The organism is Nocardia gamkensis NBRC 108242 (assembly GCF_001612985.1).
Classification (GTDB): domain Bacteria; phylum Actinomycetota; class Actinomycetes; order Mycobacteriales; family Mycobacteriaceae; genus Nocardia; species Nocardia gamkensis.
Map to the genome: position 1 here is coordinate 57672 of NZ_BDBM01000027.1, position 57671 is coordinate 115342.

At 68.5% G+C, this 57671-nt stretch carries 49 protein-coding genes and 1 pseudogene (1 of these 50 only partly in view); 32 read left to right on the plus strand and 18 right to left on the minus strand.

Annotation, left to right across the window (positions count from 1 at the left end):
* The 5 genes from NG1_RS21230 to NG1_RS21250 all read left to right on the plus strand — a co-directional run.
* On the plus strand, positions 1 to 1327 hold the 3' portion of the coding sequence (locus NG1_RS21230; RefSeq protein WP_210750505.1) for an NAD(P)/FAD-dependent oxidoreductase. Its footprint begins 494 nt before the window's first position; 1327 of the gene's 1821 nt are visible here — the last part of the coding sequence; its start codon lies off the left edge, out of view; its stop codon occupies positions 1325 to 1327.
* Positions 1328 to 1336: 9 nt separating this feature from the next.
* Positions 1337 to 2278, plus strand: coding sequence for a GlxA family transcriptional regulator (locus NG1_RS21235; protein WP_062973404.1), 942 nt, complete (start codon positions 1337 to 1339; stop codon positions 2276 to 2278).
* 192 nt (positions 2279 to 2470) lie between these two features.
* Positions 2471 to 4150, plus strand: coding sequence for a S8 family peptidase (locus tag NG1_RS21240; protein ID WP_062973406.1), 1680 nt, complete (start codon positions 2471 to 2473; stop codon positions 4148 to 4150).
* A 4-nt stretch (positions 4151 to 4154) separates the two neighbouring features.
* Positions 4155 to 4565: an NYN domain-containing protein gene (locus NG1_RS21245; RefSeq protein WP_062973515.1), complete on the plus strand. Its 411-nt coding sequence runs from the start codon at positions 4155 to 4157 to the stop codon at positions 4563 to 4565.
* A gap of 90 nt (positions 4566 to 4655) precedes the next feature.
* Positions 4656 to 5006 (plus strand): hypothetical protein, encoded by a 351-nt coding sequence (locus NG1_RS21250; RefSeq protein WP_040866199.1) that lies wholly within the window; start codon positions 4656 to 4658, stop codon positions 5004 to 5006.
* 64 nt (positions 5007 to 5070) lie between these two features.
* On the opposite strand, the gene NG1_RS21255 is transcribed toward NG1_RS21250, so the two are convergent.
* Positions 5071 to 6717 carry an MDR family MFS transporter gene (locus NG1_RS21255; RefSeq protein WP_062973408.1) on the minus strand — a complete coding sequence of 549 codons (1647 nt, stop codon included), beginning with the start codon at positions 6715 to 6717 and terminating at the stop codon, positions 5071 to 5073.
* Entirely contained in the window at positions 6710 to 7207 is a 498-nt protein-coding gene (locus tag NG1_RS21260) for a MarR family winged helix-turn-helix transcriptional regulator (protein WP_062973409.1), read from the minus strand. Before NG1_RS21260 ends, NG1_RS21255 begins: the two co-directional genes overlap by 8 nt.
* 292 nt (positions 7208 to 7499) lie before the next feature.
* On the opposite strand from NG1_RS21260, the gene NG1_RS21265 reads away from it, so the two are divergent.
* From NG1_RS21265 to NG1_RS21280, 4 genes are all read left to right on the plus strand, one after another.
* Positions 7500 to 9167 carry a fatty acyl-AMP ligase gene (locus NG1_RS21265; RefSeq protein ID WP_062973411.1) on the plus strand — a complete coding sequence of 556 codons (1668 nt, stop codon included), beginning with the start codon at positions 7500 to 7502 and terminating at the stop codon, positions 9165 to 9167.
* Positions 9168 to 9197: 30 nt separating this feature from the next.
* Positions 9198 to 9464 carry an acyl carrier protein gene (locus tag NG1_RS21270; protein WP_062973413.1) on the plus strand — a complete coding sequence of 89 codons (267 nt, stop codon included), beginning with the start codon at positions 9198 to 9200 and terminating at the stop codon, positions 9462 to 9464.
* The gene (locus tag NG1_RS21275; protein WP_062973415.1) at positions 9461 to 13759 is read left to right on the plus strand and encodes a type I polyketide synthase; all 4299 of its coding nucleotides are present in this window, start codon (positions 9461 to 9463) and stop codon (positions 13757 to 13759) included. Before NG1_RS21270 ends, NG1_RS21275 begins: the two co-directional genes overlap by 4 nt.
* 377 nt (positions 13760 to 14136) lie before the next feature.
* Positions 14137 to 15744 (plus strand): carboxylesterase/lipase family protein, encoded by a 1608-nt coding sequence (locus NG1_RS21280; protein WP_062973416.1) that lies wholly within the window; start codon positions 14137 to 14139, stop codon positions 15742 to 15744.
* 180 nt (positions 15745 to 15924) lie between these two features.
* On the opposite strand, the gene NG1_RS21285 is transcribed toward NG1_RS21280, so the two are convergent.
* On the minus strand, positions 15925 to 16497 hold the full coding sequence (locus NG1_RS21285; RefSeq protein WP_062973421.1) for a TetR/AcrR family transcriptional regulator: 573 nt from the start codon (positions 16495 to 16497) through the stop codon (positions 15925 to 15927).
* A 147-nt stretch (positions 16498 to 16644) separates the two neighbouring features.
* On the opposite strand from NG1_RS21285, the gene NG1_RS21290 reads away from it, so the two are divergent.
* Positions 16645 to 19119: a 2Fe-2S iron-sulfur cluster-binding protein gene (locus NG1_RS21290; RefSeq protein ID WP_062973424.1), complete on the plus strand. Its 2475-nt coding sequence runs from the start codon at positions 16645 to 16647 to the stop codon at positions 19117 to 19119.
* A gap of 174 nt (positions 19120 to 19293) precedes the next feature.
* Complete coding sequence (locus NG1_RS21295) at positions 19294 to 19980, plus strand: PAS and ANTAR domain-containing protein (RefSeq protein WP_062973426.1); 687 nt, start codon at positions 19294 to 19296, stop codon at positions 19978 to 19980.
* A 13-nt stretch (positions 19981 to 19993) separates the two neighbouring features.
* Here NG1_RS21295 and NG1_RS21300 read toward each other — a convergent pair whose 3' ends face one another.
* Positions 19994 to 21070, minus strand: coding sequence for a baeRF2 domain-containing protein (locus NG1_RS21300; protein ID WP_063910399.1), 1077 nt, complete (start codon positions 21068 to 21070; stop codon positions 19994 to 19996).
* A gap of 820 nt (positions 21071 to 21890) precedes the next feature.
* Here NG1_RS21300 and NG1_RS36830 point away from each other — a divergent pair.
* Positions 21891 to 22049, plus strand: a complete 159-nt coding sequence (locus NG1_RS36830; protein WP_157106603.1) for a hypothetical protein — start codon at positions 21891 to 21893, stop codon at positions 22047 to 22049.
* A 516-nt stretch (positions 22050 to 22565) separates the two neighbouring features.
* Positions 22566 to 25283 carry a hypothetical protein gene (locus NG1_RS21310; RefSeq protein ID WP_062973430.1) on the plus strand — a complete coding sequence of 906 codons (2718 nt, stop codon included), beginning with the start codon at positions 22566 to 22568 and terminating at the stop codon, positions 25281 to 25283.
* Here the strand turns inward: NG1_RS21310 and NG1_RS21315 are convergent.
* Positions 25265 to 26737 carry an MFS transporter gene (locus NG1_RS21315; RefSeq protein WP_062973431.1) on the minus strand — a complete coding sequence of 491 codons (1473 nt, stop codon included), beginning with the start codon at positions 26735 to 26737 and terminating at the stop codon, positions 25265 to 25267. The genes NG1_RS21310 and NG1_RS21315 overlap by 19 nt on opposite strands.
* Positions 26738 to 26848: 111 nt before the next feature.
* Here NG1_RS21315 and NG1_RS21320 point away from each other — a divergent pair, with 111 nt between their 5' ends.
* Complete coding sequence (locus NG1_RS21320) at positions 26849 to 27505, plus strand: EthD domain-containing protein (protein ID WP_062973433.1); 657 nt, start codon at positions 26849 to 26851, stop codon at positions 27503 to 27505.
* A gap of 5 nt (positions 27506 to 27510) precedes the next feature.
* Here the strand turns inward: NG1_RS21320 and NG1_RS21325 are convergent, their stop codons facing one another.
* Entirely contained in the window at positions 27511 to 28389 is an 879-nt protein-coding gene (locus NG1_RS21325; protein WP_062973434.1) for a LysR family transcriptional regulator, read from the minus strand.
* Positions 28390 to 28460: 71 nt separating this feature from the next.
* Here NG1_RS21325 and dapA point away from each other — a divergent pair, with 71 nt between their 5' ends.
* Complete coding sequence (dapA, locus tag NG1_RS21330) at positions 28461 to 29396, plus strand: 4-hydroxy-tetrahydrodipicolinate synthase (RefSeq protein ID WP_063910393.1); 936 nt, start codon at positions 28461 to 28463, stop codon at positions 29394 to 29396.
* Positions 29393 to 30931: a DHA2 family efflux MFS transporter permease subunit gene (locus NG1_RS21335; RefSeq protein WP_040866281.1), complete on the plus strand. Its 1539-nt coding sequence runs from the start codon at positions 29393 to 29395 to the stop codon at positions 30929 to 30931. Before dapA ends, NG1_RS21335 begins: the two co-directional genes overlap by 4 nt.
* Positions 30932 to 31135: 204 nt before the next feature.
* On the opposite strand, the gene NG1_RS21340 is transcribed toward NG1_RS21335, so the two are convergent.
* Complete coding sequence (locus NG1_RS21340) at positions 31136 to 31690, minus strand: TetR/AcrR family transcriptional regulator (protein WP_062973436.1); 555 nt, start codon at positions 31688 to 31690, stop codon at positions 31136 to 31138.
* 84 nt (positions 31691 to 31774) lie between these two features.
* Here NG1_RS21340 and NG1_RS21345 point away from each other — a divergent pair, with 84 nt between their 5' ends.
* A complete protein-coding gene (locus NG1_RS21345; RefSeq protein WP_062973438.1) occupies positions 31775 to 32491 on the plus strand; it encodes an SDR family NAD(P)-dependent oxidoreductase in 717 nt (238 codons plus the stop codon).
* Positions 32492 to 32500: 9 nt separating this feature from the next.
* On the opposite strand, the gene NG1_RS21350 is transcribed toward NG1_RS21345, so the two are convergent.
* Complete coding sequence (locus tag NG1_RS21350) at positions 32501 to 32932, minus strand: type II toxin-antitoxin system Rv0910 family toxin (protein ID WP_062973442.1); 432 nt, start codon at positions 32930 to 32932, stop codon at positions 32501 to 32503.
* Positions 32933 to 33495: 563 nt separating this feature from the next.
* Between NG1_RS21350 and NG1_RS21355 the strand changes: the two genes are divergently transcribed.
* The 11 genes from NG1_RS21355 (at position 33496) to NG1_RS21405 (ending at position 45362) form a co-directional block, all read left to right on the plus strand.
* Entirely contained in the window at positions 33496 to 34866 is a 1371-nt protein-coding gene (locus NG1_RS21355) for an ATP-binding protein (protein WP_062973444.1), read from the plus strand.
* Entirely contained in the window at positions 34866 to 35291 is a 426-nt protein-coding gene (locus NG1_RS21360) for a roadblock/LC7 domain-containing protein (RefSeq protein WP_043704215.1), read from the plus strand. Before NG1_RS21355 ends, NG1_RS21360 begins: the two co-directional genes overlap by 1 nt.
* Positions 35292 to 35364: 73 nt before the next feature.
* Complete coding sequence (locus tag NG1_RS21365) at positions 35365 to 35715, plus strand: DUF742 domain-containing protein (protein ID WP_039805398.1); 351 nt, start codon at positions 35365 to 35367, stop codon at positions 35713 to 35715.
* On the plus strand, positions 35690 to 36295 hold the full coding sequence (locus tag NG1_RS21370) for a GTP-binding protein (RefSeq protein ID WP_040866287.1): 606 nt from the start codon (positions 35690 to 35692) through the stop codon (positions 36293 to 36295). The genes NG1_RS21365 and NG1_RS21370 overlap by 26 nt, the downstream gene beginning before the upstream one ends.
* Entirely contained in the window at positions 36292 to 37563 is a 1272-nt protein-coding gene (locus NG1_RS21375) for a cytochrome P450 (RefSeq protein WP_062973446.1), read from the plus strand. Before NG1_RS21370 ends, NG1_RS21375 begins: the two co-directional genes overlap by 4 nt.
* A gap of 14 nt (positions 37564 to 37577) precedes the next feature.
* A complete protein-coding gene (locus tag NG1_RS21380) occupies positions 37578 to 38807 on the plus strand; it encodes a cytochrome P450 family protein (RefSeq protein ID WP_062973448.1) in 1230 nt (409 codons plus the stop codon).
* A 262-nt stretch (positions 38808 to 39069) separates the two neighbouring features.
* Positions 39070 to 40362, plus strand: a complete 1293-nt coding sequence (locus NG1_RS21385) for a cytochrome P450 (protein WP_062973450.1) — start codon at positions 39070 to 39072, stop codon at positions 40360 to 40362.
* 204 nt (positions 40363 to 40566) lie between these two features.
* The gene (locus NG1_RS21390; RefSeq protein ID WP_062973452.1) at positions 40567 to 41829 is read left to right on the plus strand and encodes a cytochrome P450; all 1263 of its coding nucleotides are present in this window, start codon (positions 40567 to 40569) and stop codon (positions 41827 to 41829) included.
* Between the two features lie 10 nt (positions 41830 to 41839).
* A complete protein-coding gene (locus tag NG1_RS21395; protein WP_062973454.1) occupies positions 41840 to 43069 on the plus strand; it encodes a cytochrome P450 family protein in 1230 nt (409 codons plus the stop codon).
* Positions 43070 to 43192: 123 nt separating this feature from the next.
* Positions 43193 to 44521, plus strand: coding sequence for an MFS transporter (locus NG1_RS21400; RefSeq protein WP_062973456.1), 1329 nt, complete (start codon positions 43193 to 43195; stop codon positions 44519 to 44521).
* A gap of 340 nt (positions 44522 to 44861) precedes the next feature.
* Positions 44862 to 45362, plus strand: a complete 501-nt coding sequence (locus NG1_RS21405) for a flavin reductase family protein (RefSeq protein WP_040866291.1) — start codon at positions 44862 to 44864, stop codon at positions 45360 to 45362.
* A 32-nt stretch (positions 45363 to 45394) separates the two neighbouring features.
* On the opposite strand, the gene NG1_RS21410 is transcribed toward NG1_RS21405, so the two are convergent.
* The 3 genes from NG1_RS21410 to NG1_RS21420 all read right to left on the minus strand — a co-directional run bounded on the left by NG1_RS21410 (position 45395) and on the right by NG1_RS21420 (position 47594).
* The gene (locus NG1_RS21410; RefSeq protein WP_062973458.1) at positions 45395 to 46261 is read right to left on the minus strand and encodes a TIGR03619 family F420-dependent LLM class oxidoreductase; all 867 of its coding nucleotides are present in this window, start codon (positions 46259 to 46261) and stop codon (positions 45395 to 45397) included.
* Positions 46258 to 46632 carry a MerR family transcriptional regulator gene (locus NG1_RS21415; RefSeq protein WP_062973460.1) on the minus strand — a complete coding sequence of 125 codons (375 nt, stop codon included), beginning with the start codon at positions 46630 to 46632 and terminating at the stop codon, positions 46258 to 46260. Before NG1_RS21415 ends, NG1_RS21410 begins: the two co-directional genes overlap by 4 nt.
* Before the next feature lie 95 nt (positions 46633 to 46727).
* Entirely contained in the window at positions 46728 to 47594 is an 867-nt protein-coding gene (locus NG1_RS21420) for an alpha/beta fold hydrolase (protein WP_062973518.1), read from the minus strand.
* 52 nt (positions 47595 to 47646) lie between these two features.
* On the opposite strand from NG1_RS21420, the gene NG1_RS35825 reads away from it, so the two are divergent.
* On the plus strand, positions 47647 to 48243 hold the full coding sequence (locus tag NG1_RS35825; protein ID WP_245659980.1) for a TetR/AcrR family transcriptional regulator: 597 nt from the start codon (positions 47647 to 47649) through the stop codon (positions 48241 to 48243).
* A 113-nt stretch (positions 48244 to 48356) separates the two neighbouring features.
* Here NG1_RS35825 and NG1_RS38445 read toward each other — a convergent pair.
* A pseudogene (locus tag NG1_RS38445) lies at positions 48357 to 49685 on the minus strand (choline/carnitine O-acyltransferase); the annotation flags it as partial.
* Between the two features lie 577 nt (positions 49686 to 50262).
* On the opposite strand from NG1_RS38445, the gene NG1_RS21435 reads away from it, so the two are divergent.
* A complete protein-coding gene (locus NG1_RS21435) occupies positions 50263 to 51000 on the plus strand; it encodes an IPT/TIG domain-containing protein (protein ID WP_084499084.1) in 738 nt (245 codons plus the stop codon).
* Between the two features lie 204 nt (positions 51001 to 51204).
* Here the strand turns inward: NG1_RS21435 and NG1_RS21440 are convergent, their stop codons facing one another.
* From NG1_RS21440 to NG1_RS21455, 4 genes are all read right to left on the minus strand, one after another.
* Positions 51205 to 52266, minus strand: coding sequence for an NAD-dependent epimerase/dehydratase family protein (locus tag NG1_RS21440; protein WP_062973469.1), 1062 nt, complete (start codon positions 52264 to 52266; stop codon positions 51205 to 51207).
* Positions 52267 to 52414: 148 nt separating this feature from the next.
* Positions 52415 to 52657, minus strand: coding sequence for a hypothetical protein (locus tag NG1_RS21445; protein ID WP_062973520.1), 243 nt, complete (start codon positions 52655 to 52657; stop codon positions 52415 to 52417).
* A gap of 40 nt (positions 52658 to 52697) precedes the next feature.
* A complete protein-coding gene (locus NG1_RS21450; RefSeq protein ID WP_062973471.1) occupies positions 52698 to 53024 on the minus strand; it encodes a hypothetical protein in 327 nt (108 codons plus the stop codon).
* Between the two features lie 124 nt (positions 53025 to 53148).
* Entirely contained in the window at positions 53149 to 54345 is a 1197-nt protein-coding gene (locus NG1_RS21455) for a lipase family protein (protein ID WP_062973473.1), read from the minus strand.
* 402 nt (positions 54346 to 54747) lie between these two features.
* Between NG1_RS21455 and NG1_RS36835 the strand changes: the two genes are divergently transcribed.
* Positions 54748 to 55164: a hypothetical protein gene (locus NG1_RS36835; protein WP_157114162.1), complete on the plus strand. Its 417-nt coding sequence runs from the start codon at positions 54748 to 54750 to the stop codon at positions 55162 to 55164.
* 61 nt (positions 55165 to 55225) lie between these two features.
* Here NG1_RS36835 and NG1_RS21465 read toward each other — a convergent pair whose 3' ends face one another.
* Both NG1_RS21465 and NG1_RS21470 read right to left on the minus strand, forming a co-directional pair.
* Complete coding sequence (locus NG1_RS21465; protein ID WP_040866298.1) at positions 55226 to 55624, minus strand: NUDIX hydrolase; 399 nt, start codon at positions 55622 to 55624, stop codon at positions 55226 to 55228.
* Between the two features lie 62 nt (positions 55625 to 55686).
* Positions 55687 to 56322 (minus strand): TetR/AcrR family transcriptional regulator, encoded by a 636-nt coding sequence (locus tag NG1_RS21470; protein ID WP_062973476.1) that lies wholly within the window; start codon positions 56320 to 56322, stop codon positions 55687 to 55689.
* Positions 56323 to 56543: 221 nt separating this feature from the next.
* Here NG1_RS21470 and NG1_RS21475 point away from each other — a divergent pair, with 221 nt between their 5' ends.
* Entirely contained in the window at positions 56544 to 57536 is a 993-nt protein-coding gene (locus NG1_RS21475; RefSeq protein ID WP_062973479.1) for an NAD-dependent epimerase/dehydratase family protein, read from the plus strand.
* Positions 57537 to 57671: the final 135 nt, after the last annotated feature.

Here is a 57671-nt window from a genome sequence, read left to right on the forward strand (position 1 = left end):
CGGAACCGAGGTCAAGGCAGGCTATTTCGTCGATGCGTCCGGGCGGGCGAATCAGGTGGCCGCCCGCGGGTCGCAGCGCGACAAGCAATGGCTCTCGGACTACCGCAACGTGGCCGTCTGGTCGCACTACCGCAACTGCGTGCCCGCACAACGCGCGGCCGGTGACTGGAACGTCTTCCGGGCCGACAACTTGTCGCCGATCTACGCGGTGGCCTTCGAGCACGGATGGGTGTGGTACATCCCGACGCCTCGGCTGGTCGACGGCACTCGGGAAACCGTGTGGTCGATCGGCATCGTGACCAATCCGGAGTCGATCGCTCGCGTGGATCTGCGAGATCCGGACATCTTCCTGAAGACGATCAAGTCGATCCCGGTGCTGCAGGACCTGGTGGCGAACGCGGAACCGATTCGTCGGGAAATGCTGACCGCCACCAACTATTCCCGGGTCAGCGATTGTTTCGGTTCGTACGCGGATCGCTGGATGGCGGTCGGGGACGCGTCGTACTTCGTCGATCCGCTGTTCTCCTCCGGGATGTCCTTCGCCGTCACGCAGGCGTGGGCGGCCGCATTGGTGCTGCGCAAGACCTTCGACAAGGACTTGGACGAGCAATCGAAGGAAGACCTCTGGCGTGACTACGACGTCGAGTGGCGCGGGATGGCGGAGACATGGGCGCTGAGCATCGACCAGTGGTATCACGAGATCTCGCGCTCGCATCCGGACAGCCCGTACTGGAGCGCGGAAGGCCGGCGGGTGGAGGTCGACAACGCCACCGAGGGCACCTTCCAGGCGCTGCTGAACACCGCCCTGGTGCCCGACCTGCTGAACATCATGACGAAGGGCACCCGCGATCCGCGTGATCTGGCCACCGAGGGGCCCTACCTGCGGGCCTACACCGCCGCCGACGCGGTCGAACTGGCACCGGAGGACATCGTGACGCTGTCCCCGGACGCACGAATCCGCACCGGTGTGGCGGCCGACATCCCGGGCTTCAAAGGGATGTCGCCGCCGTTCGAGATTCCGCAGGCAGCTCGCGAAGGACTCGCCGCGTACTGGCGAGACCCCATCGCCAACAGCGAGGCGGCGCCGTCGCCGCTCGCCGATACCGTGGACTGCCACCGGATCTACTCCGCGTCCGATCCGGGCAACGAGGTGCGGTGCCTGGATCGAGACGGGGGCAAGGAGCTGTGGGAAACGCTGAACCGCGGTCCGGCACGGTGGTCGGAGCTGGCGCCACGGTTGACGGTGCTGCAGGGACGCGCCCTGAAGCGCTTGCTCCGCGCCGGGTTGGTGGTGGCCGGGCCGGAAGCGTTACAGCAGGCCGACTAGGTCGAAGGCATGAGATCATTGGCTGTTCTGGCCGTCGACGACGTGATTCCGTTCGATCTCGCGGTGCCGCTGGAAATCTTCGGGCGGGCCCAGCAGGAGGACGGAACTCCGGCGTACGAGGTCCATGTCTGCGGGGTGAACTCCGACGTCCCGTCGAAGTTCTTCGAAATCTCGTGTCTCGGTGACATCGAATATCTCGAGGAGGAGGCCGGAACCATCATCGTTCCGGGAGCGATGAGCTACCGGTCTCGGCCATCGGAGCGGTTGCGAAAGGCGTTGGTGCGCGCGCACGAAAGGGGCGCGCGGGTGGCATCGATCTGTCTCGGCGCGTTCACCCTCGCCTCGGTCGGGCTGCTCGACGGACGGCGAGCGACGACGCATTGGATGGCCGCCACCGAATTGTCGAGGAGCTACCCGCGGGTGCGCGTGGATCCCACGGTGCTGTATGTCGACAACGGGAGCATCCTGACTTCGGCGGGGGCCGCGGCAGGGCTGGATCTGTGCCTCCATATGGTCCGGATGGATTACGGGACCGCCGTGGCGGCCGATACCGCCCGGCTCTCGGTGATGCCACTGACGCGCGACGGGGGACAGGCGCAGTTCATCGCGGAACGTCCGCGCTCGGAGGCGGACAGCATGTCGCTCAATCCCACCTTGGAATGGGCGGAAACGATGCTCGGTGAGAAGATCACCGTGCTGGATCTCGCGGAGCGAGCCGGCGTCAGCAAGCGCACGCTGATCCGGCGCTTCCACGAGCAGGTCCGGATGACGCCGAACGAGTGGCTCCAGACCGTCCGGGTGCGCAAGGCCCAGGTGCTGCTGGAGACGACCATCCTCACGATGGAGTGCATCACCGACCAAACGGGATTCGCCTCGGTGGCCGCGTTCCGGAAGGTCTTCCGCAAGACCGTGGGGATCACGCCGCAGGCGTACCGGCGGGCCTTCCGCTGATCAATCCTCGCGTGCCGCACTCTCGCCGTGGATTCGCGAATCCGAATCCACGGCGAGACCCCTGGTCGCCGGTTATCCCGTCGAGGTGGCTCGCAACCCCGGTCGCACAGTTGCCGGGTCGGCGGCTCGTATTTCGTCGTTGCCGGAATGTAGTTCATAGTTGGTGCTCGGGTCCCCACGGCTAAGGAGATCATGGTGCCAACCGCCAATTTCGGTACGAAGGACGATCCTGGTTTCGAGCTGGAGCAGAGTCCCGATCTGATCGTGGTGCGCACGCACAGCGGTCGTGGGATCCGGCGGCAATCGGGGTCGGTGCGCACACCGCTGAGCGGTGAACTCGACGACGCGACACTGGTGCAGGCCTACCCGGAGGCAGGAGTCGAGGTCTATCGCCTGCCCGCGGGGTCGAGATCGGTGGAGGAACGCACGCCGGCGCTGGAGGCCGCGCCGGAGGTGCGGTTCGCCGGACACGTGCTGGTGGACCCGGTGACCGGGGAGCCGGTGCTCTATACCGAGAACATCTTCGTGAAGTTCGTCGACCACGTCGACCGCGAACATTGCCTCGCCGTCCTGGCCGCGGCGAATCTCACTGTGAAGCAGGTGGTTTCGTATGCCACCAACGCCTACTTCACGGCGGCGCCCGAGGGCACCGGCCAGCGGGTCTTCGACATCGCCACCGCCCTGTTGAATCGCGACGACGTCGAGTACTGCCACCCGGAGCTGATCCGGCACCGGGCGAGGAAGACGATCTTCCCGCAGCAGTGGCATCTGAAGAAGACCACCATCGGCGGTGTCACGATCGACGCGCACGCGGCGGTGGAAGCCGCGCATGCCCTTACCCGCGGGGCGGGGGTGACGATCGCCGTGATCGACGACGGTGTCGACATCGACCATCCCGAGTTCGCCGGTGCCGCGAAGATCGTCGCGCCACGGGATGTCACGGCGAAGACCGATGATCCGCGCCCGAAAGACTCCTTCGGCACCGGCCCCGACAACGGTGACAACCATGGCACCGCGTGTGCGGGCGTGGCGTGCGCCAACGGCACGGCCGGAGCCTCCGGAGTGGCGCCGGAGGCCGCGCTGATGCCGATCCGGCTCGCCTCAGGCCTCGGATCGCAGGCGGAGGCGGACGCGTTCGGGTGGGCCGTCGATCACGGGGCCGACGTCATCTCGTGCAGCTGGGGCCCGGCCGACGGCAGGTGGTTCCAGCCGAACGATCCGGCGCACAACCGGGTGGTGGCGCTGCCCGCGAGTACCAGGCTGGCGATCGAATACGCCGTCGCCAGCGGACGCGGCGGCAAGGGCTGTGTAGTGCTGTTCGCGGCGGGCAACGGCAACGAATCCGTCGACAACGACGGCTACGCCGGTTTCGCGAAGGTGATCGCGGTCGCGGCATGCAACGACACCGGCAAACGCAGTGTCTACAGCGATTTCGGCAAAGCGGTGTGGTGCGCGTTCCCCAGCAGCGACTTCGGGCACCGACCCTTCGGGCATCCCGACCCCCTCACACCCGGGATCTGGACGGTGGATCGGCACGGGGCGAACGGCTACAACCCCGGCACGGTGGCGGCCGGCGACGCGGCGGGGGACTACACCAACGACTTCGGCGGAACCTCCAGCGCGTGCCCGGGCGCTGCGGGCACAGTGGCATTGATGCTGTCGGTGAATCCGGACCTGACTTCGGACGAGGTGAAGAACCTGCTGAAAGACGCCTGCGACAAGATCGATCCGCAGGGCGGCGGGTACGGGGCGGACGGGCACAGCGACAAGTACGGATACGGCAGGCTGAACGCGCTCGCCGCCGTACGGGCGGCTCGGCCCGCCGAGACCGAGTCCGCTGCCGGTGCGGTGGTCACCGTCGCTGGAGACTGACGCGGTGGCGGCCGACGGTGTTCAGCTGATCGTGGTGGACGCCGCGAACGTCGTCGGTGCACGGCCCGACGGGTGGTGGCGCGATCGGGCCGGCGCAGCCCGGCGATTGCTCGAGCGGATGACCGGAGCGTGGGCGCGGCCGACCGAGCCCGCCGAGGTGATCGTGGTGCTCGAGGGCGCGGCGAAGGCCGCGGTCGACGCGGCGGCGGAACCGGGATTCGGCGGCGTGCGCGTGGTGCGTGCGGAGGGCTCGGGCGACGACGCGATCGTCGGCGTGGTCGCAGCGGCTCGGGCGGAAGATAGCAGCCGTTCGATCACAGTGGTGACGGCCGACCGCGGACTGCGTGCCCGCGTGGTGGCCGCGGGGGCGGCGACGGTGGGGCCGAACTGGCTGCTGGACCGCTTGGGGCCGTGATGCGGTCGGCGCCCGGAAGTCGGTCTCGCATTGATACACCTCCGGCGTTTCACCCATCCGTCCAGTCCGTTTTGCGGCACTCTGAGCGGTATGACCGCCTCCGACGTCGTGGGGATGCCGTTGCTCTACCTGGTCGAGATCTCCGAGCCAGGTTACTTCAATCGGCCGTGGTGGAAGATCGCGAGCACCGGCGCGCCGGGGCAGGTTCGTGCCGCGCTCAGCGAACTGGCCGTCCGGGTCGAGCGCGACATCCAGCGCGCCGGAGGCGGGGGCCGGTGCTGGTACCGCTACGACGTGCGGTGGCCCGACGGCGCCGTGCTCGAGTGTTTCCAGGGGGCGATCCGATCGGTGTTGATTCCCGGCGAGTTGCGCTGCCTGGCCGTGGCCCTGACCTCCGCGACGACCGTGGATCTGCGCTCCGCCGAGCGTCCGCCGTACTGATCACGCCGCCCGACAGACGAGCAGAGCCCCGATGGCTTCGGGGCTCTGCGGGTGAATCGGTGGCTCAGTCGAGCAGAGCCGGTTGTCTGGCGCCGTCCTGCTTCGCGGCGCCCCCGGACTCGGGCCGGGCCGCCGGATGCGAGTCGGCCTGCATCGGGTCGAGAGCGGGATCGATGTCGATCGTGCGGCGCAGCGGGCGGTTGGGCAGCAGCGCCGCCGCGATGAGCGCGACGACCGTGGCGCCCGCGGCGATGAGGAAGATCCGCCCGGTCGCGTCGCCGTAGGCGGCGCGCACGATGGTCGCGATAGGCGCGGGCAGGGCGCCGAGATCCAGATTGCTGCCGCCGGAGGACTTGGTCTGGATGCCGAGCCGGGCGAAGCCCTCCGCGGACAGCTCGCCGACCCGGGTGGCCAGGACCGAACCGAGCACCGAGACCCCGATGGCGCCACCGAAGGTGCGGAAGAAGGCGACACTGCTCGACGCTGCGCCGATGTTGTGCACGCTCACCGTGTTCTGCACGGCCAGGACCAGGTTCTGCATCATCATGCCGACGCCGAACCCCACGACGGTGATGTACCCGCCGACCAGCCACAGGCTCGTCGCGTGGTCGATCGTCGACAGCAGCGCGAATCCGAAAACCAGCAGTGCGGCGCCCGCGACCACGAAACCCTTCCACTTGCCGCGCCGGGTGATCAACTGACCGGAGCCGACGGAGGCGATCAGCATCCCCGCGACGAGCGGGATGGTCAGCACGCCGGCCGCGGTGGGGGAGTAGCCGCGCGCGGTCTGGAAGTACTGGCCCAGGAAGGTGGTCGCGCCGAACATGCCGACGCCGACGGCGATGGAGGCGATGATCGCCAGGCCCGTGGTGCGTTCGGTGACGATCGGCAGCGGGATGATCGGCGACTCGGCGCGGGACTCGACCCACACGGTCGCGAGCAGCAGCAGCACGCCGGAAGCGACATAGATCGCCGATTCCCGCGAGATCCAGTCGTAGTACCCGGCCTTTCCGGCGAACGACACCCAGATGAGCAGCACCGAGACACCGCCGGTCAGCAATGCGGCGCCGAGCCAGTCGATCGACACCCCCTCTTTGCGCTCGGTGGGCAGTCGCAGAGTCCGCTGCAAGAGCGCCAGCGCGATCACGGCCAGCGGCACGCACACGAAGAAGCACCAGCGCCAGCCCAGCGGGCTGTCGACGATGACACCGCCGAGGACGGGGCCGCCGGACATCGAGACCGCCATCACGGCGCCCATGTAACCGGAGTAGCGCCCGCGTTCGCGCGGCGCGACGATGGAGCCGATGATCGCGACGACGAGCGCGGTCAGTCCGCCCATGCCGATGCCCTGGACGACGCGCGCGACCAGCAGCACGGGGACGTTGCCTGCGAATCCGGCGATCACGGAGCCGACGACGAAGATGACGATGGCCGATTGGACCAGCGCCTTTTTGTTGAACAGGTCGGCGAACTTGCCCCAGATCGGCGTGGAGGCCGCGTTCGCCAGCAGCGCCGAGGTGATGACCCAGGCGTAGGCGGTCTGCGATCCCTGTAGGTCGCCGATGATGGTGGGCAGCGCGGTGGCGACGATCGTCGTGCTGAGCAGGGCGGTGAACAGTGCCGCGAGCAGCCCGGTCATCGCTTCCAGCACTTCGCGGTGGGTCATCGCGTACGGGTCGCGTCGCGTCACCGACTCGACTGAACTAGACATCTACTTCCTGACTCTCTTTCGAAACCGGCTGATGCGCGTGCACCGCACTGCTTTGTGCGTGCGCGGTCAGTGCGTTGCGGAGCTTTTGCACGGCGACGCACGCGCCCTCGGCGTCGTCTTCGCTCCAGTCCGCGAGGACGTTCTGCAAGCCCCGCGCTCGTAAAGCGCGGACGCGGTACAACAGATCCCGGCCCTCGTCCGTCACCCGGATGAGGGTGGCCCGCCCATCGGTGGGATCGGCGTGCCTGCTGATGTAGCCCGTGCCGACGAGTTCGGTGACGTGCCTGCTCAGTGCGCTCGGACTGATGCACAAGTCCACGGCGAGGTCCACCTGCCTGCACGGGCCCTTGGACTCGAGGGTGCCGAGCACCCCGATGCCGCCCGGAAGCAAGTGCCCCTCCTCCGGATGCGCGAGCACCGTACGGATCGCCCGGCCCATCAGATAGAGCTCTTTGATCAGGCTCTGAGCCGTATCGGGTGAGACTGCCACGTCCGCTCCATACGAGATAAGTTGCTTGCGCTATGCAACTTTATAGTAATTGCTTGCGCTAAGCAAATAGTGTTCACGGACTCCTCCGCCGTGCCGGGCCGACGACCCGCGGAGGGTGTAGCAGATTCACGGCTATCGGATCGCGGAACAGCGGGCGACCACCGACCCCAGGGTGGGTACGGGCCGACCCTGAGGTTTGCTGGACGGTCCCTAAGGTCTCTGTTCCTGCGGTTACGGACGCCGGAGAGTAGTAGCCGACGCCGGATACCGATCCCTACCGAGGAACTACGAGATGCAGCCGACTTTCGTTCACCACGTAAGGCAGCAAATATTCGAATACGGGGAAACCCGGTCCTATACCTACCTGCGTGAGGCCGGACGAGGGCTCAGCGAGGAAGTCGTCACCTACCGCGAACTCGACCGCGACGCCAGGGCTGTCGCGGCCTGGCTGGCGGCGCGTCCGGAATCGACCGAGCCGGTCGTGCTGCTCTATCAGGACGGGCTGGCGTTCCTGCGGGTGTTCCTCGGTTGCCTGTACGCCGGGGTCGTGGCCGTTCCGGCGCCTGTCCCGCACGATGCCGGCAGCGCCCGGCGTGTAGCGAATGTGATCGCGGATTCCGGCGCCCGATTGGTGCTCACCACAGCGCATTTTCAGCCGCTGGTCGCGGCGGCCACGCGCGCGGCCGTGGTCACCACCGACGGTCACCTCGGTGACCCCGACGCGTGGCAGATGCCCGACATCGACTCGGGGACGATCGCGTTCCTGCAGTACACGTCGGGATCGACCGGCACCCCGAAAGGGGTCGTCGTGACGCACGGCAATCTCCTGCACAACGAGTCCGCCATCGCCGCGGGCGGGATGAATGATGCCGATACCGGCGTCAGTTGGATTCCGCACTTCCACGACATGGGCCTGATCGGAATGCTGCTCGGGGCGGTATACGCCGGTGCGAACCTGGTGCTCATGGCGCCGACGACGTTCCTCAAGCGTCCGGTGCGCTGGCTACAGGCCATCGACAAGTACCGCGCGACCCTCACCGCCGCGCCGAATTTCGCCTACGATCTCATCGCGCGCCGGGTGACCGACGAGCAGTTGGCCGATCTCGATCTCAGCACCCTCGAGATCGCGCTGAGCGGCGCGGAGCCGGTCCGCGAGCAGACCATGACGGCGGTGCTGGAACGCTTCGCACTCGCGGGTTGGCGGCCGACGACGTTTCGGCCCGCCTACGGCCTGGCCGAGGTGACACTGCTCGCCAGTGCGGCATCGACGCCCTCGGTACCCGTCTATCTCGACGTGGGACGCGATGCTCGGCTCGTCGGCTGCGGACCCGCGGCCCGTGGTCTCGACATTCGCATCGTCTGCCCGCACACGCTGCAACAACTGGCGGACAACACCGTCGGGGAGATCTGGATTCGCGGCGAAAGCGTCGCCGCCGGCTATTGGAATCGTCCCGACGAGACCCGCGAAACCTTCGGTGCGCACCTCGGCACCGTGGGTCCGTTCCTGCGTACCGGCGATCTCGGCCTGCTTCGTGACAACGAGCTGTTCGTCGCGGGTCGCCTCAAGGATCTGCTGATCATCAACGGCCGCAACGTCTATCCCCAGGACGTCGAGGAGCTGGTGCGCCGGCTGCATCCGGCGTTCGCCGACAGTGCCGGCGTAGCCGTGTCCGTCGACGCGGGCGGCCGGGAACGACTCGTGGTGCTGCAAGGTGTCAAGACGGCGCTGCAAGGCGACACCACGCTCGCCGAACTCACCTCGGCGATCAAGGTCGCGGTGTCCCGCGGGTTCGACGTGCCCGCGCCGAACGTCGTTCTCATTCCACCCAGGTCGGTGCACCGCACCACCAGCGGCAAGGTCCAACGCAGCTCGATGCGGGAGGCGTTTGTCCAGGATCGCGTCGTGGGTGTCCTGCACGAGGATCTCGAACCGGCGCTGCGCCGGTCCGTGACCGCCTGATCGATCGAAAACCCGCCGAGGAGCCGAAACATGTTCACCAGCACGATCACTCGTCCGACCACCATCCAGGATTGGCTCGTGGAGCGCGTGGCGGACTACACCGAACGCGCGCCCCACGAGGTGGATCCCGTCGTCCCGCTCGCCGAGCTGGGCATGGACTCCGTCTCGGCGGTGAGCCTGTGCGGTGAGATCGAGGACCGCTGGTCGCTCGAGGTGGACCCGGTGCTGGTCTTCGAGTACCCCACCATCGCCGACATCGCCGCCTACCTGGCCGCCGAATTCACCCTCGCCGCATGACCGATATCGCCATCGTCGGCCTCGACTGCCGTTTTCCCCAAGCACCCGATCCGGCCGCGCTGTGGCGGCTGCTGATCGAGGGACGCGACGCGATCTCCGAGGTGCCGTCGAGCCGCTGGAACGCCGCCGACTTCCACGACCCGGCCGGTGCGCCCGGCACGATCAACACCCGCAGCGGCGGCTTCCTGGACGACGCGGATGCGTTCGACGCCGACTTCTTCGGCATCGCCCCACGCGAAGCCGAGGCGATGGATCCACAACAGCGGTTGCTGCTGCAAGCCACCTGGCGGGCCTTCGAAGACGCCACGCTGGACCCGCGCGGCGAGGCCGGTTCGCGGACCGGCGTCTTCGTCGGGGTGATGGCCAACGAATGGGCCAACTTGCAGATGAGCGACTACGCCGCGATCACGCCGCAGCACGGCTCCGGCAACGGGTACTTCATGACCGCGAACCGGCTGTCCTACCAGTTCGACCTGAAAGGACCGAGTGTCGCGGTCGACACGGCCTGCTCGTCGTCGCTGGTCGCGATGCACCTCGCCTGCGGCGCATTGGCTTCCGGCGAATGCGATCAGGCGGTGGCCGGTGGCGTCAATTTGGTGCTCACGCCCGCCGTCGGGGTGTTCTACACCCAGGCCGGTCTCTCCGCGCCGGACGCTCGGTGCAAGCCGTTCAGCGCCGACGCCGACGGCATCGTGCGCGGTGAGGGCGTCGCGGTACTGGTACTGCGCCGCCTCGCCGACGCCGAGGCGGCGGGCCTGCCGATCTACGCGGTGATCAAGGGCAGCGCCGTCAATTCCGATGGGCGCAGCAACGGCATCACGGCGCCGAACCGGTGGGCGCAGCAGCAGGTGATCGGCGCGGCGTGCGAGCGCGCCGGCGTACGGCCCGAGCAGGTGGATTTTCTGGAGGCGCACGGCACCGGAACCGTGCTCGGCGACATGATCGAGGTCAAAGCGCTGGGCCAACTGCACGGGCGAAACAGGCTTCGCCCCTGCGGGATCGGGTCGATCAAGGGCAATCTCGGCCACACCGAGGGCGCCGCGGGCGTCGCGGGCTTGATCAAGGTCGCCCTCAGCCTGCGGCACGGCGTGGTTCCGCCGTCACGGTTCGCCGACCAGGAGAACCCGCGGCTGCGGATGACACAGCAGGGTCTGCGTCTGCTCACCGACCCGATGCCGCTGGAAGGCCCCGGCTACGGCGGAGTCAGCAGTTTCGGCATCGGCGGCACGAACGCCCATGTCGTGCTGGGCAGCGCACCTGCGGCCGAAACGTCGACGGCGTCCGGCGGGGGAGTGCTCACCGTGTCGGCGAACGACGTGGAAGGGTTGCGGCGCAACGCCCGTCGGCTCGCCGATGCCTTGGCTTCCAGCCCGCCGGATCAATTCGCGCAGATGTGCTGGACGAGCAACCAGGTCAAATCGTCCGGCCGTGCCCGGCTCGCGATCGTCGCGGCGGATCGCGACACCGCGATCGCGCGGCTGCGCGAGGGGGCGGATACCGGAGTGGTGCGACCGCTGAGCGTCGGCTGGATGTTCACCGGACAGGGTTCGCAATTCCCGGGAATGGCTCGCATGCTGGAGGCGGCCAGTCCGCTGTTCCGGCGCGCCTTGGCGGCGGTCGACCAGGTCATGGCCGCCCATCTCGGCCGCTCGGTGCGCGCGCTGATGCTCGACGAGCACACCGGGATCGACCGCACCGATCTGGCGCAACCGGCGATCTTCGCGATGGAGTACGCCTTGGCGAAGTCGCTCGCCGACCTCGGCGTCCGTCCGGCCTGGGTGACCGGGCACAGCATCGGCGAGTTCGCGGCCGCCGCGGTGGCCGGAGTGTTCGATCTGGACGACGCGTGCCGTCTCGTCGTCGCACGAGGCGAGCTGATGCAGCGGCTGCCCGTGGGCGGAGCGATGCTCGCCGTGCGGGCGGACGCGGGCGACGTCGCGGACCTGCTCGCCGACCGGACGGAGATCGCGATCGCCGCCGTCAACGGACCGAAGGAGATCGTGCTGTCCGGCGCCGCCGCGGCGATCACCCGGATACACGAGGCGCTCGCGGCGCGCGGGGTGGGTGCGAAGGCGCTCACCGTGTCCCACGCCTTCCACAGTCCGCTGATGGAACCCATGCTGGCGGCGTTCGCGTCCGTCGCCCGCGAATGCACCTACCGGACACCGGCTCTGCCGCTGTACTCGACCGTGCGCGGTCGCCTGCTCGACGCGACCGAGACGATGGACGCCGCGTACTGGACCGAGCACGTCCGCGCCACCGTCCGCTTCGGCGAGGTCGTCGAGGCCGCCCTCGGCACCGAGCCGAGTCATGTCGTCGAGCTGGGGCCGCGCCGCGTCCTCGCCGCGCAGGCCGGCCGGATCCGCCCGGACCTGGCGGCGCGCTTCCTGACGCCCAGCCCGGGACCGGGCGCGACCGGGGGCGAACTGGCCGGCACCGTCGCCGCGCTGTATCGCGACGGATTCGATCCCGACTGGGACCGGCTCTACGAACCCGCGCAGCGCGTCCGCCGTCGGCTGCCCGGTTATGAGTTCTGCACCGACCAGCGGTTCTGGCTCGAACCCTGCGCCACCCCCACGCCTTCCGCACCAGCCGAGGAAACCTCCATGGACCAGTTGATCGCCCTCTTCCGTGAACAGAACGCCGTCCTGGCGAGTCTCGCGGGCGTTCCGTCCGCCGGGCGCGCTCCGCAACAGGCCGGCGCCGCGGCTGCGGTCACGCAGACAGTCACGCCGCAACCGATCGCGACGCAGACGACCACGGACCTGCCGATCGCCCCGGAAGCCGTCGCCGGTGTCATACGCGCGGAGTTCGCCAGGGTGAGCGGTTTCCCGGCCGATCGGCTCCGCGATACCCAAACTATCGGCGACGACTTGGGATTCGACTCGCTCATGCTCACCGACCTGATCGCCGCGCTCGTGCGCAAGCTGCCCGGCGCGGCCATCGACCCGAGCCGGTTCACCCCCGCCACGACGATCGGTGATGTGATCGCTCAGGTCTCGAATCAAGGGGGCGCGCCCGTCTCGCGGCAAGCCGCCGTACCCATGATGACCGAGGCGACCGAACCTCGGCGCGCGGTTGTCGAGCCGGAGTACCGGATCTCGGATTTCGCTGAGGTGAAGGCGATTTCCGATCGCTTCTCCGGTCTCGAAGCGCTCGGGCTGTCCAATCCCTATTTCTTGATCAACGACGGTGTCACGCGGGATACCTCCGTCATCGACGGTGCGCCGGTGATCAACTTCTCCAGCTACAACTACCTGGGACTGTCCGGTCATCCGGCGGTCACCGCCGCCGTGCAGGACGCGGTGGCCCGCTACGGCAGCTCCTGCTCGGCCAGCCGGATCCTGTCCGGTGAGAAGCCGGTGCACCGCGAACTCGAGACCGAACTCGCGGCCCTGCTCGGCACCGAGGACGCCATCGCGCTGGTGGGCGGCCACTCCACGAACGTCACGATCATCGGACACCTGGTCGGACCGGAGGACCTGGTGATCCACGACAGTCTCGCCCACGACAGCATCATGCAGGGCTGCAAGCTGTCGGGCGCGACCCGCCGTCCGTTCCCGCACAACGACCACGTCGCGCTCGACGCGCTGCTCACCGAGATCCGCCACCAGTACAGGCGGGTGCTGATCCTGATCGAGGGCGTCTACAGCCAGGACGGTGACATCCCGGACCTGCCCGCGATCATCGCGGTGAAGAAGAAGCACAAGGCGCTGTTGATGATCGACGAGGCGCACAGCGTCGGGGTGCTCGGCGCGGGCGGCGGCGGGATCGGCGAATACTTCGGCGTGGATCGCGCCGATGTCGAGCTGTGGTCCGGGACGACATCGAAGGCGCTCGCCGGGTGCGGCGGGTACGTCGCGGGCAGCGCGGAGCTGATCCGCTTCCTGAAGTACACGACGCCCGGATTCGTCTACAGCGTCGGCATGACGCCGATGAACGCGGCCGCCTCGGCGGCGGCGATCCGGCAGTTGCGGTCCGAGACCGAACCGCTGGAACGGCTCCGCCGCAACTCCCGGCTGTTCCTGCGACTGGCCCGGGAAGCGGGGATCGACACCGGCGACAGCCACGACACACCGATCGTCCCGTGCATCGTCGGCGACTCGCCGAAGACGCTGAGACTGTCGAACGCACTGCTGCGCCGCGGCATCAATGTCAACCCGATCCTGTACCCGGCGGTGCCGGAGAATCTGGCGCGCCTGCGGTTCTTCATCACCGCCTGCCATACCGAAGATCAGATCCGCGAGACGATCAAGATCCTCGCCGAGGAAATGGCCTTGCTCGCCGAGAGCTGACGCGCGGTGACCAGCGCGTGGCCTTCGCAGCGGCTGCGTCGTGTACCGCCACGCGCACCGGACCGCTGTAGCATCAGCCCGAGGTGCAATCGCTGCTGGTCGCAGCGGCGACTCGGCGGGGCAGGGCGGACGATGAGGGCCGAGCACGGTGTCCGCTGCCGCGGGTGGGGGTTCGAACGTCGTCGACGGGTGCCGCGGGCGCGTGCTCAGCCGGATGAAGGTTCCAGCGGCGTTTCGGCTCCAGTCGCGTGCGGCCGGTCGGCTCCCGATCCGATCGTGCACCGTGCCGCCGAGCCGATCGATGCCGGCTACCGCGGTGGACGAGGCCGCCTGCCTCGCCGCCGACCGTAGCGACGCATCGGAGGTAGTGGACAGCCATGATTCGCTCGATCGTGCGAACCGCGCTCGCTCTGACGGTCGCCGCCGGTGTGTGCTTCGCGGGTACTCCGCCGCCTGTGGCGGCCTCCGCGCCGCTCGGCGTCCTCGTGACCGGTGGTGAGGTCTCCGGCCGCGCCGCCGACGGAGTCGTCGAATACCTGGGCATCCCGTTCGCCGCGCCCACCGGGGGCGAAGCGCGGTTCGGACCGCCGCGCCCCGTTCCGCCGTGGCCCGGTGTGCGCCCCGCGCGCGAGCACGGGCCGCAGTGCGCGCAGAACGGCTACCTGCCCGACGTGCCGCCGATCGGACAGATCAGCGAAGATTGCCTGACCATCGACGTATACGCGCCGGACCGCGCCCGCGATCGCCCGCTGCCCGTCATGGTGTTCTTCTACGGTGGCGGCTATATCAACGGCTCCAACAGCGAATACGACGGGCCCACCCGGATGGTCGCCGACGGCGACGTCATCGTGGCAGTTCCCAATTACCGCCTCGGTCCGTTCGGCTTCATGTCGCTGCCCGAACTGACCGCCGAATCCGGCGGAGCCACCGGAACGGTCGGCATCCAGGACCAGCAGGCCGCTCTGCGGTGGGTGCGCGACAACGCGCCCGCTTTCGGTGGCGATCCGGGCAATGTCACGATCTTCGGTGAGTCGGCAGGCGGCGTGAGTGTCTGCACCCACTTCGCCGCGCCCGGCTCCGAGGCCCTTTTCGCCAAAGCGATCATCCAGAGCGGTGCCTGCGCACAAGCGCCCTTGGCCCCCGTCGATCCCGGCGACGCCTTCGCGCGCTCGCAGCGCTACGCCGAACGCGTCGGATGCGGGGATCCCGCGACCCGGCTCGCCTGCCTGCGCGCCCTGCCCGTAGCGGCACTTCTGGACGCGCCGAACGTCGAAGCCGACGGACAGACTCCCGTCTGGGTGCCCAGCATCGACGGCGTCGTCATCACGCGGACACTCGACGCGGCCTTGGTGGGGGACGCGAGGAAGACGCCGCTCATCGTCGGGTCCACCAGCGCGGAAGGCGCGCTGAGCGTCGCCGAGACCGACTACGCCCGCGGGCGCGTCCCGGACGCGGCGAGCTATGAACGGTACGTGCGCGAATCCTTCGGCGCCGACGCCGAGCGAGTCCTGGCCCGCTATCCACTCGACCGATATCCGTCACCGGCGGCCGCCCAGATCGCGGTGATCACCGACAGCCGGTTCGCCTGTCCCGCGCTGTTCACCAGCCGAACGGCGCGCGACGCCGGACATCCGCTGTGGCAGTACGAAGTCGATCAGGCGCCGCTCGGTGCCGCCAATCCTGTTCTGCCCGGCGCCTTTCACTCCTCCGAGCTGTTCTATCTGTTCACCGGATTCATGGGCGTGCCGATTCCCTGGACGGGTGCGTCCGCCGCTTTCGCCGCGCGAATGCAACGCTGGTGGACCACCTTCGCCCACACCGGTGACCCGAACGACCCTGGTCCACCCGAATGGCCTGCCTGGCCGGAGTCGACCTGGCCCGGCTCCGATGGGCCTGCTCTGATCATGCGTGCGACCGGCAGCGTCGTGACTCAGGATTTCGCCGCCACGCACGACTGTGCGTTCTGGGCGGAGCGCGACCGATGAACCTGTCGTACGCCTGTCGCCGCCGCTGCTGAGCAGGCCCGGCACTCGACGGAGTGCGAGCGCGGCCGTTGCTCGATTCGCCGAGTCGACGGCCCCGGTATGCGCGGGGCGCTGCCGGCCGTCCGTTGCGAGACTCGAAGGCGTGAAAGTCTCAGCCGGATGACACCGGCGGAATTCCCGCTAGGCATCCTGCTCTCGGATGACGGCACGGGCGACCGTATCGGCTATCTGCTCGTCGGTGAGATTGCTGCGCTGGATGAGTGCGTGCGAGAGAACGGCGCGCACGACGACTTCGGCCGCCTGAACCGGCGACAGCGCGAGTGCCGAATCGTCGCGCGCCGCGATCAAGGGCGCCGCGATGGCGGCGACGGTTTCGACCAGGTTCAGCTCCGACCCGCCGTGCGTGATCGCGACATCGAGCAGACGCGCGGGCTCGTGGCGGCGAATGTAGCTGAAAGCGGCGTGTTTCCGCAGGTAACGCAGGGCGAAGAGGGTGCAGGAGCGGGCTACCTCGGCAGCCGGTGCGAAAAGGTCGATCTCGCGGTAGGCGGCGGCGACCATCCGGCCGATCTCGTTGCGCCCGACGGCGGAAACCAAGCCGTCTTTGTCGCCGAACTCCCGGTACGCCGTAGCCCGGGAGACGCCTGCGCGCTCGGCCACCGCGCTGAGCGTCAGGTTGTCCAAGCCGCTGTCCGCGATCAGCGCGACTGCCGCGTCGAGCAGCGTTTCCGACGACCGGGTGGAGGAACTCATGGCTCTTTCTACCTCGATGCGGCAGCGGTCCGGCTTGCCGACTGTGGACAACTGAGACTAATCTAGCGAAAAATCTCAGTCCTCGACGTGATTCGACCACGGTGGCGGCTGCGGAAGACCAGGCATGGACGTCGGAGGGCAGCATCGGTGATTCACGGACAGTCGGCCGCCCACACCGGCCGCGGGCACGCGGTGGTGCTCGGAGCGAGCATGGGAGGGCTGCTCGCCGCGCGGATTCTCAGCGACTGCTTCGGGAAGGTCACGGTCGTCGAGCGCGACGACCTGTCCGCACCCGGCAACCGCCGCGGGGTGCCGCAGGGCAGGCATGTGCACGCGCTGCTCGCCCGCGGCAAGCAGATCTTCGAGGAGCTGTTTCCCGGCATCACGGATGAGCTGCTGGCCGACGGCGCCCTGGAATGCCGGTCGTTGACGGAGATGCGGATGACCGTCGCGGGGCACACCCTCCGGCAATCCGACGGGGGTTACTCGCTGTTGCAAGCCAGCAGGCCGTTGCTCGAATGGCGAGTGCGCGAACGCGTACGCGCACTGCCGAACGTCGAGGTGGCCGACCGTCGCACGGCCGTGGAACTGCTCTTCGACGCGAGCCGGAGCCGGGTGACCGGTGTACGGATCAGGCCGGACGGCGCGACCGCGGCCGAGGGGCTGCGCGCCGATCTGGTCGTGAGCTGCCTGGGGCGGCATGGGCCGGTCGACCGGTGGCTCGCCGATTCGGGCTACGAACGCCCCGTCGAGGAAGGGGTGCGGATCGACATGATGTACGCGAGCCGCTACGTGCGCCTTCCGGCCGGTGCCTTGGGCGAGAAGGAGATCGTGATCGCGAATCAGGATCCCGCGCGCGGATTGGCGCTGTTCGCCGTGGAGAACGGGGCGCACATCCTCACCCTGATCGGCTACGGCGAGGATCGTCCACCGACCGATGCCGACGGCTTCTGGCGGTTCGCCGCCTCGGTCGCACCGCCGGACGTGCGCGCGGCGCTGCTGGACGCCGAACCGCTCAGCGACGTCGGCACGTACCGATATCCGGCCAATCAGCGGCGTCGCTACGAGCGGCTGTCCCGATTTCCGCAGGGATTGCTGGTCTTCGGCGACGCGGTCTGTAGTTTCAGCCCGGCCTTCGGCCAGGGCATGACGGTCTCCGCCCTGCAGGCCGTGCACTTGCGCCGCGTGCTCGCGCAGGGCGACCACGATCTGGCTCGTCGCTATTTCCGCGCCGCCGCCACTGCTGTCGACGACCCGTGGACGATCACGAAGCTGTTCGACACGGCGATGCCGCATGTGGACGGGGGAGGGGCGCGGACCCGTGCGCTCGGCGCGCTCGCGCGGCTGGTCATGGCGGTCGGTGCGCAGGACGCGGCGGTCGCACGACAGATCGCACGCATAGCCGGGCTCTTGGACCGCCCGGCGGCGGTGCTGCGTCCGGCCGTTGTGCTCGGTGCGGCCAGGGGTGTCGGGGTCATCGGCGTCGAACAGTTGCGCGCGTCCGCTCGCGCCGCGGTCGACCCGGCCGGTGTGGATATGTTCGACCCGATTCCGCACGGGCCCGCGCGCGGATTTCATCGCCTGGCAGTGCGATCGGTGGTCCGCGGCAGCGCCGACAGCGTCGTGATCGAATTCGATGTCCCGGCCGAACTCGCCGACCGGTATGCCTTCCGGGCCGGCCAGCATGTCGTGGTGCGGGGAACGATTGGGGGCAGACAGATCCGGCGTAGCTATTCGCTGTGTGACGCGGCGGGATCGGGCAGGGTGCGGATCGGCGTCAAGCGCAGGGACGGCGGAGCATTCTCCGGCTATGCGATCGACCGTCTGACCGCCGGAACGGTGTTGCACGTGTCCGAGCCGACCGGCCGCTTCACCCCGGATCCGGATCCCGAACGGCCACGGGCATATGCCGCGGTCGCGGCGGGCAGTGGCATCACGCCCATCGCCTCGATCATCGCCACCATCCTCGAAACGGAACCGCACAGCACGTTCACGCTCCACTACGGCAGTCGGGACAGCGAGCACATCATGCTCGCCGATCACCTCGCCGCGCTCACGGACCGATTCGCCGGACGGCTGCGCATCACCCACCACCTGTCCCGCCGACTACCCGCGACACCGCCCCGAGCGGGCTCGGGTGTTGCCTTCCGCCGCGGACGTGTCGGGGCGTCCGAGGTCGCCGAGCAAGATGCCGACCGGTGGTTCCTTTGCGGCCCCGAGGATCTGGTCGCCGACGTGGTGGCGGCGCTCGGCCGCTGCGGCGTCGAGCGGTCCCGGATCATGGTCGAACTGTTCGAGACCGAGCAACCCACCGCGCCCGCGCCCGATGCCGACGCCCCGGTCAGCCGCGTCACGCTCACCGGGTACGGCGAAGACCTGCGCTTCGAGATGTCCCAGGGCCGCCCGGTTCTCGAAGCCGCGCTGCGCCATCGCGCGGACCTGCCCTATTCCTGCCTCGGTGGCTCGTGCGGAAGCTGTGTCGCCACGGTCGAGGCCGGACGCGTCGACATGCCTTCCGATCCGCTGTCGGCCCTCACCGAAGACGAGATCAGCCAGGGTCGTGTGCTGGCCTGCCGCGCCGCCCCGCTCTCGAGCGAAGTGACCCTGCGCTTCGGTGAATGACGGCCGGGCTCGCCCGCCGCGCGAGGGCCGCTCGGCGCGCGATCGGCGAGGCCGGGAACCCGGCTCCCCAGGATTAGGACGATGATGTCACTGCGGGGGGGTGCGCGGTCGGGACGTCTGCTTCGATCCGCAGGATCCACGGTGAAACGCCGCAGGTAGGAGCATACTGACGCGATGAACGAATCGGGCGACCGAATCGTGGACACGGCCGAGGGAGCGGTAGCCCGGGTGGTCGGCGCAGGCACACCGCAGACCACGGGGAGCTTCCGATTCTGGTTCGCCGATCAGCGGTGGGAGTGGTCGGACGAGGTCGCCGCGATGCACGGTTACGCGCCCGATTCGGTGACGCCGACGACCGAGTTGCTGCTCGCGCACAAGCACCCCGAGGACCGGGATCATGTCGCGGAGGCGATCGAGAAGTCGGTCCGCAACGCCGAACCGTTCTGCAGCCGCCACCGCATCATCGACACCGCGGGAGCGCTGCACCACGTCCTCGTGCTGGGCGACACCATGACCGACAAGGACGGCACCGTCGTCGGCACCGCGGGCTACTACGTCGACCTGACCACCGCGATCGCCGAGGAACGCCAGGATCTGCTCGACGGCACGCTGCCGAAACTGTTCCGGGCGCGCGCGCTGATCGAGCAGGCCAAAGGCGTGCTGATGCGGGTCTACCGGATCAACGCCGAGCAGGCGTTCCACGTCTTGCAGTGGCGTTCGCAGGAGACCAACGTCAAGCTGCGCGACCTGGCCGCACAGCTCATCGCCGAAATCGACCACCTGCCCCCGGCTCCACCCGCGGTGCAGACCGCCTTCGACCACATGCTGCTCACACTGCACGAGCGCATCCCGAAATCGTGAACTCCGCCGCGTCCTAGCGCCTCCGTAGCAGGGCGCCGGCTCCGTCGCGCAGCGCGGCCACGGCGTCGACCAGGACGATCTCGGCGCCGATCGCCAACGCGGCCACCGGAAGGGCTTCGTCGGCACGGCGCATCTCACCGGCCGCGGCGTTCGCCGCCGGGCCGAGCAACGGGTTCGGAGCGGTCCCGGCCAGCACCAAGCGGTCGCCCAGCGCCGAACTGTCCAGCAGTAGGCGCTCCACGGTGGCGGCGCGCAACGCCGTTGTGGTCGCGGCCAGCCCGGCCACCGCCAGGCCGTCCGGACGGTCGATCTCGGCGGCGAAGCGGTCGAGCACCCGGCGGTGGCGCAGTGCCGCCACCCGGTGCAGGATCTCGCGGACTTCCGCGTCGAGCGCCTTCGGGTCCGACCCCGGCATCAGCGTGCCCGCTTCGGCCTCGACCACATCCCGGCCCTTCGCGTCGAACACCGCCCGCAGCTCCGTCCGGGCCCGGGCCTCTCCGGCGAGCACGACGACTTCCGCGTGCACGGTGTCGGCCAGCCGGTCCAGTTCCCCGGCGAACTCGCGGATGTCACGCCGCGTGGTGTTCTCGACCCGCTCCCGGATCGTGCGATGCGTCCAGTCGTCGCGCCGGATCTCCGGCGCCGGATGCCCGACGTCGCGGAGGGTCTGCTCCGCTTCGCCGCCGTGGCCGTCGAGTGCGTAGAGTTCCGAGCTCACCCGGTCCACGAGCGCCACGACGTGCGGTATTTTCTCGGCCTGCACTTCGATGAGCGGCAGCAGGTAGGGCAGGGGTGACATCCGGACGATCCGGTCGTGCGGCGGGTTCGGCAAGCGCTCGTCGGCGAGCACCTCGGTCTCGTCGGCGATGAGCAGCCTGCCGCAGCGTCCGTGCGGCGGGGGATGCAGTTCGATCGCCTGGGCGAGCAGCCGCCGGATCCGCGGGCGAGCTCCGCTGCGGTCCAATTCGGCGTCGATCGAGCGCCAGCGCAACTCGGTGCCACGCGCGGCGTCTTCGGCGTCGTATGAGCTATCGAAACAGACCGAGGCGAAGGGTCCGTGTTTTCGAATTATCCGGCGGAGATCGGCCATCGGTATCACCTGGTTTCCCTGGCTGTGGACGCCTGCACCGAGACGGGCGGCGAGAATCGGGCATCCACCCGGTCGCAGGGCGTCGGCGCCCGGGTGGCGTCGTCGTCTGTGCCCACAGCTTCGGTTCGGCGAACCATAGTCGGCGGGTACCCGGGTGCCTCGGGCCGAATCAGCCACCACAGATCCTTGCGCGGCCCCTATCCCGTATCGGCCACACCCATTGTGGGCGAGGGGTTTCCGCCCTTTCCGAGGCCGTTGACGGGCTCGGGCCGCGCCTGATCGTCGCCGTTGTGGATGGTCACCGCCCGATATCGACCTCGCCGGTCCGTTCGGCAACCGTTCGGAATCGCGCAGCAGGCGTGTTTGCGCGTTACGCGCTGTCGACGAGAGCGATCCACCGATCCGATCCCCGCAGGTGTGGAGGCGCCGCCACACCGGCACCGGCGGGCCCGCGTGCACAGCCACGGCCGTCGGTGAGAGGGATAGGTGATTTTTCGCTCGCTGCCCTTTTTCGGTTTCTTGTAAGAAAGCCGGTCGAACGCGTGTTTTCACTGATCAGCGGGTCCAATTGTGACCAAGCGACCGCTTGGTGTCCGAATCGTGAACCGTAAAGATCGGTTTGTTTGAGGTGTGCTGTGGTAAATGTTGGAGGTATCGGTGCGACAGCGCGGTCGTTCCGATAAATGGGGCGAGGAACCCGCGCTGCTCGATGTTCAGCCGATTCGACGCGCTCTGGCGCGAAACCACCGGCGCGCACGAACACGAGGGCTCTCCGCAAGTATGTGTGCGGCAACGTGCACCAGCGCAGAGGAACGTCATCGTGATCGAGAAACCCGAAGCGCCCGTCGCGGACGACGAAGAACGAGATCGGATCGTATGGCCCGACCCCAGCCCACTGAGCGGCTGGTGGGCCGAAGTCATGGCTCATCGCCGGATCACCCGGCCCCACACCTCCACCGCCGACCCGCGGCACAACTGACCGGACCGACGGGGTCGCCCGGCCTTCCGCGACGTGCGGGCGGCCGGACCCCGACGACCCCGTAGGCGATGCCGCCGTCGGCAAGCGCGCCGTAATTGCGGGCCCTGCGCCACTTTACGGCGCCTTCGTTCGAATCACGCTTGTGGAAAGTGTTTTCCCGGCGCGGCGAACGTGTCGGCGGTGTAAATAGCTTGTTGCGGCGGGTGACTCGCACGCCGCGAAATTCGCCGAGATTTTGCGACAAGCACTTCGAACCGCGCGAAATCGAAGGTTCCACCGGAGTTCCGCTGCACCGCCGGGATGGAACTCCTCGCCCCGACCTCATCGCCCGCGAATTCCGGGCTCGTTCGGCATGTCTGCCGCACGGTTGGTCGCGTCCGTTCCCGCTGCGGGTTCGCGCCAAGACTCTCTGAGTGCCAACGGGTTTGGCGTCTGCTTCAATGGGTGGTCACATTCGGCGGAGGACACGGGGGCGTGATGTCCGGCACCAGAGCTGTCTCCTTTCGGGGAGTCGATGTGCTCGAAGATCTGCTGCGTTCGCTGGTACGGCGGCCGCGGCGCGGCGAGCGGATGCTGCCGATGGTGGGTCTGTGCGGCGATCTCACCAATGTCGAAGCATGCCTGGACATGTTCGACGCGGCGCTCGGCGGCGCGGTGCACGTGGCCGCGAACGTCGACGCTCTCGACCCCTTGCCCGACGGCAGCTCCCTGGTCGAGGACACCACGCCGGGGCTGACCGCACTGCGCCGACTGCTCTACAACCTCTGCAAGGGTTTGTCGGCGGACCGCTTCGGCCGCCTGCGCCCGTTGCCTTTCCGGCGCTACCGGTTGGCCGAGTGGTTGATGGCTCGCAAGCTCAGTTCCGACAACGAATTGGACGAGCTGGCGACATTGCTGCGCAGGGACTTCGGCCGGTGGGGCGAGGAATTGCTCGGCGAAGCCGAGGCCACGGTGGGCCCGGTGCAGCGAATCGTGCTGGGGCTGTTGCGCATCGTGCTGCCCACGGCGGTGTTCCGGGCGCGCACCGGCGGCCGGATTCCCGGTGTGGGACGGGAGTTCCGGTGGTTCATGCGCCAGCAATACCTGGCCCCGGAACAGTCCAGCCAGTTCGTCGGATTCGCGCACCGCCTCACCGAGGGCGCCCGGCGCCACGAACACGCCGAGCATCTGGCCAAGCTGCTGGTGCACGCCTTCCTCGAAGACCTGCGCGTCGCCTACCGCCGGCGCTGGTGGAGTCTCGGCGCGGCACGGCGCACCACCTATCCGGTCGCGCTCCTGCGCGCACTCGACGGCGAAGCCGGTCCCCGGCTGCTCGACCTGATCAACGACGTGCGCAACGAGACCGGCAAGGACGATCCGCTGCTGGTGGTGGCGGGTACACGGACGCCACCACCCGGCGTCATCGCGCGCCCGGTGTCCCGGGTGCGGCGGCTGTACGAGATCTGGGTGGAGGAGCTGCCCGTCGAGCGGCAGCGGCAGCGCCCCCGGGCCTGGCAGCTGTGGTTCGACGTGCCCGCGACCGGCCCGAACGACGACGAGCCCGACCCGTTCCGGCGCATCCAGCCCCCCGATCCGCCGTGGTGGGCGCGGCGGGCGGTGTCGGCGACCGCGATGTTCCTGGTGGTGGTGCTGGCGGTGGCGGCGGCCGGATTCGCGACATGGCGCCCGTGGCGTGCGAGCGTGCCCGCGTGCGTGACCGTCGCGGCCGACCGGTGGGTGCGCGTCGTTCCCGGTGCGGACGGCAGTTGCGTCGGTTTCAGCGCCTACGATCCGGATGATCCCGCGGCAGGCGGACGGGGCTTCCTGTTCGCGAGCGACGAGCCCGGCAGCCGCCGTCTGGTGGAGGTGCAGCGGCGGGTGTACAAGCAGAATCTGCTGGCCGAGCAGCTGGCCAGGGAGCAGCCGGCGCGTCCGCTGTTCACCCTGGTGTACTTCGGCCAGCTCGCCGGCGTTCCGGGCGACTACCCGGCGCAGAGCGAGGACATCGAGGGCTTGGCGCTGGCGCAGTACGGCGCGCTGGAATCGGTCGCCTCGTCCGACGCCCTCACACCCGACACCGTCCCGCTGATCCGGCTGCTGCTGGCGAACACCGGTCCGGCCAATCTGCAGGGGCCGCAGGTCGTCGATCTGCTGAGGCCGCTGATCCGCGCCGAGCCGGGCATCGTCGGGGCGATCGGACTCGATCAGAGCCGGACGGCGACGCTGAGCATGATCAATTCGCTCACCGGCCTCGGCATTCCGATGGTGGCGCCCAGTCTGTCGGCCGACGAGATGGTGCTGTCCTCGCCGCTGTACTTCCAGATCGCCCCGCCCAACCATGCGATCGCCGACATGATCGAGCAGTACCTGAATTCGCTTCCCGGGGCGGCCGGGCGCGGCGTACGGATCTTCCACCGGCCCGACCCGACTGATCTCTACACCACGAACATGGCCGCCGACCTGCACATCCTGGCCAGGAGCGGGCGAACGATCTGGGATGGCTCCTGGGACGTGCGCGAGGCGTTCACCGGGGCGGACAACACCGACGCGTGTGACGAGGTGCTGTTCTTCGCAGGCCGGGATTCGGAATTCCCCGACTTCCTGCAGAGCCTCAACCGAGCATGTGGCGACCAGCGGGTGCTGTTGATCGCGGACGATTCGGTCAACCGGTTCATGGCCAGCGCGGACCGGCGCAGGGCGGCCAACAGCGCGCGCCCGCTGGTCTACGTGGCCAAAGCGAGCCTGGTGACCTGCCGCAACAGGGGCCAGGGCCGACGCAGCCGGGTCGAGTTCTACCATCTCGCCACCACCGTGGATCCGGACATCCCGAGCTGGAACGCGTGCGCCGAAGCCGACAAACCGCTCGGCGAGCGCGTCCAGTTGCATCCGCTGGGGGAGCGGGTCGCGCTGACCTACGACGCGGTCGGATTGTTCGTGCGCGCCGTGCAGTCGCTGGCCCCGGCCGTCTCGGGCGTGTGGACCGAGCCGATCCCGATCAGCGCGGCCGCGGTATGGGCCGCGCTGCGTGACCTACCACGGCAACCGGCCATCGAATCCAGCAGCGGCGTGCTGGACTTCTCGGTCAGCCAGGGCGCCCACGCGGGGCGGGTGGCGCACGACAAGTGGGTCGGCATGCTCAGTGTGGAGCAGATCTGGGATCCCTCGAGCACCGCCGAGCCCGTGATGATCTACGGCTGTGGCCGGGGCACCGCCGACGACACCGCGCAGTGCCGTCACTACCCGCTCGGCGGCTGACCGGCCTCGACATGGCTCGGCTCCGAAGTCGCGCTGAGTGGCTCGGCCAGTTCCTCCAGCGAACGGCCCTCGGCCCGCACGCCGTAGGCCAGTTCGACCAACCCGGCCGCGAACATGGCGAGCGCGCCGATGACGAACGCCAGGGCGGTCTTCCCGGGCTCGCCGTCGGCGGTGAGTTCGGCGAACACCAACGGTCCCGCGACGCCGCCCGCGACGGTTCCGATCGCGTAGAAGAAGGCGATGGCCATGGCGCGGGTCTCCATCGGGAAGATCTCGCTGACCGTCAGGTAGGCGGCGCTGGCGCCGCACGACGCGACGAACAGCACGGCCGTCCAGCAGGCGGTGAGGGTCGTCGCGGTCAGCTGACCGCCCGCGAAAAGCCATGCGGTGCCGAGCAACAGCACGGCCGAACCGAGATAACTGCCCGCGATCATCGGCTTGCGCCCGACCGTGTCGAACAGCTTGCCCAGCAGCAGCGGGCCGAGGAAGTTGCCGAAGCAGAGGACCGCGAAGTAGTAGCCGACCCGGTCGTCGGGGATGTCGAAGGATTTGGACAAGATGAGCGCGTAGTTGAACGTGATGGCGTTGTAGAGGAATGCCTGCCCGATGAACAGCGACAAACCGAGCACGCCGCGCCGTGGATAGCGCCGCACGATCACCTCCGTGATCTCGCGGAAGGAGATGGTCCGCCGCTGCCGGATCCGGATTTGCTGATCGGAGACGTCTGTCAGCGCGGCACCCGCGTCCGCTCGGACGCGCTCCTCGATCGCGGTGACGGTGCGCTCCGCGTCGTCTTCCTGACCGTGGATGAACTGCCAGCGCGGACTCTCCGGGACATGCCTGCGCACCAGCAGGATGACCAGTCCGAACACGGCACCGAGCGCGAAGGTCAAGCGCCAGCCGACATCCGGTGCGAACAGGTCGGTGTCGAGCGCGACGATGGACAGCAGTGCACCGCCGACGGCGCCGAGCCAGTAGGTGCCGTTGATGACGATGTCGATGCGCCCGCGGTACTTCTTCGGGATCAGCTCGTCGATGGCGGAATTGATGGCCGCGTATTCGCCGCCGATGCCGAATCCGGTGAGGAACCGGAAGAAGACGAACCACCACATCGAGAACGACAGTGCCGTCATCGCGGTCGCGAACAGGTACACCGCCAGGGTGACCAAGAAGAGCTTCTTGCGGCCGAATCTGTCGGTCAGCCAACCGAAGAAGAGCGCGCCGGAGCCCGCGCCCGCGACGTACATGGCCGCGGCGAGACCGGAAACCTGTGCCGCCGTGATGTTCAGGCCACTGCCCGGTTCCGACAGCCGGGCGGCCACGCTGCCGACGACGGTCACTTCGAGCCCGTCGAGGATCCAGACGGAGCCGAGTCCGATCACGATCATCCAGTGCCACCGCGACCAAGGCAGACGATCCAGCCTGGCCGGGATGTCGGTCGATATGGTCCGCACGGATCACCCCTTCGGAAGACTGACGGTCGGATACCCCGAGCCGCTCCGGCCAACCGCGCCGTGGGCTAGGCTCGGATCTCGAGTGAAACGTGTTCTAGAAAGTGGTTCGTGATGAAGACGATCTACGCGCTGTGGGGCGTGCGCGACCTGCTCGCGGCGGATCCGGCGCCGCGACTGGCGGGGGCCGCGGCGGTGCAGGCGAACATCGCGGACGCGGCGGTCGAGACGGCGATGTTGCGCATCTCAACCTTCGACGCGCCGGTGCAGGCCGTCGTCAACGTCTGGTGGGACGGGACGCCGCGCCCGGACGCGGCGCAACGAGCGCTGAGCGCCGTGGCCGAGCGGGTGGTGGGCTGGCACGTCGAGGAGGCGACTCCGATTCCGCCGCCGGTCACCGCCGTGCGCGTGCGGGCGCCGGGCCTGTCGAACATCGCCTTCCTACGCAAACCGGATGACCTGTCGCAGGCCGACTGGCTGGACCGCTGGCGCAACCACCACACCGCGATCGCCATCGAGACCCAGGCGACGTTCGGCTACGTCCAGAACGTCGTGATCGGTCCCGCCACGGCCGGTGCGCCGGACATCGCCGGAATCGTGGAGGAGCTTTTCCCGATCGAGGCGCTCACCGATCCGCACGCGTTCTACGGCAGCGGCGGCGACGCGGCGGAGCTGGCGCGCCGCATCGAGCGGCTGATGACCAGCGTCGCGACCTTCGGCGGCGACCGGAACCTGGATGTCGTACCCACCAGCCGGTATCGGCTGCGCTGAGCGGTTCAGCGGCCGGGGGAACGTTCTGCCGATTCGCGCAATGCGACTCGGGCGGCGCGCACAGCGGGATGGTCGCCCGCGCCGCGCCGATAGGCGAGGTGGGTCCGCCGTCGCGTCGGCAGCGCGCCGAGCGTGACGCCCGGAGGGCGATCCCGCGTCCCGAATTCCGGGACGAGGGCGACTCCTTGACCGGCGGCCACGAGTGCGAGGACCGTGCCGAAGTCGTCGGCGTGATGCCGGATCCGGGGCGTGAATCCCGCGGCCTCGCACGCGCGCACGGTCATCGTGTGGCACAGCGTGCCGGGAGTGCTCGCGATCCAGGCGCTTTCGCGGTGCGCGGCGAGCGGTTCGGCCGATCGCGCCGCGAGATAGACGATCTCTTCGAACAGCGGCTCGCTGTGCAATGCGGGATCGGCGGGGACCGGCACGTAGTCGTACTCCTGGATCAGCGCGACATCGAGGGTCTCGGCGCGCAGTGCGTCGGGCGCCAGCGCCGGATCCAGTTCGGTCACACGCAGTTCCAGCCGGGGGTGCGCGCTGCTCAGTGCGACGAGTGCGGGGGAGAGGATGGTCCGCACCGCGGTGGGGAACGCTCCGATGCGCAGCGTTCCGGTGAGTTCGGCGCGGGTCGTGGCCAGCTCGGCGCCGGCCTGTTCGAGCACCGCGAGAATCCGCTCGGTGTGCCGGACGAGGGCCACGGCCGCCGGGGTCAGCGTCACCCGCCGGCCGGTTCGCGTCAGCAGTGCCACGCCCGCCTCCCGTTCCAGGGCGGCGAGCTGCTGCGAGACCGCCGATGGCGTGTAGGCGAGGGCTTGCGCCACCGCGGCGATGGTCTCGCGATGCGACAGTTCCCGCAGCAGACGCAGTTTCCGGACATCGAGCATAAGTCGAGCTTATGGTCTGCGACAGAAACGTGAACTGGATCTGATGATTCGGCGCGGTCAGGCTGGTCGTCATGACACTCGCAGGTCTTCTCGTCCCCTTGGTCACGCCGTTCACGGCCGATGGCGGGCTCGCCGCAGGCGCGCTGGAGCGGCTCGCGCACGAGGTGCTCGACGACGGAGCGACCGGCATCGTCGCGCTCGGCACCACCGGGGAGCCCGCGACGCTGACGGCGCAGGAGCGGGCGCGAGTGGTCGACGTGTGCGCGGGCGTCTGCCGGGAACGCGACGCGCCGTTGCTGGTCGGCGTGGGATCGAACTCGACAGCGGCTTCCGTCGAGGCACTCGCCGGTCTCGATCCGGGCAGCACCGCGGCGCTCACCGTGGTCCCGTACTACACGCGACCCTCCGAGGCGGGTGTGCTCGCGCACTTCCGGGAGCTCGCCGCGGCGTCCCCGGTGCCGCTGGTCGTCTACCACATCCCGTATCGGACCGGGCTTTCCCTCCGCACCGACACCTTGCTCGCGCTCGCGGATATGCCCGAGGTCATCGGCCTGAAGCATGCCGTCGGCGCCATCGACGAGGCAACCATCGCGCTGATGAGCGCGCGACCCGCCGATTTCGCCGTGCTGGCGGGCGACGATCTGTTCGCCGCGCCGCTGCTGGCTCTCGGCGCCTCCGGTGCGATCGCGGCCTCGGCCGCCGTGCACACCTCGTCGTTCGCGGCGCTGGTCGCCGCGTGGCGTACCGGTCCGGTCGACGTGGCGCGGTCGCTCGGTCACCGGCTGGCGGTACTGTCGGCGGCGCTGTTCGCCGAACCCAATCCCGCGGTGATCAAAGCCGTGCTCGCGGCGCAGGGCCGCATACCGAGCGCGGCGGTACGGCTGCCGTTGCTGCCCGCGAGCGAGGCCGCGACCCGGGCCGCCTTGTCCGCGCTCGCGGAATTCCCGACATCAGGAACGGGCAATGACTGGTGTTGCGGCCGCGAAGGTGCCACGCTTAAACGGTGACACAACCTCCGGATACCCAGGCGGCTGGGCCCGACCCGTCGGCCGACAAACTGGACGCGGCCGTCTTCAAGGTCGCGGGCGTGGTCGTGCTCGGCGCGATCATGTCGATTCTCGACATCACCGTCGTCAGCGTCGCGATCCCGACCTTCCAGCGCGAGTTCGACACGAGCTACGCCATCGCGGCGTGGACGATGACCGGCTACACGCTCGCGCTGGCCACCGTGATCCCGCTGACCGGGTGGGCGGCCGACCGCTTCGGCACCAAGCGGCTGTACATCATGGCTCTCACCTTCTTCGTGCTCGGCTCACTGCTGTGCAGCACGGCGTGGAACATCGAATCGCTGATCGCCTTCCGCGTGATCCAGGGCTTGGGCGGCGGCATGCTGATGCCGCTGGGCATGACGATCATGACCCATGCCGCCGGTCCGCAGCGGGTCGGCAGGGTGATGGCGGTGCTCGGCGTGCCGATGCTGCTCGGCCCGATCGGCGGCCCGATCCTGGGCGGCTGGCTGATCGAGAACTTCAGCTGGCACTGGATCTTCTTGATCAACCTGCCGATCGGCGTGGTCGCCTTGGCGCTCGCGATCATCTTGCTGCCCGGCGACAAGCCGGAGCCGTCGGAGTCGTTCGACTTCATCGGCATGCTGCTGGCCTCGCCCGGCCTCGCGCTGTTCCTGTTCGGCGTCTCCTCGATCCCGGGGGAGGGGACCGTGCTGGCGGCGAAGGTGCTGATTCCGGCCGCCGTCGGCGCGCTGCTGATGGCCGCGTTCGTGTTCCACGCGCTGCGCACCGAGCACCCGCTGATCGATCTGCACCTGTTCCGCAACCGGTCGCTGACCTTCGCGGTGCTCACGATGGTGCTGTTCGCCATCGCGTTCTTCGGAGCGGGCCTGCTGCTGCCGACCTACCTGCAACAGGTGCGCGGCGAGTCGGCGCTGCAAGCCGGTCTGCTGATCGCGCCGCAGGGCATCGGCGCGATGCTCAGCATGCCGATCGCGGGCCGTTTCGTGGACAAGATCGGTCCGGGCAAGATCGTGCTCGTCGGTATCACGCTGATCTCGATCGGGACGGCGTACTTCATCCAGCTCGACGCCGACAGCTCGTACCTCCCCATGATCGGCGCCCTGTTCGTGATGGGCCTCGGCATGGGCTGCACCATGATGCCGATCATGACCGCGGCGATCCAGACCCTGACCCACCAGCAGGTGGCTCGCGGGTCGACCCTGATGAACATCGTCAACCAGACCGCCGGTTCTATCGGCACGGCGACGATGTCGGTGGTGCTGACCAACCTGCTGAACAACCAGCCGCTCGCGCGTCCGGCGATCGCGTCGAACTTCGACCCCGGCCTGGCGAGCCAGCTTCCGCCGGGGGCCGTCGACACCGGTCTCCAGCAGGCCGCGGAAGCGTTCAGCCACACCTATGTGGTGGCGCTGGTGCTGATCGTGCTCACCTTGATCCCGGCATCCTTCCTGCCACGCACGAAGCCGAAGAACCCGGAGGCGGTCGACGCCGCCACGGTGGTACACGCCTAGGTGTACGCGTCCCGAGATCGCCTGTCAGTCAGGCGATCTCGGGACGATATGGGCCGGTTGCCGCCCGATCGCCCCGTGAATCCACGCCGGGGACGCGTTTGCGGCAGCCGGTCGAGGACGATCCGGACGACCGGCCCCCGCCATCTGATAGGCGAAGCGAATCCCGTCCGCTGCCGCTGCGTGCGGCACCGGTGTGCGTTCCGGTCACCGACGGCTTCGAAGGCCGTCGAACACGATCTCCGCGGCACGCCGCCACGACGGCGAGCCGGTGGTCTCCCCGAGCAGCGACAGCGCCCACACCAAGTTGACGACGTCCTCGTCGGTCGCGTCGGCGCGCAGCGCACCGTCTTCCCGGACGCGTGCGAGAACGGCGGACAGCTGCGACATTCCGCGGTGGCAGGCTTCCGCCAGCCGAGCCGCCGCGGGATGATCCCCGGTGAACGCCTCGAGCAACCCGCGATCGGCGGTCAGCCGGATGAGCAGGTCTTCCACGAATCCGGTGAAGGCCGTCCACGCGTCCGGCTCGGCCGCGGCACGGGCGGCGATCTCGTCCACGGCCGCCAGGCGTGGCGGCAGGAGGGCGTCGATCAACGTGTCGCGGGTCGGGAAATGGTTGTACAGCGTTCCGATGCTGACGCCCGCCCGCCGCGCGATCTCCTCCAGCGAGCCCTCGAGGCCCTGCTCGGTGAACACATCGGCCGCGTGCCGCAGCAATTTCTCGCGGTTGCGGGCGGCGTCCCGGCGCAGCGGTTTGGTCACGCGGCCATTCTACAAAACTGAGGGAAGCCTCGATTTCATGCTACGGTCATAAATCGAGGGGGTCCTCAGATTCAAGGAGAGCGTATGGCGCAGCAAGCGACCGCAGTGATCGTCGGCGTCGGGCCCGGCCTCGGGATGTCGATGGCCCGCCGTTTCGGCCGGGAAGGATTTCGCGTCGCGCTGGTCTCGCGCAGCGACGCAAGGCACGCGGCATATCTGGCCGACCTGGCGGCGCGCGGTATCGACGCCACCGCCCACGTCGCGGACGTCACCGATCGCCCGCGGCTCGGCGCGGTACTCGCCGACATCCGCCGCGACGGCCCTATCGGAATGGTCTATTACGGGCCGGGGCCGACGCAGCAGCCGGTGCCGATCACCGATATCGACGCCGAGACGGCGCGATCGGCCTTCGAGTGGGTATGGCCTGCGGTGGACGTGGTGAGCGACGTGCTGCCCGGCATGCTCGAACGAGGGGACGGTGCGTTGCTCTTCGCCGGTGGCCTTTCCAGCGTCCGCCCCATGCCCATGCTCGGTCATCTCGCCCTCGCGACGGCCGCGCTGCGCAACTACGCGCTCACCCTCAACGCGGCCCTGGCCGGGCGCAACCTCTACGCGGGCACCCTCACCATCGGCGGTCTCGTCGAGCGCGGGGACATCCACGCCATGGTCACCGCCGACCCCGCGCGCTTCGGCAGCGCGGAAGGGCACACGCTCGATCCGGACCACTTGGCCGAGGCCGCGTGGAACATGTATCGCAGCCGCGACCGGGCCGAGGAGATCTTCGACGCCCTCGGCGGATGACGGTCGGGCTCAGCCGTAGAGCGCGATGAAGCGGTCCAGGGAGCGCTCGATATCGCCTTTGACCGCGCGGGCCACACCGGATCCGATCGGACCGAACAGCGGCGCGCCGCCGAGTTCGATGTCGACGGTGACCTCCGAACCTGAGCCTTTCGGCGCGACGAGCAGCTGCAGGCCCAGTTTGGTGCCGCCCTTGCCCGCGCCGCTCAGTTGCAGGCGGCGCGGGGGCTCGGCGGCGCGCACCGTCCAGGTGACCCGATTGCGCAGGCCCTTCACCGAGGCGATGCCGACCAGTCGGGTGCCGACGGTCAACTCGGCGGGGACCTCACCGCGCCAGGCTTCGTGCATGGTCAGCCATTTGTCGAGTTCGGCGAGGTTGGAGGTGTGCGTCCAGGCCTCCTCCGGCGAGATCGGGACGTCGACCGAGACCTTCAGCTTTGCCATGGGCGCATGGTATCCGGCCGGTGGCCCACCCGGTCGAATTCGAACACCCGCCAATACGTTTGTGGACAGGCCGGTGAACACCCATTCCGCCTGCCGAGTTGGGCGCCCGGCCTGCGCGGCCGCTGCGCCGCCGGTGCCGTTTCCGGTGCTCATCCCGGGTGCGGGCCCGTACGCAGGGCGAACGTCCGCGGGTTGCACCGCAGCCCAACATTATTGCGCAGCTATGTCGCGATCCCCGGCACGTATCGTCCCAGCTCCGGGAAAACGGAAAGTGTCGATGGGATCGGCAGAGACTTCGTTGGAATGCTGCTAATGTGCGTTTGGTCGGGTTCTGGTTACCGTTCGGATACGATCCGGGCGGTCGGCGATTGACGTGTAATCGCCTGTCCTGCGGGCACTGTGCGGTAGGCACTCTCGGTGAGTGCCGGTGCCGTCGCGGGGTTCCGGTACTCCGACGCGGACCCCACCGACCGGTCCGTTCATGGTCGGCAGGCGAGGGAAGGCGAGCGAAGCAGGATGGCAGTGGGCCGATTCCTCGAGACCAGTCAACGACGAAAGAACTGATGAATCAAGATATCGCCGTGGTGCTTTCATGGATCCTCGCCGCCGCTTTGGTGATCGCCGTAGCGGGGGCGTTGTACGCAGTGCAGTATGCCAGGGCTCAACGGGCCAAGCTCGAGGCTGTGACCAGGGAACAGCGCGCGACGGAGGACACGCTCGAGCGGTTCGCCGCCACCACGCTGCCCGCGGTGGCCGAGTCGATCCGCCGGTTCGAGTCGCAGGTGCCCCCGGTCGAAGTCCAGGCGGGCATGGAGAATTCACGGCTCGCGCAGATCCTGCGGTGGATCTCCGAGCGGTACGCCGACGATCTGAGCCTGATGCGCTCGGAGACCAGGGACCTGACCAACAACGAGGCGCAGCAGGCCATCAAGGCCGCCGAGGAGTCCGCGCGCACCGAGGTCGCCTCGGCGTCGCGCCAGGCGACCAGCGCCGCGGTGCGCTCGTTCGGTACCTCCGTGGTCAGTCTCGGCGCGGATGTCAGCCAGGTGGTGAGCGCCGCGCTGCGTGAGCATCGCGACGACGCGGTGTACGAAACCCTCACCCGCATCGACCACACCGTGCAGCAGATGATCCGTCAGGCGCAGTCCTATGTGATCGTCTGCGGTGGTCTGCCCGGCCGTCGCTGGCCCGCGCAGACGCTGACCGACGTGGTCGGCGGCGCCATCGGCCGCGTCCGCGAATACCTGCGGGTGCGGCCCAACCAGCTCGATCGCGTCGTGATCAGCCGTGCGGTGGAACCGCTCGTGCACACGCTGGCGACCCTGCTGGACAACGCGTTGCGGTACTCCCCGCCGACTTCCTACGTGGACGTCAACTTCCAAGAGGGCCATCACGGCGTCACCGTCATCATCGATGACGCGGGCGTGCGGATGAACGCCGAGCAGATGGAGGAGGCCCGCCAGGTGCTCGCGCACGAGCGGCCCGTCGACATCCACCAGCTCGGCCCGTCGCCGAAGGTCGGCTTCCCGGGTATCGCCGCGCTGGCCCGTCGCTACGGTTTCACCGTCTACATCGACGGCCCGAACGTCTACGGCGGCATGCGCGCGATGGTCTACATCCCGGAGTCGCTGCTGGTCACCCCGCAGAACGTCCAGGAGGTCGCGCCCGTGGCCGAGGCCAAACCGGAACCGGTGACGGTTCCCGCGCAGGACGCGCCGAGCGAGCAGCCCGGCGAGGACGAGCACTCGCTGACGGTGAGCGAGATCACCAGCGGCGGGTTACCCAAGCGACGACGCAGGACGGTCGCGCTCGCTCCGGTCGGGCCGCGCACCGAACCGGGCCTCGCTCGCCCCGAGATCGCAGCAGCTTGGCATACCGGCTCCAAGAGCGGCCGCGCCGCCGCATCTGATGACACGGAAGGGATGACATCCTGATGGCCACACCCGTGACCGACAGCAGCAACAAACTGGGCTGGCTACTCGAAGATCTCAGCATCACGGGTGTGCGGTTCGCGGTGTTGCTGTCCGACGACGGCCTGCGGATCGCGCACTCCACGGGGATCGCGCGCGACGAGGCGGAGCGCTTCGCCGCGGCGGCCTCCGGCCTGCGCTCGCTCGGCAAGGCGCTCGGCGAGTTCTGTGGCGATTCCGCGAATGGCGTCCGGCAGAACATAACCGAGTACGACCAGGGGATGATCCTCATCACCGCGGCGGGCGAGGGGGCGTTACTCGGCGTCGCGACCACCAACGAGATCGATGTGGGCCTCGTCGCCCACCGGATGAACGAGTTGGCCGGGCGGGTCGGCCGCGAGCTCGGCAGCCAGCCGCGTAGGCGCGTAGACGGCAGCGAAATGCCATGATCGAGCGCAGCGAGCGAGTCAAAGGTACTGCGCCGCTGCGCATCACGGAGCCGAGCGAAAGCGAGGCGACGTCATGAGCAAGCCGCGGCGCGATCCGGACCTCGTCCGGGCCTATGTGCGCACCGGAGGGCGTACGCGTCCCACTCGCGAGCTGGACCTGGTTACTTTGGTCCTGACCGCCAAAGATCCACTGCCCGGAGCGTCGCCCGATGCGCGCCGGGTCATGGCCCTGTGCAGCCGTCGGGGTGCGCTGTCGATCGCCGAGATCGCGGCGTATCTCGACCTCCCGCCGTCCGTCGTGAAGATCGTCGCGTCCGATCTCATGGACGGCGGGCACCTGGTCACCCCCACCCCGGCCGAGTCCCTGCCGGAGATCGCTCTGCTGGAGGAGGTACTCAATGGGCTCCGTGCTCTCGCCGTCTGATCGCGCCGTCGACTACGTGCCGGAGACCGTGACCCGCTCGGTGAAACTGCTGGTGGCCGGCAATTTCGGCGTCGGCAAGACCACGTTCGTGAGCAGCGTCTCGGAGATCAAGCCGCTGCGCACCGAGGAGACCATCACCGAAGCCAGCGTCGGCGTGGACGACATGGCCGGACTGCCCGGCAAATCGCAGACCACGGTCGCGATGGACTTCGGCCGCATCACCCTGAGTCCCAAACTCGCGCTCTACCTGTTCGGCACTCCGGGCCAGCAGCGTTTCGTCCCCTTGTGGGAGGAGCTGGCCCGCGGTGCCCTCGGCGCGCTCGTGCTGGTGGACACCCGCCGCATCGAGAAGTCCGACGAGGTCCTCTCGGTGCTAGAGGAACGTGGCGTTCCCTATTCCGTGGCGGTCAATCAGTTCGAAGGCGCGCGGCCATACCCGTTGGAAGAGGTTCGCGATGCCCTCGACCTGGAACCCGGCACACCGCTGACGCTACTGGACGCGCGTGATCGAGGCACGTGCCTGCGTTCACTGATCACGCTTGTCGAATTCTTGTTCCACCGTTTGGAGTCTCGCATTTGACCACGCCACAGTCCTCGACCTACCCCCCACACCTAGCCACCGGCGCCTGCCCGGTCGCGCACGGATCGCCGATCGACGCCGACGGTCCCAGATTCCCGCTCTACGCGGAGGATTTCGCGGCCGACCCGCACGGGACCTACCGGGAGATGCGCAGGCGCCATGGATCGCTGGTCCCGATCGAGCTGTCGCCCGGTGTGCCCGCCACGCTGGTGATCGGCTATCAGGAAGCCGTGCGGATCCTCAACGATCCCGAGCACTTCCCCGCCGATCCCCGCGTCTGGCAGAAGAACATCCCCGAGGACTCGCCGATCCGTCCGATGATGGAGTGGTATCCGAACGCCCTGCGCAACAGCGGCGCCGCGCACGCCCGCTACCGGGGCGCCTACACCACGAGCATCGATGCCATCGACCTGCACGAGGTGCACTCGATGGTCGAGCGCATCGCGATTCCGCTGATCAATACCTTCATCGAGGTCGGATCCGCTGATCTGGTGACACAGTACGCGTTCCCGCTCGTCTTCGAAGTGCTCAACCGGATCGTCGGCTGCTCGACGGAACTGGGTCAGCGGGTCGCCACCGGCATGGCGATGCTCTTCGACACCGTGGAGGCGGCCAAGGGGATGCAGATGCTCTCCGAGGCCTTGATGGAGTTGATCCATCAGCGCCGCGCGGAGCCGGGCGACGACGTCACGTCCGGGCTGGCGCATCACCCGGCCAATCTGAACGACGAGGAGATGCTCTCCAACCTGATCAGCCTCTACGGCGCCGGAATCGAGCCGCAGCAGAACCTGATCACCAACACGCTGCTGCTGATGCTCACCGACGACCGTTTCGGCGGCGACGTCCTCGGCGGCAGCCTGTCGACGCGCGACGCGCTGGACGAGGTGTTGTTCAACGACCCGCCGATGGCGAACTTCTGCATCACCTATCCGCGCCAGCCCATCCTGATCGACAACACCTGGTTGCCCGCGCATCAGCCGGTCATGGTCAGCCTGGCCGCCTGCAACAACGACCCGGCGATCCGCGGCGGTGACCGCACCGGCAACCGTTCGCACCTGGCGTGGGCGGTCGGACCGCATGCCTGCCCCGCGAAGTCGGTGGCATCGGTGGTCGTCCAAGAAGCCATCGACCAGCTGCTCGACGCGCTTCCCGAAATGCAGTTGGCCGTGCCCGCGGATCAAGTGGTCTGGCGGCCCGGCCCGTTCCACCGGGCGTTGGCGGCCTTGCCGGTCGTCTTCCCGAAGTCCCCTCCCTTGAACATGGTGTAAGGAGAAGCGTCCCGATGTCGCAAGAGCCGATAGTCTTGGATCTGACCGGTTCCGATATCCAAGGCGAGGCCGCGCGGCTGCGCGAGCGTGGGCCGGTGGCCCTGGTGGAACTGCCCGGCGGGGTGCCCGCGTGGTCGATCACGGATGCCGTCGCGCTCAAGACCCTGTTGGCCGATGCGCGCGTGTCGAAGGATCCCCGGCAGCACTGGGCGGCGTTCATGAACGGCGAGATCACCCAGGAGTGGCCGCTGCACCCGTGGGTGGCCGTCGACAACATGTTCACCGCCTACGGCACCGAACATCGGCGGCTGCGCAAGCTGGTCGCACCGGCGTTCACGCACCGCCGCACCGTGGCGCTTCGACCGCGCATCGAAGCGATCACCGCGGACCTGCTCGACGGGCTGGCGGCGACCCCGCGCGGTGCGGCCGTCGACCTGCGCGAGGGCTACGCCTATCCGGTGCCGATCCAGGTCATCACCGAGCTGATGGGCGTGCCCGACCATTTGGGCCCCGGCGTGCGGAAATGTGTCGACGGATTCTTCGACACCTCCTTCGGGCCGGAGGAGGCCCAGGCCAACTATCTCGAGATGTACCGGCTGATCAGCGAACTCGTGGCCTACCGGCGGGAGACGCCGGGCGACGACATCACCAGCGTGCTGATCGCCAGCCGGGACGAGGAGGACGGCTCACAGCTGACCGAGAAGGAACTCGTCGACACCCTGATGCTGGTCATCAACGCAGGGCACGAGACGACGGTGAACCTGCTCGATCAGGCCATCTTCGCGTTGCTCACCCACGCCGACCAGCGCGCCGACGTGATGGCGGGCCGGATTCCGTGGTCGGACGTGGTGGAGGAATCGCTGCGCTTCGAGGCGCCGGTGGCGCACCTGCCGCTGCGCTACGCCGTCGAGGACATCGATATCGCCGGTGTCCGCATCCCCAAGGGGGAGGCGATCCTGGCCTCCTATGTGGCGGCCAACCGCGATCCGAAACTGCACGGCGCCACCGCGGGTGAGTTCGACCCGCGGCGACCGACCAAGGATCATCTGGCCTTCGGCTACGGCGCCCATCACTGCCTGGGCGCGCCGCTGGCCCGGCTGGAAGCCGAGATCGCCCTTCCGGCCATCTTCCGGCGCTTCCCCGACATGCGCCTCGCGACCGATCCGTCCGAGCTGGGCCCCGTGCTCAGCTTCATCTCCAACGGCCATTCCGAGCTGCCGGTGTTCCTGGAGGCAGCGCGGTAGTCCGGTCCGGACGAACAACATCTCGATGACCCGGCACGGGCGCTCGGACGGCCCGTGTCGGGCAGAGGTGTTCCACCGCAGGCGCGCCCACGCGGAACCCAGCCCATCGCGCCGGTTCGGCGCACGAGATATGCTCTGCCGCAGTGTAATTCGGCGTAAAGTCGAATTCGCGAAGCTCACATGGCTATCGGGTCCCGAGACCACGGGACGCGGGTCGTGTGCCTACCCTGCTCGTCGAACGTTCCGACCTTGGAGTCACGTTTTGACCCACCCACAGTCCTCGACATCGTCCTCTTCCAGCGGCTGCCCGGTCCGGCACGGCTCACCGGTCGGCTCCGACGGCCCCCGCGTCGCGCTGTATTCGGACGATTTCGCATCGGACCCGCACCGCGTCTATCGCGAGGCGCGCAGGCGATACGGGTCGTTGGTGCCGGTGGAACTGTCGCCCGGCGTGCCCGCGACATTGGTGATCGGCTACCACACCGCGCTGCGCATCCTGAACGACCCCGACCATTTTCCCGCCGATTCGCGGACCTGGCAGCAGACCGTGCCCAGTGACTGCCCGGTCCTGCCACTGCTCGAGTGGCGTCCGGCCGCGATCCGCAGCACCGGCCTGGAACACGCCCGCTACCGGCAGGCCACGGTCGCGGCGATCGAGGAGATCGACCAGTTCGCGCTGCACAACACGGTGGAGCAGATCGCCGTTCCGCTGATCAACACCTTCTGCGGGGACGGCTCGGCCGACCTGATCGCGCAATACGCGTTCCCGTTGGCGTTCGCGGTGATCAACGCCATGCTCGGCTGCCCGCCGGACATCGGGCAGCGGGCGGCGATGGGGCTCGCGGCGATGTTCGAAGGCGTGGACGCCGAGCAGGGCAACGCGATGTTCAACGGCGCGATGGCGGACCTGGTGGCGCTCAAACGGGCCCAGCCCGGCGACGACATCGTCTCCCGCATCCTGCGGCACCCCGTCGACTTCGACGACACGGAGATGGTCCAGCAGGTGCTGATGCTGTACGGCGCGGGCATCGAGCCGCAACAGAACCTGATCGTCAACACCCTGCGGCTGATGCTCACCGACCAGCGGTTCGCGGGCGGCATCATCGGCGGCAGCCTGTCGACCCGGGACGCGCTGGACGAGGTGTTGTTCACCGATCCGCCGCTGTCGAATTACTGTGTCACCTTCCCACGCCAGCCGATCCTGATCGACGACGTCTGGCTACCCGCGCACCAGCCGGTCGTCATCAGCATGGCCGGATGCAACAACGACCCGGCGATCAACACGGGGCAGTACACCGACAATCGCGCTCATCTCGCGTGGAGTGTCGGGCCGCACACCTGCCCGGCCCGGTCGGTGGCCTATCTGATCGCCCAGGATGCCATTGATCAGTTGCTCGATGCGTTGCCCGAGATGCGGCTCGGTGTCCCCGCCGAGCAGCTGACCTGGCGGCCGGGCCCGTTTCATCGATCGCTGACCGCGCTGCCGGTCCTCTTCCCGGAGTCCCCGCCCCTGCCGGGCTTCGCGGACCAGCCGGAAGCGAGTTCGGTGTCGTAGCCGGGCTCCGTCCGGCGAGCCGATCTCGCCGTTTGCCGATCCCAGAAGGAGGTTGCCGCTCAGAGGTCGTCGTGCACACAGCTGATGAGGGTGTGCCCCGGCCTGTCACCGATTCCCCCGCATCACGTCGACCTACGCCGTCGCGGCGCGCACGCGCCGGGCGATCGCGTTCGTCGAAATGTTCGTTCCTCTGGAGTTTCGTCTTTGACCACGCCACATTTCCCGCCGTCCACGTCCGCCAACGGGTGCCCCGTCACGCACAGCTCGCCGATCGATAGCAGCGGCCCTCGCTACCCGTTGTATTCGCAGGAATACGCCGAGGATCCGCACCAGGCCTACCGCGAGATGCGCAGGCAGTACGGTCCACTCGTCCCGGTCGAACTGTCGCCGAACCTGCCCGCCACGCTGGTGATCGGCTACCACACCGCGCTGCGTATCTTGAACGATCCCGACCACTTCCCGGCCGATCCGCGCACCTGGCAGAAGGACGTTCCCGGCGAGTGCCCGGTCCTGCCGATGCTGGAATGGCGGCAGAACGCGCTGCGCAGTTCCGGCCTGGAACATCTGCGCTACCGGCAAGCGAACGTCGCGAGCATCGCCGGGGTCGATCTGCACGCGCTGCACGGCACCATCGAGCAGATCGCCATCCAGCTGATCAACGCGTTCTGCGAGGACGGTGCGGCCGATCTGATCAGCCAGTACGCGTTCCCGCTCAGCTTCGCGGTGCTCAACGCCATGATCGGCTGCCCGGCGGACATCGGCCAGCAGGTCGCGACCGGCATGGCCGCCATCTTCGAGGGCGTGAACGCGGACAAGGGCAACGCGATGCTCACCGACGCGCTGTTCGAACTCGTGCAGCTGAAGCGCAAAGAACCCGGTGACGACATCACCTCGCGGCTGTTGCGGCACGAGGCGGGCCTGGACGACGTGGAGATGATCCACCAGCTGATCACGCTCTACGGCGCCGGTATCGAACCGATGCAGAACCTGATCGTCAATACGCTGCTGCTGATGCTGACCGACGAACGGTTCGCGGGAGACTTTCTCGGCGGGAGCCTTTCGACCCGCGACGCCCTCGACGAGGTGTTGTTCAACGACCCGCCGATGGCGAACTACTGCGTCAGCTATCCCAAGCAGCCGATTCTCATCGATGATGTCTGGCTGCCTGCGCACCAGCCGGTCGTGATCAGCATGGCGGGCTGCAACAACGATCCCGCGATCGGTGTCGGTCAGCGCACCGACAGCCGCGCGCATCTGGCGTGGAGCGTGGGGCCGCATGCCTGCCCCGCCCGATCGGCCGCCTACCTGGTGGTCCAGGACGCGATCGATCAAATCCTCGACGCGCTGCCCGAACTGCGCTTGGCCGTGCCGCCCAGCCAGTTGAACTGGCGGCCGGGCCCGTTCCACCGCGCGCTGGTGTCGCTGCCCGTGGTCTTTCCGAAATCCCCTCCGCTGACCGTCTTCTAAGGAGTTCCCGATGGACACACAGCCCCTAGTCCTCGATCCGACAGGCGCCGACATCCAGGGTGAATCCGCGCGAATCCGCGCGCGCGGGCCGGTGGCCCTCGTCGAATTGCCGGGCGGTGTGCGGGCGTGGTCGGTCACCGACGCTGATCTGCTCAAGCGGTTGCTGGCCGATCCCAGGGTGTCGAAAGACGGCAAGCAGCACTGGCCAGCGCTCGTCAACGGTGAGATCCCCCAGGACTGGCCGCTGTTGCCGTGGGTCGCGGTGAACAACATGTTCACCGCGTACGGCGCGGACCACCGCAGACTGCGCAAACTCGTCGCGCCCGCGTTCACCCACCGCCGCACCCAGGCGATGCGCGCCATGATCGAGCAGATCACCGCGGACCTGCTGAGCGAACTGGCGGCCACACCCGCGGGCGAAGCGGTGGACCTCAGGGAAGGCTTCGCCTACCCGCTGCCGATCCAGGTGATCAGCGCGCTGATGGGCGTCCCGGAGTCCCTGAACGCCGGTCTGCGTACGTGCGTCGACGGTATCTTCGACACCTCGCTCGGGCCCGAACAGTCGCAGGCGAACTATATGGAGATGTACCGGATCCTCGGTGAGCTCGTCGCCTACCGGCGTGAAATGCCCGGTGACGACATGACCAGCCTGCTGATCTCGCACCGGGACGAGGACGACGGCTCGCAGCTGACCGAGCAGGAGTTGATCGATACGCTGCTGCTGGTCATCAGCGCCGGGCACGAGACCACGGTGAACCTGTTGGATCAGGCCGTTTTCGCCTTGCTGACCCACCCCGACCAGCTCGCCGAGGTGACCGACGGGCGAGCGACCTGGACCGACCTGATCGAGGAGGCGTTGCGCTACGAGGCGCCCGTGGCGCATCTTCCGCTGCGCTTCGCCGCCGATGACATCGAGATCGACGGACTGCGCATCGCCAAGGGCGAGCCGATCCTCGCGTCCTACGCCGGGGCCAACCGCGATCCGAAGCTGCACGGCGCCACCGCGGGCGAGTTCGACGTGCGGCGAGCGACCAAGGAGCACATGTCCTTCGGGTACGGGGCGCACCACTGCCTGGGCGCGCCGCTGGCCCGGTTGGAAGCCGAAATCGCCCTGCCCGCGCTCTTCCAGCGCTTCCCGAACATGCGCTTGGCGGCCGGACCCGAGGAACTCGGCACCGTGTCCAGCTTCATCTCCAACGGACACGCCAGGCTTCCGGTGCACCTGGAGCAGGCCGACTAACGGCGGACACGCGCCCCCGGCCGCGGCCGGGGGCGCGAGGCGTCCGGTCTCGCGTGCTCGCGCGAGAGCAGTTCTCCCGCGGCGCACTTGACGAAGCGGCGGTCCGGGGCCGAGAGTGCGCTGATGGTTTCCACCACCGAGGTGGCCGGCGCTACGCTGCGCAAGGTCACGATTCGCCTGGTGCCCTTTCTCGGGCTGCTGTACTTCGTCAACTACCTGGACCGGGTCAACATCGGGTTCGCCGGGCCCAGCGGGATGAAGACCGAACTCGGTCTCACCGAGACCGCCTTCGGATTCGCCTCTGGCATCTTCTTCGTCGGATACCTGCTGCTCGAGGTGCCGAGCAACTTGGCGCTGCACCGGTTCGGCGCCCGGCGCTGGATCGCCCGGATCATGGTCACCTGGGGCCTGGTGGCCACGGCGATGGCGTTCGTGCCGGACGCCACCGTCCTGTACATCCTGCGGTTCCTGCTGGGTGTGGTGGAGGCGGGCTTCTTCCCCGGCATCCTGCTCTATCTGACCTATTGGTTCCCGCAGGCGCAACGGGCGCGGATCGTGGCGTTGTTCATGACCGCGGTGCCCATCTCGACCGCGCTGGGCGCGACGGTGTCGAGCCTGATCATCCAGTACGGCGACGGGGTCTTCGGGCTCAGCGGTTGGCGGTTCATGTTCTTGGTCGAGGGTCTGCCCGCCATCGCGCTGGCGGTGGTGACGTGGTTCTACCTGACCGACCGTCCCGAGCGGGCGACCTGGCTGGCCCCCGCGGAAAGGGAATGGCTCGCGGGCGAACTCGCCGCCGAGCAGGCCGCGCTGCGCAGGGCCGAGCACTGGACTCTGCGTCGTGCGCTGACCCATCCGCGGGTGCTCGGGCTCGCCTTGGTCTACGGCGGCATCGTCTACGGCCTCTACGCGCTCGGCTTCTTCCTGCCGACGATCATCGACGGCTTCCAGCAGCAATACGGCACGCGGTATTCGGTGGTGCAGCGCGGGCTGATCAACGCGGTGCCCTACCTGATCGGGGCGATGGTGATGGTGTGGTGGGGGCGGCACGCCGACCGGACCGGCGAGCGCGTCTGGCACGTCGCGCTGCCCGCGCTACTCGGCGGCCTCGCCATTCCGGCGGCCCTGTACCTCGGCGATCCGTTCGCGGCGATGATCGCGGTGACCGTCTGCGCGGTGGGCGTGCTCGCGGCGCTGCCGACGTTCTGGGCCCTGCCCGGCACCTTCCTGACCGGTGCCGCCGCGGCCGGAGGCATCGCGCTGATCAACTCGATCGGCAACGTCAGTGGTTTCGTGGCGCCGTACGTCACCGGTGGGCTCAGGGACGCGACGGGAAGCCAGCGCGCCGGGCTCTGGGTGGTCGGGCTGTGCATGATCGCCGCCGCCGCAGGCGTACTCACACTGCGAGGGCGCGCAGGCGACGTTCCGGTGCGCCGCGAGCCGGAGCCATGATCGCCGACAGCGGCGCTCACTGCCGGGTCCGGCACTGCTGAACCGGAGGCGACGGGGCATGTCGACCGCCGGGTGCGCCGGTGCGCTCGCAATGTGGCGACCGCCACCATGCGTTTTCAGTGTCGGCGCGTAAGTCGTTGTGGTGGACTATCATCCACGGGATGTAGACCGGAATGAGCCGATCTACACGGGCCGTCACCCGGGCTTCCCGCCCTTCCGGCATCACCGTCTCAGACGACCGGCCGCCGCGGTTGTAGGGTGAGCGCTGCCCGGTCCGGCATGTTTGCGCGACGGTCGCGCGGGCATCCGGGGAAGACGTTGCATCACGCTGGGAGGACCGATGGCTACCGAAGACCGGACCGCAGTGTTCGACGCGGTGGTCGCGGCGGCAGACTATCCCGTGCTGCTGGTCACCGCGCAGGCGGATGGCCGGCGCGCCGGTTGTCTCGTCGGATTCGCGACGCAGGTCAGCATCGAGCCGCGCCGGTTCTTGATCGGCCTGTCCAAGAAGAACCACACCTACCGGGTCGCGCAGCGCGCCGAGCGGCTCGCGGTACATTTGCTCGGCAGCGAACAGCTGTCGCTGGCGCGGCTTTTCGGCGGTGAAACCGGCGACGACATCGACAAGTTCGTGCACTGCGACTGGCACGCGGGTCCCGACGGCATTCCGGTGCTCAGCACGGTGCCCAGTTGGTTCAGCGCCCGCATCCGCGAGCGCTACGACTTCGGCGATCACGTCGGAATGCTGCTGGAACCCGAGGACGGCGACGTGCGAAGACCCGCCGCCGAGACCCTGCATTATCACTCGGTGGCGGATCTGGTTGCGGGCCACGCCGTCTGAGGAGGTTTCCGGCGCCGACGAGTGCGCGGTCGCTACCTCCGTGCGTTCGCAAGATCGAAGCGCGCTGCGAAGGCGGACAACTCGTCGCGGGCGCGCTCCGGGTCGCCCGTACTCGCGCTCACGACGATCCGCGTGACGCCCTGTTCGGCCATTCCCTCGACCCGCTCGGCGGGCATGTCGATCGATCCCCAGCGGGTGTATTCGAACGCGCCGTGGTCCCGGCCCGCCGTACCGGCCGCGGCATGGGCGATCTCCAGTTGGGTGGCGCGCTCGACCGGCCCGAGCACCCCGCCCGGGAAGTAGCCGTCGCCGCGGGATCCGGCCCGGCGCGCGGCGGCGCGGCTCGATCCGCCGACGTGGATCGGCAAAGTTCCGCCCCCGGCGGGTTTCGGGTAACTGCACAGGTTCTCGAACCGGAAGAACTCGCCTTCGAAGCTCACCCCTTCCGCGCCGCCGGACCACAGGAGCCGCAGCGCGTCGATGGCCTCGTCGGCACGGCGGCCCCGGGTGGCGAAATCGACGCCCGCGGCCCGCGCCTCGCCGGGCAGCGTGCCCAGGCCCACCGTGAGCAGGCGCATCCGTCCCTTGGACAGGACGTCGATCGTCGCCAGGCGTTTGGCGAGCACCACCGGATGGTGATAGGGCAGCAGCAGCACCGCGGTGCCGAGCAGAATCCGATCCGTTGCGGCGGCCACGAAACTCAGCGCGTCGAGCGGGTCGGCGAACGGCACCGTCGGCGTGAGCTCCATCGGCCCGATCGTCGCACCCGGGTACAGCGCGATGTGCTCGGGCAGGTAGATCGCCTCGAATCCACAGCGTTCGGCGTGCTGGGCGTAGGCGATCAGCCGATCCGGGTCGACGCCGAAGAAGGGGGTGCTGTAGCTGACCGCGAATCTCACCTCGGCTGCTCGATCCGGTCGAACTCGCAGGCCGCCGCGAGCCGGTCGTTCAGATGACGACGCACCTGCACCAGCCGTTCCATATACGAATCGACCTCGGCCAGCTTGCGCCGCAACGTGGAGACCGAGTCCGGGCAGACGTCTCCGGAGCCGTTGCCCGCGCGCAAGCAGGTGACGAACGGACGGATGTCGTCGAGGTCGAACCCAGCGCCGAGCAGTTCACGGATCTTCGCCACGATCCGCACCTCCGCGTCGTCGTAGGAGCGGTACCCGTTGGCCGCGCGGCGCGGCCGCACCAAACCGTGTTCCTCGTAGTACCGCAGGGCCCGGGTGCTCGTGCCCGCCCGCTGCGCCAGTTCGCCGATGCGCATCCGTCCTCCTTCGCCGCCGTCACCGCCACGCTAAACCTTCTCGTCGACGTCAAGGCAAGTGGCCGAGAGCGCTGCCCGGCGTGGTCGCCCGAGCGCTACCGCGGTCCGCGAGTGTTCCGCTCCGGCGTGTGGCGCTCGACCAAGAACGCCGACATCGCCTCGGCGACCGCGGCGGGCTGGTCGAGCATCGAAAGGACGTAGGCGTCATCGATTTCGACCAGCCTCGCGCCGGGCATGAGTTCGGCGAGCCTGCGGCCGTGCTCGCGCGGCATCACCTTGCCCGCCGACGACCACAGGATCAGCGCGTCGCCTTGGAAGTCGCGCAGTGCCTCGGTATTCGCGATCAATTCCGGCTTGCGGAACCCCGACTTGGTGTACGCGAGCAGGTCGCGCCGAATCCCGGCATCCCGCAGTCCCGGTTCGGTCCAGCCGCGCACCAGCGCGTCGGACAGCGGGCGCCGCGCCATCCAACCGAACAGCAGCGGCGAGCGACGCAGCCACCGAACGCGTAATTGCCGCAGCGCCAGTGAAACGCCGCCCGGCATATAGGTGGCGACGGTGGCCATCTTGCCCGGCAGGCCGGGCGGGAAATTGTCGAACGCCTCGCAGGGCAGCACGATGAGCCTGCCGACGCGTTCGTCGAGCCCGTAGGCGGTGAGGAACAGCGCACCACCCCAATCGCTGTGCACGAGCGTGACATCCCGCAGATCCAATGCGGCGAGAAGATCGGCGACGAGTTGATTCAGGCCGCGCAAGCTCAGGTCCACACCCGGCCGCAGCGGTAGGGGATGGGCGCCGAGCGGCAGGTCCGGCAGCACGTACCGGAAGCCGTCGGGCAGGGCGTCGATGACCTCGTCCCACACCGTGTGGTTCATCAGCAGACCGTGCAGCAGAACGACCGGCGGTCCTTCGCCGCGCTCGACGTAGTGCACCCGGCCCACCGGCAGTTCGATAACGGGCATGTCCGCCTCCATTTGAGCGATCACTCTAGAGTAGTTGCTCTAGTCTGGAACGGTGACCGAGAAGATGTCAACCAGCACCCGGGAACGCCTCGTCACCGCGATGGCCGAGCTGATGCGGACGCAGGGCTACGCGGGCACCAGCGTCAAGCAGCTCACCGTCGCCGCGAGCGCGCCGATGGGGTCGCTCTATCACCACTTCCCCGAAGGGAAACCGCAGATCGCCGCCGCGGCGCTGCGCACGTCCGGAGCCGCGTACCTGCAGTTGCTCCCTTTGCTGTTCGACGCCGACGAAGATCTGTGCGAGGCGATCCCCGCCGCGTTCGCGTCGGCGGCCGAGCAGATCGAACAGACCGGCTGGATGAACATGTGCCCGGTCGGCACCGTCGCGGGTGAGGTCGCCGACAGCGAACCCGGGCTGCGTGAAGTCGCCGCCGAGGTCATCGTCTCTTGGATCGACGAGGGCGCCGACTACTTCGTCCGCCGCGGCTTGTCCGCACCGGACGCCCGCGAGCTCATCGTCGCCGTCCTCGCGGCGCTCGAGGGCGCTTTCGTGCTCAGCCGCACTCTTCGCTCGACCGAACCCTTGCATGCGGCCGGCCGGTCGTTGGGCGCCCGCATCGAGCAGATGCTGAACGGGGTGGGCGAATAGCGGATCAACAGTCCGCCATCATCCGAGTCCCTCGCGGCGAATCCGGCGCGAACTGATTCGACATCATCGACGCGAGGGCCTGCCGCATGCAGGCGACCAACAATCAACGCGACGAAGCGAACGACTTCGGGGGTGACCACGCGGAGGGCTTCTGTGCGGCCGTGGCGGTAATGCCGCACGGCAACGGATTCATAGGTGATGCCGAGCAATCCCCTGGACCGCTGATGTGCGAGTTGGAAAGCCATCTGTACCAGCGCATCCGGTGATATTCCGAGTCGTTTGGCCGTGTCCGAGCCGAAGCCGTCGAGCGTGACGACCTCCGTGGCGGTCTCGTCCGCTTGCTCGGCGAAGTCGGCTGAGGCTTGCCGAACCGCCTGCCGGACAGCCTCGTCGAGACGGAATTCGATCGGTGATACCGCGGGCGCCCGTCCCGGCTTGTCCGCCGAGACAGCTGTCGCACTCGCCAGAACCGCGTCGCACAAGCCGGCCACGGTGGTTCCGTCCAGGCCGGACTCCTCGATGTTGACGCCCGCGCGACCATCGGCGAACACGATGAATGTCAACGCTTTGTCGTACCAGCGGTTCCCGCCGTCGCCGTGCATGAGCTGGTTGCAGGCAGCGAGTTCGTCTCGGGGCGCGAAGTCGTCGAGCGCGAGGCAGAACAGCGCCGTTTCGATCGTCTCGAACGCGGCGACGTTGTCCGCGTCTTCCATGAGGGCTTGGCGAGCCCTCGCCCAAGCGGTGCGTGGTCCCGTTGTCAGCGCACCCGGCGACATCTCACCGGCCGGATCGGCTCTGCCGATCGCGTCCAACCCGGCGATCAGGTCCTCGATGGAATGCGGGGTACCGTCGGCCGCGACGACGTCCATTCGGAACGCATGACTTCGGAAGAAGACGACGATGTGCCGGGCCGTCGACGGGCCGGGCTCGGCGGCGCTGTAGGCGGAGCGCACGGTGTCGCACTCGATGCCGGGGATCCTGGTGGTGGAGAACAGGCGCCTGTTCTGGTGCATGGACAGTGGCCGGCCGCGCAGCAGCACAGGCGCTACCATCTCGGCGTCGAGTTCGAATTTGTACGCGGCGGTACGGAAGATCAGTTCGGCGGCACGTTCGAGTTGCCCATGCTCCGAGTCCGGAAACAGGAAGAAGGAATTCGCGTTGTACGCGATACTGTCCCGATAGCCGAGATGGCGAGAGTGCCAGAATGCGTCGAGCCAACTGTGGACGCCGGGTGTCCGATCGGATCGCTCGATCTCGCTTTGCCGAGTCCACGCCGCACTGTCCGGCGCGAGGAACTGCTCCACGGCCGCTTTCGTGGCAGTGAGTTCCTCGTCGGTCAGCAACGGCGAGCACCTCTCGAGAAACCGTTCGCACGTTTCCTCCAACGTCGGGATGCGAAGTCGCGGCAGCTGCTCGTCGTAATCGTATGTGCTGACCGACATCTCGGTGGCGAGTTTCTCGGTCACCGTGAGAGTCTCTCATCGCTACCGCAGCAACTGACTCCAACGGTGGGAATGCCGGATGAGCCTTTTCCGCGGACAGTACGTGGATCTTCGGACTGGACTCACCGCTGTCGACCCGGGCGGTGCCGCCTCGCGAGCGCGGTGCGAACCTGCGGTAGCGGAGGCTCGACCGGAGCCCGAGACTCGCCGGTTCCCACCGCTGGAGACGGCTTGACGACAACAACGAGACATGCCGCAGCACAACGGATCCCGCTGGAGGTGACTCGCGGGCCGGAGCCGACGTCGGAGGCCGTGAGGGCCACCTCCTGGTCGCGTACGCCGAAGCAGTCCGTCCGACCGGCAGGTGCACGCTATCGGAAGGCTCGAACCATGCGCTCCCCGAGAGTGGGAGCGCAACGGACCATAAACCAGACGGAATCGGACAAAAACAGACGAAAACGGATCGCAATATGCATTGCCGCAGTGCGGCTTTCGGGGCCTTAATGGTTACAGCCGGGCAACCAACAGGTCGAGCACCCCCCGGTGCAGGTAATCAACTCTGAAAAGGGGCAATGCCATGCCTACTATCACTTCGGTATCGCCGACCACGGGCCCGACTTCGGGGGGTAACAGCGTGGTTATCACCGGAACCGGATTCACCGGTCCGACCACGGTGCGATTCGGCGGGACCGCGACGACTTTCACCCTGGATTCCGATACGCAGATCACGGCGATCGCTCCGCCCGGCGCAGGCACCGTACAGGTCACCGTTGCCAATGCGGGCGGAACCAGTAATGGCTTTCCTTATACCTACGTCGTGCAGCCACCTGTGGTGGCCTCGGTAATTCCGAATTCCGGGCCGTCGACCGGTGGAACCGTGGTTTTGATCGTCGGAACCGGCTTCACCGGAGTTACTTCGGTCAAGTTCGGCGCCACCCCGGCCACCTTCTTCTTCGGGATTTCCAGCACGCTGATCATCGCGATCGCTCCGCCGGGAACGGGTACCGTGCCGGTCACCGTCACCACTCCGGTCGGTACAAGTCCGGGAGTGCCGTACACCTATGTTTCGGTGCCGACGCTGATTTCGGTCACACCGAATACGGGGCCGGTGACCGGCGGTACCGCGGTCACGATCACCGGCACCGGATTCACCGGCGCCACCGGCGTATTCTTCGGTTTCCTTCCGGCAGTGTCGTTCACGGTGAATTCCGACACGCAGATCACCGCGATCACCCCGGTGGGCTTCGGTCCGGCGCCGGTCACGGTCACCGGTCCGGGCGGTATCGCCGGCGGCGTGTTCTTCATCTACAGCTGACGCCGCCGCCGGCATGTGCCCGAGCCTGAGGCAGTGGTACTGCGCAGGTAGCGGCATCCGAAGGCCGGAGGGGTCGACCTGATGCACGGGTCGGCCCCTTCGGTCGTGGTGACGTCGACTCGGGGTCGTCGGACGACTCGATCGTCGGCGGGCCCGGAGACACCGGTACGGCGACCGCTGCGGCAGCGCAGAGCGGCAGGCGAACTAGCCGACACCCAGCTCTCGGCCACCCACTCCGGCCGCGAATTCCCGCCAGCGCCAAGCCCCGCCCGCGTCGCGAGCCAGAGGTGGGGTGTCTTCCCCCGCACCGGCGCGCAAACCGGAGAGCAGATGCCGGAGGGCGTCCACGGCGGTGAACCGCGGCGTCCAGCCCAGCTCCGCCCGCGCGCGGCCGGTATCCAGGATCGGCAGGCGCATCACCGCGTCGAACAGGTCCGGCGCCGCGGGCAGGGTCCGCGCGTGCCACCCCATGGCGAGCGCGGCGCGGACGAGTCCGGGCGGCACGGACACCACCCGGGCGCCGAACAACTCGGCCAGCCGGTCGCGGTCGATCACCGGTTCCGCGGCCAGATTGAACGGTCCGCGGGCGTCGGTCGCGATAGCGAGGGCGTAGGCGCGACCCACGTCGTCACTGTGTACCGCTTGGAAGCGCAGGCCACGCGGAAGCGGCAAGATCGGCGGGAGGCCCGGCCGGATCAGGCGATTCGGCAGCAGCGGCCCGGCGAACAAGCGCCGCTGCTGGCTGGCGGTCTCCCGGCGGAAGATGAACCCCGGGCGCATCCGGACCACGCGGCGGTCGGGATTCTCGGCCTCGAACCGATCCAGTAGCCGTTCGACATAGGCCTTCTCGCGGGTGTACGCGGCAGGCGGCCAGCCATCGGTCGGCCAGCTCTCCGGCACCGGCTCGTCGTCGTGGCACGGGGAGTAGGCGCCGACCGACGAGGCGTATATGAAAGCCGGGACCTGCGCGGCGGCCACAGCACGCAGCACGCGCTCGGTGCCGCCCACATTCGCGCGCCAAGTGACCATGGGCTGATGGCTGGGCTGGAACAGCCATGCCAAATGCACCACCGCGTCGGCGCCGTGGAAATGGGATTCCAGGTCGTCGGTTCGCACGTCCGCCTGCACCCATTCGACGCCATCCCAGGATTTGCTCGGGACGCGTCGCGCGATTCCCACGATCGAACCGACCCCCGCTTCGGCCGACAGGGTCTCCAGCAAGCTCGTCCCCACGTTTCCGGTGGCACCGACCACGACTACGCGCATATCTGCTCCTCGGCTCGGCGGCGAGATTCGAGAGCGATGTACCCAGCCTCCGGACGACGACACCCGGCCATCCGTTCCAGCTGGATAAAGATGCAAACAGGCGGGGAGGGCGGCCACGCGGCCACCCTCCCCGCCTGTCGGGAAAAGCTCAGATATCGGATTTGGCGAGGCGCTGGGACAGAAGCTCTTTACCCATCCGACCACCTTTACGGCTGTCGGCCTGCGCCTTGCGGAAGAATTCCACCAGCTCGCTGTCTCCGTCGCGTTCCGCGTCCCGGATGAACGTATCCAGACGCAGGGCATTCTCCAGGGACGCTTCGACGAACCAGATCAGGTTGTAATCCTTGTCCCTGGTGCCGGTAACGGTGCCCGTTTCCTGCTGCTCGGCCATCTCCACTCCTCTCGCTTCTTCGTCGTCGAGCGGCGCCTGCTCAGTCCCGTCCGAGCGCGTGCGCCAGCTCCTTCTTCGTCATCTTCGAGCGGCCTTCGACATTGCGTTTCTTGGCCTCGTTGTACAGCTGGTCGCGCGTCGGCCCTTGTGCTCCGCTGTGCGAACGCTGTCCGCCGCGCTGTTGCGGCGACTTGTCGTCGGTCGAGGACTTGCTCGCGGTCTTGGACTGCCCGGACTGGGCGCGGTTCTTGTTGACCGTGCGAGCGGCGATCTCCTTCGCGCGATCGGTGCTCGCGCCGCGGGTTTTCGCGGAGTCCTTGACGTGCTCGTATTGGCGTTCCTGCTTGTCCGACCAAGCCTTCGGCATGTGATCACCTCCTGTGATTGCGGTTTACCCCGCATGTCCGGACGCAATCCGGTCCGGTCGGTCCGCCTGCTGGATCGGCCCCCGGGGGCTCGTCGCGGCCGAGAGCCGCCCGGGGCCCGGTTCATCAGCAATTGGACGGCGCGGGCTCTCCGCGAACCCGGCCTTCGAGCCAGGCCAGCACCGCAGGGGCGCCGGCGACCGCCGCGGACAGATGGTCGAAAGCGGGCACGTGCACCATCTGCCACCGCACCCCGGCCGCACACCAACGGCGGCCGGTGTTGTCGATGGCAGCGATCGGAATCAGCGGATCGCTCGGCGAATGCCACTCGAAGATCGGAGTTTCCGGAGCGCCGCCGTAGAGCTCCACGCTGTTCTCCTCCACCACCGACCATGCTTCGGGCATTTCGAAGACCGAGGCGCTGTCGGTCATCTCGCGCGCGCTGCCACCGGCGCCGATGGTGAGGATCTCGTTGGTACAGCTGTTGGCCATGGCGTCACGCAGCGCGCGGCCTCGCGCGTTGAGATTGGAGCTGATCCGCACCTGGTCCGGATATTCCCGCTCCAAACCGATCGCCGCCGCCATCGCCAAGCCGAAAGCCGGGTGCGGATTCAAACCCAGCCCCTCCGCCATCGCCACCAGGTTCATCGGCGCGCCACCGAAGGCCGCGCCCACCAGCCGCACATCAGGGGCGTAGGAGGGCTGCAGTGCGGCCGCCCAAGCCGTGGCGAGACCGCCGCCGGAGTACCCGGCCAGCGCCACCGGGCTCTGCTGAACCCCGAGTTCGGGCAGTTGTTTCGCCGCCCGGATCCCGTCCAGCGTGATCTGGCCGCCCAAACGTCCCGCTCCGAGGGCGAACTGCGGTCCGAGATGGTCCGGCAGCGCCAGACTCCAGCCTTCTTGGAGCAGCACACCCAACATCGGCGTCGTCGCCGAGAGATTCAGATCGTTCTCGTAGAGCAGGTGCGATACCGCGCAGCCGGTACCGAGCGAATTGATGAAGTGCTGGTACGACAGCAGTGGCATGCCGGGCCGCTGGAAGGCAGGGGTGACGATCGTGGTGGTGGCCGCGATCGGCGCGCCGTGCGAATTGGTGGAACGGAACTCGACCAGCCGGACGGCGGCGCCCGGGAAGGAAGCCAGCGGCGGCAAGGGTCGCACCGCGAGCACGTCACCTGGTCGGTGCGCCGCCAGATCGGCCGGCGCGGCATAGAACGGGTCCGGATCGGGCAGCGGATATATCGGCTCCGCGGTTGCCGTCGTCGACAGCAGCAGGGTGAGTGCCATGCCGCCGACCGCACCGAGGACACGGACCGAACCCATGCGCCCGCTGCCCAGGATACGAAGAAATGGACGAGTCACGACCGTTGACCTCCAAGGGTAGTTCGCCGCATTCGTCGATCAGCCGGCTGGGTTGATAGTCCTTCAGCAAATTACCAGCGACACAACAGGTGAAACCGGAATCGGTCAGAAAGGCTGTTTTACGGGCGGAGGAGCTCCGAATCCTGCGGATCCAACGCGGGTATCGTGATGCTCAGCAATCTGTTGGCCATTCTGGTTCGTCGCGTCGATTCGAAGCCGCCGACGACATCCGTTCGACTGCGGCGCGCCCTGCGCGCGGTCGAGCGGCCCCGGCGACCGCCCGGGGGTTGCGACGAGGGGCGAGCACGGCTTGGCTGGATCACATACACAGTGACGAGGTGCAGGACGAAGGAAGGAGCGGTCATGTCCAAGACAGCAACCGAGAAGGTCCGCGCATCCGGCTCCCAGGCGCGGGAGACGGCACCGCCGGTGCCCACCGCCGAGGCCGAATCGAAGGCCGAGTCGAAGACGGGGTCGCGCCCCGCGCCCACCGCGCGCGTTAGGTTGCGCGTGCCGGTTCCCACGGTCGGCATGCGGATGGCCCGCATTCCGCTTCCGCCCGGGCCGCGCAGCGTGGCGACCGGAGTTTCGTCGGCGACCACTGCGGTGCGCAATCGGGTACCGGATCGGGAGTCGTTGCTCTATTTCGGCGGGCTCGGGGCGGCGGCGGTCACCGGGCTGGTGTCGTGGCCGGTCGCCGGGGCGATCGGCGTCGGCGTCTGGGTGGCCGAGCACGCCCGTCGTGCTCCGGAGACCGTGCGGAGTGGGAGCGACGGGTGATCTGACAAGCACCCGGTTGGCAGCGCTGCAAGGACAGTGCCCCGGGCGCAGTTCCCGCGGGCTACCAGTCGACCACGCCGAGCTCGTGGAGCTTGCGGAAGACCAGCATCGAACCGGGTGCCACGTGGTCCATCGCGGCGTACTCGCTGACGGTGAAGTAGCGCAGTTCGGCGATCTCGCTGGTGGGGCGCGGGTCGCCGTCGAGTTCCGCGGTGAAGCAGGTCATGTGCAGGCGGGTGCCGGGGGAGTGGCCGTACGCCTCGGCGTGGAATACCCCGAGTTCGTCGCAGGAGACGACGCCGACACCGAGTTCCTCGCGCACTTCGCGGTGCAGTGCCGCCTCGGGCGTCTCGCCGGGGTCGATCTTGCCGCCGGCCATGTAGAAGACGTCTTTGCCTGCCGAGCGCGCCTGCAGCAGGCGGCGATCCCGGATATGGGCCAGCGCGGACGTGCGAATCACCGGCCCACTGTACTGAGCGGCCCGGACGGGATGCCAACCGGATTTCGCGCGGATCGGCCGGCTCAGCGCTCGAGGACGGCGCGGTGCAGCAGTTCGCCGATGCGCCGGTGGATCAGCGCGGTGTCGTCCCCGTCGGCGACGAACTCCAGGAACAGCGCCGCACCCGCCGCCAGTGCGATGACGGCCTTGGCGTCGAGTTCGGCCTGCCCGCGGGGTTCGCCGGCACCCGGCCGGGCGGCCCCGCCACGGCGTCCGGCCGTGTCGCCCGCGGCGAAGAGCGCGGCCGCCGGTGTGCTGAACCCGGCCCACAGCCGGTGGCGCAAGTGCGGGTCGTGATCGAGCGCGGTCAACAGGCCCGGGACCGCGGCGCGAACATCGGCGCGCGCGAACAATTCCCGGCTGCCGCGCAACACCCACTCGATCCACCCGTACTGGTCGGTGCCCTCGAACGGGCCCAGGTCGGGTGTCTCACCCAGAACGGCGTGCAGCACCAACTCCGCCTTCGATTGCCAGCGGCGACCGATGGAAGCCCGGCCGACTCCGGCGCGTGCCGCCACCGCCCGGACGCTCAACTCGTCCCATCCGACTTCGGCCAACATCTCCCGGACGGTCGCCAGCACGCGCTGCTCGACCGACTCGTCCCGAGGCCGGCCGACGCTTCGGGGCCCCGACCGCGGGTCCTCTGCCGTTTCGCCCATGCCGCTTCCCGCCTTCTATTACGATGCCACTGGCATCGAATTTATGCCGATGCTCCGGGCCATTGTCGCGGCGCGCCGAAGGCGCCCCGTGGGCGGCCCGGACAGGTGAGCTCAGGGTGACGAAGGAATGGCATGGGCGGACGAAACGGTCGACCGTGGACGGCGGCGCGGGGAACGGAAACGCGGCAGCGGTCGACCGGAAACGACAAGGGGTAGCCGGGATGCGAATCGCGGTTACCGGCGGCACCGGCTACCTGGGTGCGCATACCGTTTCCGCACTGCTGCGCGCGGGCCACAGCGTCGTGCTGCTGGTCCATCCGAGCGAATCGGTCCCGGCGGCGGTCGGCATGTTCGATGCCGGGCCCGAAGCGCTGTCGGTGCTGCCGGGCGACATCCGGGATCCGAAGGTGGTCGAGGCGTTGCTCGACGGATGCGGCGCCGTCCTGCACGCGGCGGGCGTGGTCGGCACCGACAACCGGCGCGAGCAGTTGATGTGGGAGGTCAACGCCGACGCGACAGCCACCGTGCTGGCGCGCGCGACAGCGCTCGGGCTGGACCCGATCGTCCACGTCGCCAGCTACAGCGCCCTTTTCCCCAGCCCCGATCCGGTCATCACGCCCGACAGCCCGACCGCGCCCGGCCGCAGCGCCTACGGCCGCACCAAGTCGGCCGCCGACCGGATCGCCCGGGCGTTGCAGGCCGCGGGTGCGCCGATCGTCATCACCTACCCCTCCAGCGTGGTCGGTCCCGGCCTCGGCGCACAGGCCGGGATCACCTCCGACGGCTGGGGCGCGATTCTGCGGGCCCGGATCGCGCCGCGGATTCGCGGCGGGATGCAGATGATCGACGTCCGGGACGTGGCCGCCGTGCACGCCGCCGTCATGCGTCCCGGTCTCGGACCGCGGCGCTATCTGTGCGGCGGTCACCTGGTGGCGTTCGACGAGATCGTGGACATCCTGGAAAGCGCTGCCGGACAGCGGATCCGGCGGGTCCCGGTGCCGAAGGCCGCGCTGCTGGGACTCGGGCGGCTCACCGACGCCGCCGCCCGCTTCCTGCCGATCAGCGCCGGGCTCAGCTACGAGGCCGCGTGGTTGCTGACCACCGCCACACCGACCGACGATTCCCGGACCCTGGCCGAGCTCGATCTGCGCTGGCGGCCCATCCGGGACGCCATCGTCGAATCCGTACGGCGCGAGAATGGTTCGCGCACGTGAGGGACCGCGAGCCGGTCAGATCAGCTCGCGGGATATAGCCGCGACGAGACCGCCGTCGATGATCAGATCCTGGCTGTTGACGTAGGACGCCTCGGCGGACGCGAGGAATGCCACTGTCGAGCACAGCAAGTCCCA

What these genes read in the sequence shown, in the direction of transcription:
- NG1_RS21235 (WP_062973404.1), top strand. Translation starts at nt 1,337, where the DNA reads ATGAGATCATTGGCTGTTCTGGCCGTCGACGACGTGATTCCGTTCGAT.
- NG1_RS21240 (WP_062973406.1), top strand. Translation starts at nt 2,471, where the DNA reads ATGGTGCCAACCGCCAATTTCGGTACGAAGGACGATCCTGGTTTCGAG.
- NG1_RS21250 (WP_040866199.1), top strand. Translation starts at nt 4,656, where the DNA reads ATGACCGCCTCCGACGTCGTGGGGATGCCGTTGCTCTACCTGGTCGAG.
- NG1_RS21255 (WP_062973408.1), bottom strand. Translation starts at nt 6,717, where the DNA reads ATGTCTAGTTCAGTCGAGTCGGTGACGCGACGCGACCCGTACGCGATG.
- NG1_RS21265 (WP_062973411.1), top strand. Translation starts at nt 7,500, where the DNA reads ATGCAGCCGACTTTCGTTCACCACGTAAGGCAGCAAATATTCGAATAC.
- NG1_RS21270 (WP_062973413.1), top strand. Translation starts at nt 9,198, where the DNA reads ATGTTCACCAGCACGATCACTCGTCCGACCACCATCCAGGATTGGCTC.
- NG1_RS21275 (WP_062973415.1), top strand. Translation starts at nt 9,461, where the DNA reads ATGACCGATATCGCCATCGTCGGCCTCGACTGCCGTTTTCCCCAAGCA.
- NG1_RS21280 (WP_062973416.1), top strand. Translation starts at nt 14,137, where the DNA reads ATGATTCGCTCGATCGTGCGAACCGCGCTCGCTCTGACGGTCGCCGCC.
- NG1_RS21285 (WP_062973421.1), bottom strand. Translation starts at nt 16,497, where the DNA reads ATGAGTTCCTCCACCCGGTCGTCGGAAACGCTGCTCGACGCGGCAGTC.
- NG1_RS21295 (WP_062973426.1), top strand. Translation starts at nt 19,294, where the DNA reads ATGAACGAATCGGGCGACCGAATCGTGGACACGGCCGAGGGAGCGGTA.
- NG1_RS21300 (WP_063910399.1), bottom strand. Translation starts at nt 21,070, where the DNA reads ATGGCCGATCTCCGCCGGATAATTCGAAAACACGGACCCTTCGCCTCG.
- NG1_RS21320 (WP_062973433.1), top strand. Translation starts at nt 26,849, where the DNA reads ATGAAGACGATCTACGCGCTGTGGGGCGTGCGCGACCTGCTCGCGGCG.
- NG1_RS21325 (WP_062973434.1), bottom strand. Translation starts at nt 28,389, where the DNA reads ATGCTCGATGTCCGGAAACTGCGTCTGCTGCGGGAACTGTCGCATCGC.
- dapA (WP_063910393.1), top strand. Translation starts at nt 28,461, where the DNA reads ATGACACTCGCAGGTCTTCTCGTCCCCTTGGTCACGCCGTTCACGGCC.
- NG1_RS21345 (WP_062973438.1), top strand. Translation starts at nt 31,775, where the DNA reads ATGGCGCAGCAAGCGACCGCAGTGATCGTCGGCGTCGGGCCCGGCCTC.
- NG1_RS21350 (WP_062973442.1), bottom strand. Translation starts at nt 32,932, where the DNA reads ATGGCAAAGCTGAAGGTCTCGGTCGACGTCCCGATCTCGCCGGAGGAG.
- NG1_RS21355 (WP_062973444.1), top strand. Translation starts at nt 33,496, where the DNA reads ATGAATCAAGATATCGCCGTGGTGCTTTCATGGATCCTCGCCGCCGCT.
- NG1_RS21360 (WP_043704215.1), top strand. Translation starts at nt 34,866, where the DNA reads ATGGCCACACCCGTGACCGACAGCAGCAACAAACTGGGCTGGCTACTC.
- NG1_RS21365 (WP_039805398.1), top strand. Translation starts at nt 35,365, where the DNA reads ATGAGCAAGCCGCGGCGCGATCCGGACCTCGTCCGGGCCTATGTGCGC.
- NG1_RS21370 (WP_040866287.1), top strand. Translation starts at nt 35,690, where the DNA reads ATGGGCTCCGTGCTCTCGCCGTCTGATCGCGCCGTCGACTACGTGCCG.
- NG1_RS21380 (WP_062973448.1), top strand. Translation starts at nt 37,578, where the DNA reads ATGTCGCAAGAGCCGATAGTCTTGGATCTGACCGGTTCCGATATCCAA.
- NG1_RS21395 (WP_062973454.1), top strand. Translation starts at nt 41,840, where the DNA reads ATGGACACACAGCCCCTAGTCCTCGATCCGACAGGCGCCGACATCCAG.
- NG1_RS21400 (WP_062973456.1), top strand. Translation starts at nt 43,193, where the DNA reads ATGGTTTCCACCACCGAGGTGGCCGGCGCTACGCTGCGCAAGGTCACG.
- NG1_RS21405 (WP_040866291.1), top strand. Translation starts at nt 44,862, where the DNA reads ATGGCTACCGAAGACCGGACCGCAGTGTTCGACGCGGTGGTCGCGGCG.
- NG1_RS21415 (WP_062973460.1), bottom strand. Translation starts at nt 46,632, where the DNA reads ATGCGCATCGGCGAACTGGCGCAGCGGGCGGGCACGAGCACCCGGGCC.
- NG1_RS21420 (WP_062973518.1), bottom strand. Translation starts at nt 47,594, where the DNA reads ATGCCCGTTATCGAACTGCCGGTGGGCCGGGTGCACTACGTCGAGCGC.
- NG1_RS21435 (WP_084499084.1), top strand. Translation starts at nt 50,263, where the DNA reads ATGCCTACTATCACTTCGGTATCGCCGACCACGGGCCCGACTTCGGGG.
- NG1_RS21440 (WP_062973469.1), bottom strand. Translation starts at nt 52,266, where the DNA reads ATGCGCGTAGTCGTGGTCGGTGCCACCGGAAACGTGGGGACGAGCTTG.
- NG1_RS21445 (WP_062973520.1), bottom strand. Translation starts at nt 52,657, where the DNA reads ATGGCCGAGCAGCAGGAAACGGGCACCGTTACCGGCACCAGGGACAAG.
- NG1_RS21450 (WP_062973471.1), bottom strand. Translation starts at nt 53,024, where the DNA reads ATGCCGAAGGCTTGGTCGGACAAGCAGGAACGCCAATACGAGCACGTC.
- NG1_RS21455 (WP_062973473.1), bottom strand. Translation starts at nt 54,345, where the DNA reads ATGGGTTCGGTCCGTGTCCTCGGTGCGGTCGGCGGCATGGCACTCACC.
- NG1_RS36835 (WP_157114162.1), top strand. Translation starts at nt 54,748, where the DNA reads ATGTCCAAGACAGCAACCGAGAAGGTCCGCGCATCCGGCTCCCAGGCG.
- NG1_RS21470 (WP_062973476.1), bottom strand. Translation starts at nt 56,322, where the DNA reads ATGGGCGAAACGGCAGAGGACCCGCGGTCGGGGCCCCGAAGCGTCGGC.
- NG1_RS21475 (WP_062973479.1), top strand. Translation starts at nt 56,544, where the DNA reads ATGCGAATCGCGGTTACCGGCGGCACCGGCTACCTGGGTGCGCATACC.